The organism is Paenibacillus catalpae (genome assembly GCF_900112695.1).
GTDB lineage: Bacteria > Bacillota > Bacilli > Paenibacillales > Paenibacillaceae > Pristimantibacillus > Pristimantibacillus catalpae.
The window spans coordinates 576,716-634,386 of record NZ_FOMT01000003.1; the positions used below are offsets into that span (position 1 = coordinate 576,716).

At 50.2% G+C, this 57,671-nt stretch carries 51 protein-coding genes (2 of these 51 running past the window's edge); 50 read left to right on the top strand and 1 reads right to left on the bottom strand.

The features are described 5' to 3' along the window. The 15 genes from BM200_RS16155 to cysI form a co-directional block, all read left to right on the top strand. On the top strand, positions 1-406 hold the final stretch of the coding sequence (locus BM200_RS16155; protein ID WP_091187348.1) for an ABC transporter substrate-binding protein. Its footprint begins 1,133 nt before the window's first position; the window shows 406 of its 1,539 coding nt (coding positions 1,134-1,539); its start codon lies beyond the left edge, outside the window; it ends in the stop codon at positions 404-406. Positions 407-578: 172 nt separating this feature from the next. Next, the gene (gene uidA / locus BM200_RS16160; protein ID WP_091187350.1) at positions 579-2,378 is read left to right on the top strand and encodes a beta-glucuronidase; all 1,800 of its coding nucleotides are present in this window, start codon (positions 579-581) and stop codon (positions 2,376-2,378) included. Between the two features lie 18 nt (positions 2,379-2,396). Further along, on the top strand, positions 2,397-5,186 hold the full coding sequence (locus tag BM200_RS16165; RefSeq protein WP_091187352.1) for a family 78 glycoside hydrolase catalytic domain: 2,790 nt from the start codon (positions 2,397-2,399) through the stop codon (positions 5,184-5,186). Positions 5,187-5,412: 226 nt separating this feature from the next. Then, the gene (locus BM200_RS16170; protein WP_091187354.1) at positions 5,413-5,865 is read left to right on the top strand and encodes a MarR family winged helix-turn-helix transcriptional regulator; all 453 of its coding nucleotides are present in this window, start codon (positions 5,413-5,415) and stop codon (positions 5,863-5,865) included. 26 nt (positions 5,866-5,891) lie between these two features. Next, positions 5,892-6,407, top strand: coding sequence for a spermidine/spermine N(1)-acetyltransferase (paiA, locus tag BM200_RS16175; RefSeq protein WP_091187929.1), 516 nt, complete (start codon positions 5,892-5,894; stop codon positions 6,405-6,407). 137 nt (positions 6,408-6,544) lie between these two features. Continuing rightward, positions 6,545-7,381, top strand: a complete 837-nt coding sequence (locus tag BM200_RS16180) for a helix-turn-helix transcriptional regulator (protein WP_091187356.1) — start codon at positions 6,545-6,547, stop codon at positions 7,379-7,381. A gap of 173 nt (positions 7,382-7,554) precedes the next feature. Next, entirely contained in the window at positions 7,555-8,508 is a 954-nt protein-coding gene (locus BM200_RS16185) for a glycoside hydrolase family 43 protein (RefSeq protein ID WP_091187357.1), read from the top strand. A 198-nt stretch (positions 8,509-8,706) separates the two neighbouring features. Then, positions 8,707-10,452, top strand: coding sequence for a type 2 periplasmic-binding domain-containing protein (locus BM200_RS16190; RefSeq protein WP_091187358.1), 1,746 nt, complete (start codon positions 8,707-8,709; stop codon positions 10,450-10,452). Between the two features lie 91 nt (positions 10,453-10,543). Continuing rightward, on the top strand, positions 10,544-11,458 hold the full coding sequence (locus BM200_RS16195) for an ABC transporter permease (RefSeq protein WP_091187360.1): 915 nt from the start codon (positions 10,544-10,546) through the stop codon (positions 11,456-11,458). A 19-nt stretch (positions 11,459-11,477) separates the two neighbouring features. Further along, complete coding sequence (locus tag BM200_RS16200) at positions 11,478-12,377, top strand: carbohydrate ABC transporter permease (protein ID WP_091187361.1); 900 nt, start codon at positions 11,478-11,480, stop codon at positions 12,375-12,377. Positions 12,378-12,399: 22 nt separating this feature from the next. After that, positions 12,400-14,142, top strand: a complete 1,743-nt coding sequence (locus BM200_RS16205) for a glycoside hydrolase family 2 protein (RefSeq protein WP_175532894.1) — start codon at positions 12,400-12,402, stop codon at positions 14,140-14,142. A 280-nt stretch (positions 14,143-14,422) separates the two neighbouring features. After that, positions 14,423-16,471, top strand: a complete 2,049-nt coding sequence (locus BM200_RS16215; RefSeq protein ID WP_091187367.1) for a GxGYxYP domain-containing protein — start codon at positions 14,423-14,425, stop codon at positions 16,469-16,471. A gap of 389 nt (positions 16,472-16,860) precedes the next feature. Next, the gene (locus tag BM200_RS16220) at positions 16,861-17,850 is read left to right on the top strand and encodes a cell wall hydrolase (RefSeq protein WP_091187369.1); all 990 of its coding nucleotides are present in this window, start codon (positions 16,861-16,863) and stop codon (positions 17,848-17,850) included. A 288-nt stretch (positions 17,851-18,138) separates the two neighbouring features. Continuing rightward, positions 18,139-20,001, top strand: a complete 1,863-nt coding sequence (locus BM200_RS16225) for an assimilatory sulfite reductase (NADPH) flavoprotein subunit (protein WP_091187371.1) — start codon at positions 18,139-18,141, stop codon at positions 19,999-20,001. A 78-nt stretch (positions 20,002-20,079) separates the two neighbouring features. Beyond that, positions 20,080-21,804 (top strand): assimilatory sulfite reductase (NADPH) hemoprotein subunit, encoded by a 1,725-nt coding sequence (gene cysI, locus BM200_RS16230; RefSeq protein WP_091187372.1) that lies wholly within the window; start codon positions 20,080-20,082, stop codon positions 21,802-21,804. 46 nt (positions 21,805-21,850) lie between these two features. Here cysI and BM200_RS16235 read toward each other — a convergent pair whose 3' ends face one another. After that, positions 21,851-23,014, bottom strand: a complete 1,164-nt coding sequence (locus tag BM200_RS16235; protein ID WP_091187374.1) for an ROK family protein — start codon at positions 23,012-23,014, stop codon at positions 21,851-21,853. Between the two features lie 165 nt (positions 23,015-23,179). Here BM200_RS16235 and BM200_RS16240 point away from each other — a divergent pair, with 165 nt between their 5' ends. The 35 genes from BM200_RS16240 to BM200_RS16405 all read left to right on the top strand — a co-directional run. After that, positions 23,180-24,448, top strand: coding sequence for a nickel pincer cofactor-dependent isomerase, group 22 (locus BM200_RS16240; RefSeq protein WP_091187375.1), 1,269 nt, complete (start codon positions 23,180-23,182; stop codon positions 24,446-24,448). Positions 24,449-24,478: 30 nt separating this feature from the next. Next, on the top strand, positions 24,479-25,249 hold the full coding sequence (locus BM200_RS16245) for an SDR family oxidoreductase (protein ID WP_091187931.1): 771 nt from the start codon (positions 24,479-24,481) through the stop codon (positions 25,247-25,249). 8 nt (positions 25,250-25,257) lie between these two features. After that, a complete protein-coding gene (gene larE, locus BM200_RS16250; RefSeq protein WP_175532895.1) occupies positions 25,258-26,067 on the top strand; it encodes an ATP-dependent sacrificial sulfur transferase LarE in 810 nt (269 codons plus the stop codon). Between the two features lie 88 nt (positions 26,068-26,155). Then, a complete protein-coding gene (locus tag BM200_RS16255; protein ID WP_091187379.1) occupies positions 26,156-27,625 on the top strand; it encodes a gluconokinase in 1,470 nt (489 codons plus the stop codon). 33 nt (positions 27,626-27,658) lie between these two features. After that, positions 27,659-28,417: a nickel pincer cofactor biosynthesis protein LarB gene (gene larB, locus BM200_RS16260; RefSeq protein WP_091187381.1), complete on the top strand. Its 759-nt coding sequence runs from the start codon at positions 27,659-27,661 to the stop codon at positions 28,415-28,417. Continuing rightward, the gene (gene larC, locus BM200_RS30630; protein ID WP_091187383.1) at positions 28,414-29,328 is read left to right on the top strand and encodes a nickel pincer cofactor biosynthesis protein LarC; all 915 of its coding nucleotides are present in this window, start codon (positions 28,414-28,416) and stop codon (positions 29,326-29,328) included. The genes larB and larC overlap by 4 nt, the downstream gene beginning before the upstream one ends. Before the next feature lie 26 nt (positions 29,329-29,354). Further along, positions 29,355-29,843 carry a nickel pincer cofactor biosynthesis protein LarC2 gene (gene larC2, locus BM200_RS30635; protein WP_091187385.1) on the top strand — a complete coding sequence of 163 codons (489 nt, stop codon included), beginning with the start codon at positions 29,355-29,357 and terminating at the stop codon, positions 29,841-29,843. A gap of 13 nt (positions 29,844-29,856) precedes the next feature. Beyond that, positions 29,857-30,501, top strand: a complete 645-nt coding sequence (locus tag BM200_RS16275) for a HupE/UreJ family protein (protein ID WP_425434574.1) — start codon at positions 29,857-29,859, stop codon at positions 30,499-30,501. Positions 30,502-30,716: 215 nt separating this feature from the next. Next, entirely contained in the window at positions 30,717-31,061 is a 345-nt protein-coding gene (locus BM200_RS16280) for a hypothetical protein (RefSeq protein ID WP_091187388.1), read from the top strand. Between the two features lie 210 nt (positions 31,062-31,271). Then, positions 31,272-31,721 (top strand): hypothetical protein, encoded by a 450-nt coding sequence (locus tag BM200_RS16285; protein ID WP_091187389.1) that lies wholly within the window; start codon positions 31,272-31,274, stop codon positions 31,719-31,721. Further along, positions 31,714-31,977, top strand: coding sequence for a YqzN/YkzM domain-containing protein (locus BM200_RS16290; RefSeq protein ID WP_091187391.1), 264 nt, complete (start codon positions 31,714-31,716; stop codon positions 31,975-31,977). The genes BM200_RS16285 and BM200_RS16290 overlap by 8 nt, the downstream gene beginning before the upstream one ends. Position 31,978: 1 nt before the next feature. After that, positions 31,979-33,334: a phage tail sheath family protein gene (locus BM200_RS16295; RefSeq protein ID WP_091187392.1), complete on the top strand. Its 1,356-nt coding sequence runs from the start codon at positions 31,979-31,981 to the stop codon at positions 33,332-33,334. A gap of 3 nt (positions 33,335-33,337) precedes the next feature. Continuing rightward, positions 33,338-33,787, top strand: a complete 450-nt coding sequence (locus tag BM200_RS16300; protein ID WP_091187394.1) for a phage tail tube protein — start codon at positions 33,338-33,340, stop codon at positions 33,785-33,787. 29 nt (positions 33,788-33,816) lie between these two features. Next, a complete protein-coding gene (locus BM200_RS16305) occupies positions 33,817-34,254 on the top strand; it encodes a phage tail assembly chaperone (protein WP_091187396.1) in 438 nt (145 codons plus the stop codon). An 84-nt stretch (positions 34,255-34,338) separates the two neighbouring features. Next, positions 34,339-34,485: a hypothetical protein gene (locus tag BM200_RS30040; protein WP_175532896.1), complete on the top strand. Its 147-nt coding sequence runs from the start codon at positions 34,339-34,341 to the stop codon at positions 34,483-34,485. Then, on the top strand, positions 34,464-37,529 hold the full coding sequence (locus BM200_RS16310; RefSeq protein ID WP_091187398.1) for a phage tail protein: 3,066 nt from the start codon (positions 34,464-34,466) through the stop codon (positions 37,527-37,529). The genes BM200_RS30040 and BM200_RS16310 overlap by 22 nt, the downstream gene beginning before the upstream one ends. Next, entirely contained in the window at positions 37,519-38,169 is a 651-nt protein-coding gene (locus BM200_RS16315; RefSeq protein WP_091187400.1) for a LysM peptidoglycan-binding domain-containing protein, read from the top strand. Before BM200_RS16310 ends, BM200_RS16315 begins: the two co-directional genes overlap by 11 nt. Next, on the top strand, positions 38,166-39,128 hold the full coding sequence (locus tag BM200_RS16320) for an XkdQ/YqbQ family protein (RefSeq protein ID WP_091187402.1): 963 nt from the start codon (positions 38,166-38,168) through the stop codon (positions 39,126-39,128). Before BM200_RS16315 ends, BM200_RS16320 begins: the two co-directional genes overlap by 4 nt. A gap of 26 nt (positions 39,129-39,154) precedes the next feature. Then, entirely contained in the window at positions 39,155-39,634 is a 480-nt protein-coding gene (locus BM200_RS16325; RefSeq protein ID WP_091187403.1) for a DUF2577 family protein, read from the top strand. Between the two features lie 17 nt (positions 39,635-39,651). Beyond that, positions 39,652-40,110, top strand: coding sequence for a DUF2577 family protein (locus BM200_RS16330; RefSeq protein ID WP_139230790.1), 459 nt, complete (start codon positions 39,652-39,654; stop codon positions 40,108-40,110). Between the two features lie 25 nt (positions 40,111-40,135). Continuing rightward, positions 40,136-40,537, top strand: coding sequence for a DUF2634 domain-containing protein (locus tag BM200_RS16335; protein ID WP_091187406.1), 402 nt, complete (start codon positions 40,136-40,138; stop codon positions 40,535-40,537). Position 40,538: 1 nt separating this feature from the next. Further along, on the top strand, positions 40,539-41,549 hold the full coding sequence (locus BM200_RS16340) for a baseplate J/gp47 family protein (protein WP_091187408.1): 1,011 nt from the start codon (positions 40,539-40,541) through the stop codon (positions 41,547-41,549). Continuing rightward, positions 41,546-42,277, top strand: coding sequence for a hypothetical protein (locus tag BM200_RS16345; RefSeq protein WP_091187409.1), 732 nt, complete (start codon positions 41,546-41,548; stop codon positions 42,275-42,277). Before BM200_RS16340 ends, BM200_RS16345 begins: the two co-directional genes overlap by 4 nt. A gap of 54 nt (positions 42,278-42,331) precedes the next feature. Further along, positions 42,332-42,847 carry a hypothetical protein gene (locus BM200_RS16350; RefSeq protein ID WP_091187411.1) on the top strand — a complete coding sequence of 172 codons (516 nt, stop codon included), beginning with the start codon at positions 42,332-42,334 and terminating at the stop codon, positions 42,845-42,847. Between the two features lie 13 nt (positions 42,848-42,860). Beyond that, positions 42,861-44,921 carry a DUF4815 domain-containing protein gene (locus tag BM200_RS16355; RefSeq protein WP_091187413.1) on the top strand — a complete coding sequence of 687 codons (2,061 nt, stop codon included), beginning with the start codon at positions 42,861-42,863 and terminating at the stop codon, positions 44,919-44,921. 11 nt (positions 44,922-44,932) lie between these two features. Next, a complete protein-coding gene (locus BM200_RS16360; RefSeq protein WP_091187414.1) occupies positions 44,933-46,096 on the top strand; it encodes a hypothetical protein in 1,164 nt (387 codons plus the stop codon). Between the two features lie 19 nt (positions 46,097-46,115). Continuing rightward, positions 46,116-46,289, top strand: coding sequence for a hypothetical protein (locus BM200_RS30045; protein WP_175532897.1), 174 nt, complete (start codon positions 46,116-46,118; stop codon positions 46,287-46,289). Positions 46,290-46,292: 3 nt separating this feature from the next. Then, a complete protein-coding gene (locus tag BM200_RS16365) occupies positions 46,293-46,631 on the top strand; it encodes a hypothetical protein (protein WP_091187416.1) in 339 nt (112 codons plus the stop codon). Positions 46,632-46,635: 4 nt separating this feature from the next. Beyond that, positions 46,636-49,413: a DUF2190 family protein gene (locus tag BM200_RS16370; protein WP_139230791.1), complete on the top strand. Its 2,778-nt coding sequence runs from the start codon at positions 46,636-46,638 to the stop codon at positions 49,411-49,413. Between the two features lie 30 nt (positions 49,414-49,443). After that, positions 49,444-50,136 carry a glucosaminidase domain-containing protein gene (locus tag BM200_RS30410; RefSeq protein WP_245773049.1) on the top strand — a complete coding sequence of 231 codons (693 nt, stop codon included), beginning with the start codon at positions 49,444-49,446 and terminating at the stop codon, positions 50,134-50,136. 372 nt (positions 50,137-50,508) lie between these two features. Further along, complete coding sequence (locus tag BM200_RS16385; RefSeq protein ID WP_245773075.1) at positions 50,509-54,075, top strand: glycosyl hydrolase family 18 protein; 3,567 nt, start codon at positions 50,509-50,511, stop codon at positions 54,073-54,075. A gap of 195 nt (positions 54,076-54,270) precedes the next feature. Further along, the gene (locus BM200_RS16390) at positions 54,271-55,275 is read left to right on the top strand and encodes an ATP-binding cassette domain-containing protein (protein ID WP_091187421.1); all 1,005 of its coding nucleotides are present in this window, start codon (positions 54,271-54,273) and stop codon (positions 55,273-55,275) included. Further along, positions 55,272-56,075, top strand: coding sequence for an ABC transporter permease (locus tag BM200_RS16395; protein ID WP_091187422.1), 804 nt, complete (start codon positions 55,272-55,274; stop codon positions 56,073-56,075). The genes BM200_RS16390 and BM200_RS16395 overlap by 4 nt, the downstream gene beginning before the upstream one ends. 88 nt (positions 56,076-56,163) lie before the next feature. After that, the gene (locus tag BM200_RS16400; RefSeq protein WP_091187423.1) at positions 56,164-56,562 is read left to right on the top strand and encodes a cupin domain-containing protein; all 399 of its coding nucleotides are present in this window, start codon (positions 56,164-56,166) and stop codon (positions 56,560-56,562) included. Positions 56,563-56,782: 220 nt separating this feature from the next. Then, a protein-coding gene (locus BM200_RS16405; RefSeq protein WP_091187424.1) for an FAD-dependent oxidoreductase crosses the window boundary here: on the top strand, positions 56,783-57,671 show its 5' portion. It continues 275 nt past the right edge of the window; 889 of the gene's 1,164 nt are visible here — the first part of the coding sequence; its start codon is at positions 56,783-56,785; the stop codon falls past the right edge of the window.

Consider the following 57,671-nt stretch of genomic DNA (forward strand, 5'->3'; position numbering starts at 1 on the left):
AAAAGACTATGTGAAAGTAACCGACACCTCGATCGATTATCCGGAAGGGGTTGATTCGAAGACAGTCGGCTATAGCTTCCAAAGCTGGATGTATGCGAACCCTTCCATCGCTTATCTCATGAAATCGGACCATCAGGAAATGTGGAAATTAACGGCGGAAGCGAATCAGAACGCGATCAAATCGAAAGCGCTTGGCTTTGCCTTCAACTCGGAGCCAGTGAAGAATGAGATTACGGCTCTTAAGAATGTAACCGATCAATATGTAAAAGGTCTGGAAACGGGCACATTTGATCCGGCTGACAAGCTGCCGGAATTCAGAGCTAAACTGAAGGCAGCGGGCATCGATAAAGTCATTGCGGAAAAACAAAAGCAGCTTGATGCATGGGCAGCTGCAAACCAAAAGTAATAGTGATGAACCAGGCCTCCATTTAAGAGGCCTGGTTTTTATTTTTGCCTATTTGCCCCTAATCTGCGGAAGTCGGTAAAACGTTAGGGATAGGTCGTGAGATTGTTAGTGAGCGCTCCGTATTGTTTTTATAATCATAATAAATCATTAAGAACAAAGGAGCCTGATTATGATGTTATATCCTATCTTATCGGAAACCCGAAGCGTGATTGATCTTAGCGGAATATGGAACTTTAAATTGGACAAAGGAACCGGATTCCAGGAAGAGTGGTATAAGGAGGCTCTCTCGAATCCGATTAGGATGTCTGTACCTGGTTCTTTCAACGATGCCGGAGTTACAGGAGATATCCGCAACCATGTCGGATGGGTCTGGTATGAGAGAGATTTTACCGTACCGAATTTACTCCTCTCTCAACGAATCGTGCTGCGCTTCGGTTCTGCGACGCATAAAGCCAAGGTCTATGTGAATGGCGTTCTTGTCATAGAGCATGTAGGCGGCTTTACTCCTTTCGAGGCTGAAATCAACGAGCATTTGAGTACAGGGAATAACCGGTTGACCGTTGCCGTAAACAACATCGTGGACGAAACAACGCTGCCGATGGGAACGTACAGCGAATCGGAAGTTCCGGGAATAGGGAAAGTCGCCAAGAACAGCCCTTATTTCGACTTCTTCAATTATGCGGGTCTGCACAGGCCGGTCAAGATTTATACGACGCCTAAGTCCTATATCAAGGATGTCGTGATTGTTACGGATCTTAAGGATACGACGGGAATTGTCCGGTACGAGGCTGCGATTCAAGGGAATGCGCAGGTTAAGGCAACGATTGTTGATGAGCAGGGATCGCCGGTCGCAGCGGTTTATGGGGAGAGCGGTTCTTGCAGCATTGAGAACGTGTCTGTCTGGGAGCCTCTTGCCGCTTATCTGTACACGCTGAAGCTGGAATTGCTTCAAGACGGACAAGTAATCGACGTTTATGATCAACCGTTTGGCGTCCGGACGGTCGAAGTGAAAGACGGCAAGTTCCTCATTAATGACAAGCCTTTCTACTTTAAAGGATTCGGTAAGCACGAGGATACGCCTATTAATGGAAGAGGCCTTAATGAAGCTGCCAATGTGATGGATTTCCGGTTGATGAAGTGGATCGGAGCGAACTCCTTCCGTACGGCGCATTACCCTTATTCGGAGGAAGTGATGAGACTGGCTGACCGGGAGGGAATTGTAGTCATCGATGAAACCCCGGCGGTTGGTTTGCATCTTAATTTCAATGTGGTTGCGCATAGCAACGGAGCAAAGCGGAATACATGGGAAGTGCTGCAGACGCAAGAAGCGCATCAACAAGTAGTGCGAGAGCTCATCGCACGGGATAAAAACCATCCTAGCGTGGTGATGTGGTGTATTGCCAATGAACCGGCATCAGAAGAAGACGGTGCAGCAGAGTATTTCCAGCCGCTCGTGGAGCTCGCGAAAGCAATCGATCCGCAGAGAAGACCGGTTACAATCGTGACGCATATTGCGGCTACCCCTGACCGTGACAAAGTGGCGGAGTTGATCGATGTCATTTGCATTAACCGCTACTACGGCTGGTACGCATTACCCGGCGAATTTGAATCCGCCAAGTTGGCGCTTCGCGCTGAATTAAACGGCTGGAGCAAGCGCTGCCCAGGGAAGCCGGTTATGATGACGGAGTACGGAACAGATACGATCGCGGGACTTCATGATGTGGACCCCGTCATGTTCACGGAAGAGTATCAGGTTGAGTTTTACCGAGCGAATCATGAGGTGTTCGACGAATTTGAGCATTTTATCGGCGAGCAGGTTTGGAATTTCGCGGATTTCCAGACGAGCCAGAGCATTATCCGGGTTCAAGGGAATAAGAAAGGGATCTTCACCAGAGACCGGAAGCCAAAATATGCGGCGCATGAATTGCGCAAGAGATGGACAGCGATTCCGGACTTTCATTATAAAGGGTAGCTTGGGGAGGTAACCGACATGTTGGAAGTCGTATCGCTGCGAACGGAGTATTTGGACAATCCCTTGGGATTGGATGCGAGGAAGCCGCGTCTAGGCTGGAAGCTTAGATGTGATGGCAGGAATGTCATGCAAAGTGCCTATCACGTGCAAGCCTCTTCAGCCGAGAGCTTCAGTAACATGCTTTGGGACAGCGGAAAGGTAGAGACGAGCCAGTCGCAAGGCATCCGCTATGCCGGTCCGGAATTGAAGTCAATCCAGCGCGTTTATTGGCGGGTGAAGGTATGGAACAATCTTGGCGAAGAGTCACCGTTTAGCGAGCCGGTTTTTTTTGAAACGGGACTTCTTTATTCATCGGATTGGAAGGCAGCATGGATTGAACCGGAGAAAGAAATCGACATTCACGCTTATAAGCCGGCTCCGTATATCCGCAAGGAATTCACTGTCAAGAAAGGGCTTGTCTCGGCTAGAGCTTGCCTGACGGCGAAAGGACTGTACAGCTTTTTTATAAACGGTCACGAAGGGACGGATCATTTATTTACGCCGGGCTTCACCTCTTACTACAAACGGCACCAATATCAAGTCTATGATGTCACACATCTGCTGCGGGAAGGCGTTAATGCACTCGGCGCCATTCTTGGAGACGGCTGGTGGAGAGGAGCTACCGGCGGGGCAAGTCTAAAGAACAATTTTGGATATAAAGTAGCTTTTCTTGGGCAGATGGTGTTGGACTACGAGGATGGCAGCCGTGAGACTATCGGCAGTGATTCCTCTTTTAAAACTTCTACTGGGCCTTTGCTGAAATCAGACATGAAGGCCGGTGATCGGTTCGACGCCAGAATTTCCATTCAAGGCTGGAACCAGCCTGGTTTCGATGATTCCTCTTGGGGGAATGTTGAGGTCGCCGGAGACGGCTATGATAACCTGATTGCAACCCGCAGTGTACCGGTAAAACAAAAAGAGAAATTTGCGCCTAGCGTACTGCGGACCCCAAATGGTGAAACCGTGCTGGATTTCGGGCAGAATATCGCCGGCTGGGTTGAGATGAAGGTTCAAGGGGAAGCGGGAACGGAAGTCGTGTTAATCCATGGAGAGGCTTTGAACCGGGATGGTAACTTCACGCTTCATCATCTTGCAGAGCATGGAGAAATGGAAGATTTCCAAGAGGTTCGTTATATCCTTGCGGGTAATGGTGAAGAGCGCTATCATCCCCGGTTTTCGATCTTTGGTTTCCGATATGTCTTGGTTAAGAATTATCCGGGAGAGGTCAAACCGGAGAATTTTACGGCTGTGGCGGTTTATTCCGATTTGGAACAGACGGGTGACTTTATCTGTTCCAATCCGTTGATCAATCAACTCGTTTCCAACTCCAAGTGGAGCCAAAAGGGGAATTTCATGGAGGTTCCCACGGATTGCCCGACAAGGGAACGAGCCGCATGGGCCGGGGATGCGCAGGTGTTTAGCAGAACGGCTGCGGATTTCATGAATGTATATCCTTTCTTCGAGAAATGGATGGAAGACGTAGCGGCAGAGCAATTCCAGGACGGTTCAATCGGAAGTACGGTGCCAACTGTATTGGGACATCACAGTATGGAGGAATGGGAACGGGTATCCAAACAACATACGAATCCAATGATGGCTCTGCGCAGACCTAAGCCCGGAACTGCTGGAATGCTCGACGGCTCTTCGGGCTGGGGCGACGCGGCCGTGATCATCCCGTGGACCATATATCTCTGCTATGGGGACAAGGCCATTCTCGAGAATCAGTTCGATTCAGCGAAGGCATGGGTAGACTATATGGCCGTCTGCGCGAGAAACTCGAACGAACGGTTTATAAATACCCCGGCTTATCAGAACTATACGGATGGGGAGCTTGACGCGGACTATATTTGGGATACGAAATTCCACTGGGGAGAATGGCTGGAAGCCGACACTGAATTTAACGATTTGGCAGCGGTCATGAGCAAAACCCAAGGCTGTTATCCGGATGTTGCGACGGCTTATTACGCCTACTCCACCCGTCTATTAGCCGAAATGGCTTCGGTGCTGGAGAAGACGGAGGATGAGGCGAAATACCGCCAACTCTATGACAAAATCAAACGGGTCTATAATAAGTACTTCATTAAAGAAGATGGGAGTATTCTCGAAGACCGACAGGCGCCTAATGTCCGTACGCTCGCATTTGGTCTGGCCGAAGAAAATAAGCAGCAAGCCGTTGCCGATCGGCTTGCACAGCTGATTATTGAGCAGGACTATCATTTAAATACGGGCTTCCTGTCGACGCCATTTATTCTCCATACGCTCGCGGATAATGGGCATACCGATATTGCGTTCCGTTTGCTCGAGCAGGATACTTGTCCATCGTGGCTGTATGCCGTTAGCAAGGGAGCAACAACGATATGGGAGAGCTGGAGGGGCATGAAGCCAAACGGCGAATTATCGGGCTCCTTGAATCATTACTCTTACGGGGCTGTATGTGATTTCCTCTTTGCGTGTATTGCCGGTATTCGTCCGGTATGGGAGACGCCAGGTTACAAGCATTTCCGGCTAAAACCGCTCGTTGGAGGAACGCTGACGCACGCAAGGGCAACGTTTGAATCTCTTTACGGAACCATTCGCTCCAGCTGGGAGAAGGCAGGCGAACGAGTGACCTATCGTTTCGAGGTGCCGGTAAATACGACGGCTATGATTATGCTTCCCGGAACCCTGGATGATCGGATAAAAGTTACAGGCGAGTTCCCGGACGCTCGATATGAAGAGGGCCGTGTTGTATTTACGGCGGGGAGCGGCGACTATACTTTTACAATTTAGATGGAGTAAGCTTTCGAAGCAAGAACAACCCTATTGGCCAGACATGGCCCCTTGTACAAGTGCCCTGGCATAATAAACAAAAGCGAGTCTTGGCTGCCGCCAAGGCCTTTTCATTTTGCTATATGCTTGAATAAAATTTTTGTTAATTTTGTTGCAAATGCAACAAAATTAAATTAATATTGGTTAGTTAGGAAAGTTAGTAAAAGAAATTGACGGAGCTGAATGTATGAAGGAAATTCTGCGTGAAATTGGAATGATTGCCAGAGCGTTAGATTCTATAAGCAATATAGAATTTAAAGAATTTGACCTTACAAAAGGACAATACTTGTACCTTGTCCGTATATGCGAAAACCCGGGAATCATTCAAGAAAAGCTGGCCGAATTGATTAAGGTGGACCGTACAACCGCAGCTCGCGCTATTCAAAAGCTTGAGCTTAATGGCTTTATTGAAAAGAAAGATGATGAATGTAACAAAAAAATAAAAAAACTCTTCCCAACAGAGAAAGGGGAGGCGGTGTTTCCTTTTATTCTAAGAGAAAACGACCACTCTAACAGTGTTGCATTAGCGGGGTTTTCCGAGAGCGAAGCAGAAACCATATTTCATCTACTTCAAAGAGTAAGAAAAAACATAGAAATTGACTGGGAATTTGTTAAGAAGGGAAACAAGAGGGATTATTGATATTAGATAAGGAGCCGGATATACAAATGACTGTAACGATAAAAGAATGTACACGTGAAGACCTGCAGCTACTCCAAGAAATCAGTGTTGAAACATTCAACGATACCTTTAAAGATCAGAATTCTCCCGAGAATATGAAAGCCTATCTGGAAAGAGCCTTTAACTCTAATCAGCTGCAGAAGGAGTTATCCAATAGCTCTTCTGCATTCTATTTCATTTTTTGCAAGGAAGAAATTGCAGGATATTTAAAAGTAAATATGAACGATGCTCAATCTGAAAAGATGGGTGATGAGTCGCTCGAAATAGAGAGGATTTATATACGCAACAGCTATCAGAGAAAAGGACTTGGCAAATATCTCTTTAACAAAGCAATGGAGACAGCCATTAGACAAAACAAAAAGAAGATCTGGCTGGGCGTTTGGGAAAAGAATGAGAATGCCATTGATTTTTATAAAAAAATGGGGTTTGTTCAAACGGGAGCTCACTCGTTTTATATGGGTGATGAAGAACAAATAGACGTTATAATGACCAAAACGCCATGATACAATTACTGACCATTAGCAGTCCGGAAGTGTCTGTTCTCTCTTAACCTTTTGCTTGAGCATCTATTGGAATTATTGCTATAATTTCCTAATAGAGCTTAGTAATCGCAGCATGTAAAGGCAAAGGGGGATGGAAGATGGAGCTGTGTAATGAAAGTTTTATTGTCAGCATCGACCGTTTTAAGCCGCATACCTTTCAAGTTATTGAAGGAGATGGCATCTTTATATCGCATTCGCATGATTATGATGAGTTAACTCTTATCCTCGAAGGTGAAGGATACTATAGCTCTCCCGAACAAAATGCAAAAGTAAGTGCAGGCAATCTGATCTTAATTCCGCCCGGACTTCATCATGGCTTCGTATGTACCGTGCCTTGGAGAGGAGTATCCGTCCATTTCAAGCACGATCGGCTCCCGATTCAATGCCAATACCTGTTCCATGCCGGCTATGACCGTAACCGGATCCACATCATCCAGCTTGACGAGGAGGATACCCATTGGGCAGAAATAAGCATCAGCCAGCTGGAGAAGGAATGGAAGAAGGAGCAGGACAGCATCGATTCCCTAAATATTATGAGGATTGCTTTCGAAACGGCGGTTGTCTTATTCCAGCGGTATAAGGCTGATTGCCCCCATATGGCCGGTGGCAACGACCAGACGATTATACAGGAAGTTTTAAAGGAGATTCACGCAAGGTTCTATAGCCAGCTTACGGTGCATGAGCTCGCATCCAAGCATTATGTGTCGGAAAGTAATCTGCGCAAAAAATTTACGGAAGTGATCGGGCTGTCCCCCAAGCAATATATGATTAATCTTCGGATGGAAGAGGCCAAAAGGCTGCTGCGGCAGACCGATAAAGCGATTGAATCCATTTCCTCGGAGGTAGGGTTTACTTCATCCAGCAGGTTCTATGATTTCTTCGTCAAAGCAGTTGGCGTTACGCCGTTTGAATGGCGCAAACAACATATGAAATAACGTGTTTTTAAACCGTCTCCTGAAGGCGGTTTTTTTTCGACCGTCGAAACCGATTTGGCTATTCCTTATTTTGAGCAAAAAGTGAAGCGCTTTCGTAATTGCTCACGATGGTGAATCTCCTAGATAATAGGAAATGGAAAGAGTAATAAAGGATCTGGAAAAGGAGAGAGTAGATGGCACAAGATGATACGTTTACCAACCCTATTGTTGCAAGCGCTGCCGATCCTTGGGTGTATAAGCATACCGACGGTTATTATTACTTTATGTGTACGCGGGGGAGCCGTCTGGAACTGACCCGATCGACTAATTTAACAGGACTTGCAGAGGGACGCAAACAAACAATCTGGACACCGGAGCCGTGCGGCCCGTACAGCAGTAATTTGTGGGCACCGGAAATCCACTATTTGAACAACAAGTGGTACATTTACTACACGGCCAATGACGGAGGAGGGGATGAATCCCGCCGGATATGTGTATTGGAGAATGATCGGGCAAACCCGCTTGATGGCGAGTGGACTTGGAAGGGTGCACTGCAGACTCCTGTGCCTGGACTAGATGGAACGGTCCTGCATATGAAAGATCAGCTGTACTTCCTGTACGCCGGTTATGGTCACTACCCGGATTATGGTTCAGCGGTTTATATCATGCGGATGACAAATCCGTGGACATTAACCGGAGAACAGACCTTGCTTACGGCTCCAACCTTGGAATGGGAGAAGCAGGGCGGTATGGCGATAAATGAAGGTCCGGTTACGCTGAGGCGGAACGGAAGGGTATTTCTTATTTATTCGGCAAGCACCACCTGGTCCGAGGATTATGCACTAGGAATGCTTACGATGGATGAGGCGGCAGATCCGATGCTGGCAGAATCCTGGACGAAGACGATGGAGCCGGTGTTCCGCAAGAGCGTGGAGAACGGAGTCTATGCAACCGGGCACAACAGCTTTACCAAGTCGCCGGATGATCAGGAGGATTGGATCGTATTCCATGCCTTGCCTGCTCCTGGTGCCGATACGAAGCATCGTGCGACACGCATTCAGAAATTTGGCTGGAATCCGGATGGAACGCCTGATTTTGGTATTCCATATGGTGACACGCATGCTTTGAAGGTTCCTTCGGGCGAATAAAGAGCAGATATTTTTTTGCTAATTAATACATTTATTTTGTAACCAATTAGTTTTTTTGTGAATCAAAAGTGATTACGAACCCTGTTATTAAGGGGTTCCTTCACTTTAAGTTAGTTCTTTAGTTCTATTATTTAAAGATGAAAACGTTGACATTCCGGGGCAGCCAATCCTTTTAAAATGAAAACAGGGGGATAAAACATGGGAACGATGAAGAAACGCTTGCTTAACCTGTTACTGGTATCCGTACTAACCGGTTCTGCGCTTTCGGCCTGCAGCAACAACAATAACGATCCGAAGGAATCCGCGGATCCGGCAGCAACGACCGAAAGCTCGCAGGCACCTGCCGAGACGACAGCCTTCTCCGACATCAGCCCGACGATCCGCGGCAATAAAACTCCTACCCAAGAACAGATGGATGAAGTCAACAACACCTTAAACGATACTTACCTGGGTGATCTCTATGATGAGAAGATCCCAAGCCATTATGAAGCTTATCCCTATAAAAAGGATGTCACGCTGGATGTATGGCTGCCGGCCGACTCCAACATTCCGGAGATGAATAACCAGGTCGTCCAGAAGCAAGTAGAGAAATTAACCGGCATTAAAGTGAATTTCATTACGCCTCCGGTAGGCCAGGAAGCGGATGCTTTCACCCTGATGATGTCCTCCGGCGAGCTGCCGGACATTGTTATCGAGCCTGAACGTTATTCGGGCGGTCTGGAAGCAGGCGTCAAGGACGGAGCTTATCTGGATTTGACCGACCTGATGGAGAAGAATGCACCTAACTATTCGGAATGGCGCAACTCCGATGAGACAAGAAGGAAAACAACGGTAACCGACAGCGGCAAGCTCCTTGGCTTCTACGGCATCGCTCCCTATTCCGAATGGATGTGGTTCGGCATGCTGATCAAGAAGGAAGCATTGGAGAAGACGGGCCTCGAAGTGCCGAATACGATTGACGAATGGCATGCTTTCCTGACCAAAGCGAAGGAAGTTGGCTACAGCGAGCCGCTTAACTACGGCTCGACGTACGGCCAAATCTTTACCGGTATTATCAACGGCGCTTACGGCGTATGGGACTGGACGTTTATGGATGCGGACGGCAAAGTGCAATGGGGTCCTGCCCAGTCGAAAGCGAAGGAATACCTGGCGACCATGCAGCAATGGAATAAGGAAGGGCTGCTGAACCGCGACTGGGCAACGGCGGACTTCAACCAGCGGATGGCAAGTGCCATCTCGAATAAAACAGCGGTAATGATGGACTCTCCGGATACGATGTGGAGCTACTGGAAGCAGCAGAACAATATCGATTTCGTAGGCGCTTTGAATCCGGTTCTGAACGCTGGGGACAAAGCGGCAACAACGTACAAAAACTTCAAGAGAACGGGCAGATCGGCTGCGGTCACTACCCAGGCCGATGATGTGGAAGCGGCTATGGCTTGGCTCGATTTTGCTTACAGCAAGAAAGGCTGGGAAATACTGAACTACGGCGAATACGGCAAAGTCCATCTGGTTGACGAGACGGGCAAGCCTTACTTCCAGCCGGAAAGCTACATTTACAAAGATCCAGACGGCCAGCCGGTTGCAACAACGCTCGTGAAATACCGCATGCATTCGTGGCCGGATATCCGCGATGAGCATAACTCCAATCCGCTTATCGTGGCAGAAGGCAGCTATTCGGGCGACATCCGCAAATATTGGACGGAAAATATGGACACAAGCGTAGCCATGCCTCCGGTTACGTTCACAACGGAGGAGGCATCCCGTGAAGCCGAACTTGGCAACCAGCTGTCGACGCTGCGCGGTGAATATTTTGCCAAGATTATTTCGGGCAAGCTTCCGGTAGATGCGTACGACAAGTTCCTGAGCGAGGCGAAGAAGATGGGACTTGAAGAGTTCCTGAGCATCCATCAGGCTGCTCTTGACCGGTATAACGGTAGATAACGGCAGGTCCATACAGGAGACAAACGGGCATGGCCGCTTGCGGATTCCGCGGGCGGCTGTGCTCCTACCTGGGAAATAAGGCGGTGGATGTATGAGAACGGGTCAAATCATTAAAAAGGACTTCAGAAAAAACTGGTTTGCTTATATATTGGCGATTCCGGTTATTGCATGGTTTGCGATTTTCTGTTACGGACCGATGTGGGGATTGTTAATTGCGTTTAAGGATTTCAAGCCGCTGCTTGGTTTCGCGAACAGCGATTGGGTCGGGCTGAAGCACTTTATTGATTTCTTCGAAGGGCCCTATTTCTGGAGGGTTGTCAAAAACACGCTGCTCCTGAACGTTTGGGGCATTGCATTCGGATTTACTGCTCCGATTGTATTGGCGCTTATGCTGAATGAAATCCGTGACGGCAAGTTCAAGAAGCTGGTTCAGACGATCACGTACATGCCGCACTTTATCTCTCTGGTTGTCGTGTGCGGGATGATTCATATTTTTACGGCGGATGAAGGGGTTATTACGCAGCTGCTGCAGCTGATTACGGGTAAGGACTACACGTCGCTGCTGGGCTATTCCAATTTCTTCAGGCCGATCTATACGTTCTCCGACATTTGGCAGAGTATCGGCTGGTCCAGTATTATCTATCTCGCTGCTATGAGCTCTATTGATTCGACGCTGTACGAAGCAGCGGATATTGACGGGATCGGCAGGCTGGGGAAAATGTGGCATATTACGCTTCCGCAGATCAGCCCGGTTATCATTATTCTGTTTATTTTCGCGGTAGGCGGCATTATGGCATCCAGCTATGAGAAGATTATCCTTCTCTATAATCCTTTAACCTATGACAAGGCGGACGTCATTGCGTCCTATGTATACCGAAGAGGCTTGCGCGAGGCGAGCTTAAGCTATTCGACAGCTGTCGGTCTCATCAGCTCGCTGGTCAACTTTGCCCTTCTGTGGGCAACGAACAGGATAGCAAGCCGTAAATCCGATGTGAGCTTATGGTAGGAAAGGGGAGGCTATTGCGATGAAGTATTATTCGATAGGCAGCAGGGCATTTGATACGGTTATTTATGTGCTGCTTGCGGCTTTAACATTGTGCTGCCTTTATCCGATCGTCCATATTATATTCGCTTCCGTCAGCGATCCCGCGAGACTGGTAGCTCACAAAGGGGTTCTGCTCAAGCCGCTTGGACTTACGATGGACGGCTACAAGCTGATCTTCAAGGATAACAGTCTATTAGTCGGCTACAAGAATACCATTTTATATGTAGGACTCGGAACACTGGTGAATATGCTCATGACGATTATGGGGGCCTTTGTCTTATCGAGACGGGATATGTATTTCAAAAAATATATCATGATCATCATTACCATTACGATGTTTTTTGGCGGCGGATTAATTCCCTGGTTCTTATTAATGAAGGATATCGGCCTCTACAACAATCTGTGGGCGATGATATTGCCTACTGCTCTGAATACTTGGAATATGATCGTGCTCCGGACGGGCTTCCAGTCTATTCCGACGGAGCTGGAGGAAGCGGCCATTATTGATGGCGCAAGCCAGCTGAAGCTGCTCGTGAACGTCATTCTGCCGCTTTCCAAAGCGACTCTCGCCGTTATTTTTCTATACTATCTCGTTGGCAACTGGAACTCCTGGTTTAATGCGATGGTACTGCTCAAAGACCGTGATCAATTCCCGCTGCAGCTTCTGCTGAAGGAGATTCTAGTCGCCAATGATTCAACGGCTACCACGCAGGGCAGCGCCGGCGGCGTCATTATTGACAGTGCTTCGAGTGCAACCGCCTTCCGGGAGCTGGTGAAGTATTGCACGATCGTGTTCTCGACGCTGCCGATTCTGATGGTGTATCCGTTCCTTCAGAAATATTTTGTCAAAGGCGTCTATGTTGGTTCAATTAAAGGCTAAGTGCAAAGGAGCTTGCTAAATTATGAAACTGAATATTCCTCGTCCCGAATATCCGCGTCCTCAGTGGGTTCGGCCCGATTGGATTAACTTGAATGGGCAATGGCAGTTCGAAATTGACTATGGCAACAGCGGCAAAGAGCGCGGCTATCAGGAAGCGGGACATGCGCTGCCTGGTACGATTACGGTGCCTTTCTGCCCGGAGAGCAAGCTCTCCGGCGTAGAATACAAGGACTTTATGGCAGCGGTCTGGTACAGACGGGAAATCAGCCTGCCGGATAATTGGAAGAGCGGCCGGATTCTGCTGCACTTTGGCGCTGTTGATTATGAAGCGGAGGTGTGGGTGAACGGCACGGCGGTAGGCAAGCATCGCGGCGGTTATTCCTCCTTCAGCTTTGATATTACGTCAGCGGTTTCGCCGGGAAATAACATCATTACCGTATATGCTGCAGACGATATGCGTTCGGGAAGGCAGCCCCGCGGGAAACAAAGTGAAAGATTCTATTCGCATGGCTGCGACTATACACGTACGACGGGGATCTGGCAGACGGTATGGCTGGAGCATGTGCCGGAATCTTATTTGGCAAGCATGAAAATAGTTGCGGATCCGGATAATGCCTGCGCGCATTTGGATGTGCAGCTTGGCGGAAGCGTGGCAGAGGCGACTCTTGCTGTTGCGGCAGCGTATAATGGCGTAACCGTTGGTACGGTGAATATTGCTGTTACCGGCTTATCGGCGAAGCTTACGCTCCCGCTGTCTGAGCTTTATCTGTGGGAGCCGGGCAATCCCAAGCTGTATGATCTGGAGCTGAGTCTGATTCGGAATGGGAAGTCCGTTGATACCGTTCAGTCGTACTTTGGACTCCGCAGCGTGAAGCTTGACGGCATGGCCTTCCGGATTAACGGGAAATCCGTGTTCCAGCGTCTTGTGCTGGATCAGGGCTTTTATCCGGATGGCGTTTATACCGCTCCAAGCGACGAGGATCTTCGCAAGGATATTGAAATCTCCATGGGGCTTGGCTTTAACGGCGCAAGGCTGCATGAGAAAATGTTTGAGCCCCGTTTCCTGTACTGGGCGGATAAACTAGGCTACCTCGTATGGGGCGAGCATGCGAACTGGGGACTTGATATTACGACGCCGGAAGCGCTGGCCGGTTTTTTGCCGGAGTGGCTGGAAGGAATGGAACGGGATTTCAACCATCCCGCGCTGATCGGCTGGTGTCCGTTTAATGAGACATGGGACCGTGACGGCGCCAAGCAGAATGATGATGTGCTGCGCATTGTGTACGAAGTAACAAAACGGATGGATCCCACGCGTCCGGTCATCGATACAAGCGGCAACTTCCATGTCATAACCGACATATTTGACATTCATGACTATGACCAGAACCCGGAGAGCTTCCGTGCCCGATACGAATCGATGAAGACGGGCGGCGAGGTGCATAATACATTCCCGAACAGGCAGAGATATGAAGGCCAGCCTTATTTCATCAGCGAATACGGCGGCATTTGGTGGAATCCGGACCAGAAGGACGAGAAGTCCTGGGGTTACGGCGACAGGCCGGCTTCGGAGGAGGCGTTCCTAGCTCGTTATGCGGGCTTGACGGATACGCTGCTTGATCATCCGATGATGTTCGGATTCTGCTATACGCAGCTGTATGATGTGGAGCAGGAAGTAAATGGTCTTTATACGTATGACAGACGGGCAAAATTTGATCCGGAGCTGATTCGGCGCATTAACAGCCGCAAGGCGGCAATTGAGGATTAAACAAAAGCATAGAAATGGGCAGGAAGAGGCTTCCGGTTGACCGGAGGTCTCTTTATTTTGCTATTAATGGTGAAGCCGATCTGCTTCTAAAGACCCCGTTAGCGTTAAGAAGAACTATTTATATGGGAATTTTTGTCGAAGATATTGAAATGATATATATAATATATATAATATGTCTTGTGAGTTGGAAACAGCTACAGAGCACCGCTGGGAGGTGAGAAGTCAGCGTTTTGTTTTCGAACAAGAAGCATCACTATTTCATAATACGAGGTGTGGGACAATGATTCGAAAGTTAACGGCAATCAGTTTAGCAATTGTCAGTACGCTGTCATTCTCGGCTGGATCTTATGCACAGCCACAGCCGGCGGCACAAGGCTCCGCCATTTCATGGCCGGACAATCAACAGCTTACGACGTTCAAGCAGCCTAAACAGCTGGAGGTTGCGGACATTTATGATGCTCCGGGTGACGTAAAGCTGTTATTTGCCACTCTGGAGGGGATCGTGAACAGAAAGGAACCGCGAATCTACCTGCTGGAAAATAAAGAAGAAGGCAAATTCAAATGGCTGAATGATTTGAACGTGGATTACAAAGTGCGTGATGATTATTTCGACATTTTGAAGCAGTTCAAAAAGGAAGTTAAAGGTCTTATTATTTATGATCCTAACGTACCGGATTCCGTCAACGTGGCGACTACACTGGCCGGACTTCGTGACAGCGTGGCGGTTAGCCCCGAGCTCGCCGAAAAGCTGCAAGCAGCACCGTATAGCTTCAAGGTTATTGAGGATCTGCAAGGGAAGTTCAAAGACCGTATAGATGCTTATACCTGGCAGTATGAGAATCTGTGGAAGGAAACCACTCACCGGATGCTGGTTGGTCTGAGCCCGGAAGTATCGGCACGCCCACCGGCGAATCAGCCTGACACCTACAAGGTTGTAGCACAGGAACAGACGGAAGAGCGCGATGCGAAAAACCGCAAAGTGTATGATCTGGACCTGTCCCAATTTGTCGCGAAACCCGATGTGTACGTAAAGTTCGGTGATGCGTTCACGCAAGACGGCTGGGGTGCAGCGGTTCATGAAATTACGGTGAAGGCAGACGGAGAAACGATCGCTCATTTCTTGCCGGGCACTGCGGACGAGAAGGCGTATCTGTACGACCCGCAAGGTTCCCAAGTATCTACGGGAAGCGGCGGCCACCGTTTTGCTGATGGAGGCAACTACTTTACGTACAAGTTCACTCCGCCTGCGGATACAACAGAGCTGACGATGTCAGTCGAGATGTGGAACGAGTACAAGGTGAGCGCTACTAATGACCAGCCGTTCTCTTCCCAGACGAAGGAACCGTACGGTTACCTGCGCGATTATGCGGTAGCAAACAAAGCAATGGTCTTCTGGCTGGATTCGAATGATCCGGCAGAGAAAGAACTGTTTGAGAAAATTTTGTCCGATGTGAAGCCTGGAACGCCTTACTTGGGATGGTTCAGCAATGATTTCCAAGGTGAATTCAGCGGCGTAGAGATCGCTTCGAATCATGGGGTATACGTGCTCGCGGCTGACTGGTTCAGCAACCTGACCGTCTTCTCCGGTACAAAACCAAGCTTCTCGAAGCCGAAGGCTCCAAAGCCAGTGAAGCTGGATAATAAGATCTATGTAACATACACCTTCAGCGAAGGCGATAACCTGCAGTACAATCAGCATAGACTGCGGATCCTGTGGGATGACCCGAAACGCGGCCAGGTGCCGATCAACTGGACATCCAGCCCGCTGCTCTATGATGCAGCGCCAGTTATGCTGAACTACTTCTACGGAACGGCAACAGCGAATGATCAGATTATTGCCGGACCTTCCGGAGCAGGTTACTTCTATCCTGCTGCATGGCCGGAAAAGGCGTTCGCTGATTATCTGAAGATCTCGAAAGATTACATGAATAAATCCGGAATGAAAATTCCGTATGTGCTTAACCGCCTGAATGGTGAAAACCTGCCGCTAAGCGAAGCGAACAACGCGGCTTACCGTGACATCTATGACGTTCCGGGCCTCTTCATTGGCTGGGATAATTTCACTAAAGTAGACATTGTGGACGGTCTGCCAACTTCCAACATTCAAGGCGTGGGCAGCGCGAATGATGTGAAAAAAGCGCTTGCCGACGCAAAAGCGAAATGGGACGGCAAATCGCCGCTCTTCGTATCCCTTGGCATTCTGGCATGGGGCATGACGCCTACAGATCTGGCTAACATCACAGCCGAACTTGACCCTTCGTATCAAGTTGTCCTCGCCGATCAATTCTTCTCGCTGATCCGCGAAGCAAACGGACTGCCGAAGAAGTAATAAGGGATTTAAACGAAAGACCTCCGGATTCTCCGGAGGTCTTTCGTTATGCTTAAAGCTGCCAATAGCCGGTAACCAGACGGAAGCGAAGAAATTCTGCCGTGCAAACATGAAAACAAACAAATACGCCGTTCCGAATTTGTTTCATCCAGTGGATGAGACAGAAATCAAAACGGCGTATTTTTCACGCCCAACCTATTTATTAATCGTATAAATTAATAATAAATGAGAAACAATTCGTTCTTTTATGAGAAAAATGAAAGAATTTGTGGCTGATTTCAGCTTTTCTGTGAAAATGTTAATCCAAACTTCATATTTGCATGTGGTACAATTACCCAGAGCATGAATGGTTCAGGGCTTTATACCTACATAATCTTAAGGAGGTATATATGATCATACATAGCATGCAAAAATCTGTGAAGATCATGTCTTGTGTAATGGCTTTAGCGCTTCTCTGGCTTAGTGCTGGACCGTTGACCAGCGTTTCCGCAGCAGAAGCTGGGGCATCGGTAAGAGTGAATGGCGAGAATGCGAAGCTGGCTGATTCCATTATTACAAAGAAAGACAGAATGTATGTACCGGCGGCGCGTATTGCAAATATGCTGGGCGCGGAGTTCGGCTGGAACAAAGATAATGAAGAACTTACAATAGATACTGCCTATAATGATGAAGTCGTATTTGGTAATGGCGTACCGGTCGTTTATTTCAACGATACCCGCTACAAGATGGATGCGGCTCCATTCATGGAAGACGGAAGAATGTATGTGCCGCTCCGCCAGCTGGCTGAAGTGCTCCATGCCGATTTGACTTGGGATACCGACTCGAATATGGCGAAGCTGACTGAGGTAGAGCGTGCGGTTGTAACCGAGGAGATTGGTCTTGCCGAGATCAGCAAGGACAACGGAATCAGCACAACGGTTCTGCTCAAGCGCAACGGATTGAACAGCAAGGAACAGGTAAAGACCGGAACAAAACTGAAAGTCGTTATCCCGTCATTCCTGGATAATCCGGCTGCTTCGTTTACACAAAATGATTTAACGCTGCTCGCGAAGATTTCGCAGATTGAAGCAGGCAGAGGTTCATATGAAGGACAGCTTGCCATTGCGAATGTTATTCTGAACCGGGTGAAGGACTCGCGTTTTCCGGATTCCATTCATGATGTTATCTACTCCGGCAAGCAATTCCCGCCGGCTCATAACGGGCTGCTAGACAAGAGCAAGCCAAACGCGAGCTCGCTGCGCGCAGCCAAAGATGCCTTGAACGGGAAAAACAACGTCTATAACGCCGTTTATTTCTTTAATCCAAACGTCACTAGAGGGGCTTTCTGGAATAGCCTAGAGGTCGTAGCTTCAATTGGCGGCCACAGCTTCGCAAGATAAGTGAACATTAATTAAAAGAGATCGTTGTTCGGGAGACCGAGAACGGTCTCTTTTTGTTTTACCACATTGACACGCAAATGAATCCTGTACCCATAATTAGGCAAAGAATATAGCCATAATGGGTCATTTCGCAGCTTTATAAATAAAAGTGATTAATTCTACAGAATATCTTATAGACAATTTTCGACGAATACATTGAACCTAACGTAAGGCTGCGTTAGTATTTAAGTAGAGTAAAAACAGAGTATCGAAGTCGGATTTTATAGATTGATGTGAGGTGGATGTTGTTTGCAACTTCAAGTGACGAATAGTCCGTTTACAAGCGAGCAGGCAGAACTACTCAATAAGCTGCTCCCAACTTTATCAGGATCTCAAATGCAATGGCTGAGCGGTTATTTAGCTTTTTATGGCGCGGGCAATAACAGCGCCCTGGCGTCGGTAGCCGCGGGAGCTGCCGCTGTCGCTGAGGCACCTTTGGCACCTCTGGCAGCAGTACCTGATATCCCACAGGGTCCAAAAGAAGCAACGATTTTGTTCGGATCGCAAACCGGGAATGCGCAAAGACTGGCCGGACGTCTGGCTGAGAAGCTGAAAGGCCAAGGCTTTGAAGTAACGCTGTCGGCAATGAACCAGTACAAAACAAACAAATTAAAAGAAGTCGGGTATTTGTTTATTCTGGCAAGTACGCATGGCGAAGGTGATCCGCCGGATAACGCGTTAACCTTCTACGAATTCTTGAATGGAAAACGGGCGCCAAAGCTGGAAGGCACAAAGTTCTCCGTTCTGGCGCTTGGCGATACCTCGTATGAATTCTTCTGCAAAACAGGTGCTGATTTTGATACAAGACTCGCTGAGCTTGGTGCTGAGCGTATCGTTGATCGTGTAGACTGCGACGTTGATTTTGAAGATGCAGCATCCGGCTGGATTACTGCTGTTACTGGCGCGGTAAGCGCAACAGCTGCATCGGCAGCTCCACAAGGGGCAGCAGGCACGCAAGCTGCTGCACAGACTGGGGGAGAATCGGAGTATACGCGCGCGAATCCGTTTATGGCTGAAGTTCTGGAGAGCCTGAACCTGAACGGCAGAGGCTCGGACCGCGAAACCCGCCATCTGGAACTGTCGCTTGAAGGCTCGGGACTGACTTATGCCCCTGGCGATGCAGTTGGCGTATATGCGAAGAACGATCCTACATTAGTTGAAGAAATTATTGCACTCCAGAATTGGAACGCAGACGAGAAGGTTGTTACGGGCAAAGCAGGCGAGACCTCCTCGCTCCGTGAGGCGCTTCTCCATCATTATGAAATTACCGTATTAACGAAGCCGTTGCTGGAAAAAGCGGTTGCCTTCTCGGGCAACAGCAAGCTGGCGGAGCTCGTTAAGCCGGAAAATAAAGAAGACCTGAAGGCCTACCTGAACGGACGTGATCTGCTTGATCTGCTCCGCGATTATGCGCCATGGACGCTTGCGCCGGCTGATCTTGCAGCACTGCTCCGCAAGCTGCCGCCACGTCTCTATTCCATCGCAAGCAGCGTGAACGCTCATCCGGAGGAAGTTCATCTGACAATCCGGAAAGTGGAATACGAAGCTCATGGCCGCGACCGCAAAGGCGTATGCTCGGTATATGTGTCCGAGCGTTTGCAGCCGGGCGACAAGCTGCCGATCTTTATCCAGCAGAACCCGAACTTCAAGCCGCCGGTTAACTCTGAAACTCCGGTTATCATGGTAGGTCCCGGCACGGGTGTTGCTCCGTTCCGCGCATTCCTTGAAGAGCGCGAGGAGTCCGGTGCAGAAGGTCAAACTTGGCTGTTCTACGGCGACCGTCATTTCGTAACGGACTTCCTGTATCAAACAGACTGGCAGCGCATGCTGAAGGACGGCGTATTGTCGAAGCTGGACGTAGCGTTCTCCCGTGATTCGGATGAGAAGGTGTATGTACAGCACCGCATGCTTCAGAACGGCGAGGAACTGTACAAATGGCTGGAGAACGGCGCACACGTCTATGTGTGCGGCGACGAAAAGCATATGGCACATGACGTGCAATCCGCACTCTTGACCATTATTGGCCAATATGGCGGTAAATCTCCGGAAGAAGCGGCAGCTTACCTGTCCGCACTGCAAGACCAAGGACGTTACCAACGAGACGTATATTAAGCGTCAGATCAAAGACGCAGTGCAACAATAGATCAAGAGAGTATGAACCCATTCATATGGGCAAAGGAGCTAACAGCAATGGCAAAGAACCATAAAGTCGAGCCCATCGGCGGACCGCCGAGCGACGTGGAACATCTGAAATTGGAAAGTAACTATTTGCGCGGCTCGCTGACAGAATCGCTTTCGAACCGGATTACAGGCGGCCTCCCTGAGCTTGATAACCGTCTGCTTAAATTCCATGGCAGCTATATGCAAGACGACCGGGATTACCGGAACGAGCGTCAAAAACAGAAGCTCGAACCCTATTTCCAATTCATGCTTCGCGTTGTTACGCCTGGCGGTGTAGCAACTCCGGAACAATGGCTTGTTATGGACAGTCTGGCTGACAAGTACGGTACAGGAAGCCTGAAGCTGACGACGCGTCAAGCGTTCCAGCTGCATGGCGTATTGAAATGGAACCTGAAGAACACGATTCAAGAGATTCATCAAGCGATGCTTACAACTCTTGCGGCTTGCGGCGACGTTAGCCGTAACGTAATGTGTAATCCGAATCCGTATCAATCGGAGCTTCATAAAGAAGTATTCTACTGGTCCCAGCAGCTGACCTCTCATCTGGCGCCAAAAACGCCTGCTTATCATGAAATCTGGCTGGATGGCGAGAAAGTAGTAGACGGCGCGGAGCAAGGTGAAGTTGAACCGATTTACGGTCCGGTCTATCTGCCGCGTAAGTTCAAGATTGGTATTGCGGTACCGCCTTCGAATGACGTGGATGTCTATTCGCAGGATCTTGGCTTTATCGCTATCGTTGGAGAAGACGGCAAGCTTGCCGGCTTTAACGTCAGCGTTGGCGGCGGCATGGGAATGACTCATGGCGATACGGCAACATACCCGCAGCTTGCGAAAGTCATTGGTTTTATTACCCCTGATAAAGTGCTTGATTTGGCAGAGAAGGTTGTAACGATTCAACGTGACTACGGCAACCGTTCTGTACGTAAATATGCCCGGTTCAAATATACGATCGACCGTCACGGCCTTCCTTGGTTCATCGATGAGCTTCAAGACCGCTTGGGCTGGGAGCTTTCGCCTGCCCGTGAATTCCATTTCGAGCACACGGGCGACCGTTATGGCTGGATTAAAGGCACAGACGGCAAATGGAATCTGAACTTGTACGTTCAAGCCGGCCGTGTAGTAGATACAGAGGGCAACAAGCTGAGAACCGCGCTTCGTGAGATCGCGAAGATCCATACGGGTGATTTCCGCCTGACGGCTAACCAGAACCTGGTTATTGCGAATGTAACGCCGCAGAAGAAAACGAAGATCGTTGCATTGCTGAAGGAATACGGCATTGCGGAAGGCACGCAATATTCAGCACTCCGCCGCAGCGCATTGTCTTGCGTGGCCCTTCCGACTTGCGGCCTGGCAATGGCAGAAGCAGAACGTTATTTGCCGTCGCTGATTGACAGATTGGAGCCTGTTCTTGCTGAAGCCGGTCTCCAGGACAAAGAAATCAATATCCGCATGACGGGCTGCCCGAACGGCTGCGCTCGTCCGGCACTTGGCGAAATTTCGTTCATCGGCAAATCGCCAGGCAAGTACAACATGTACATGGGCGCGGGCTTCTCCGGCGACCGCCTGAGCAAGATGTACAAAGAGAACATCGGCGAAGACGAAATTATGGATACTCTTACACCGATCCTTCACCGTTATGCAGCAGAACGCAACCAAGGCGAGCACTTTGGCGACTTTGTTATCCGTGCGGGATACGTAAAGGCTGTAACTGACGGAACGAACTTCCACGAATAAATAACAAAAGCGGCACAGAGTTTCAGCTCTGTGCCGCTTTTTTGCATTAACCCTTATAGGGCAAGTTTAATACGGGGACCTGCAGGAAGTTCTGAATAGCGATAGCGCATGCGCCTAGCGAACAAGATTTTTTCCCGATGGTGGAGAGTTTGATTTCACGGTAATGGCTCACTCTGGAGTTCAAATTCGACTCGATGGCACGGAGGGAGTCCGGATAAATCCGCAGCAATTCACTGTCTAGTACCACGACCTCAGGGTTATAAATATTGATGATGTTATTTAATCCGATGGAGAGATAATACATGAACTGCTCCATGACGGACGTTACTTCCGGATCCTTATCCTTGATCCAGCGTTCGATTTGCTCGTAAGTGATCTCCGCTTCCGGCTTGTTGGCACGCAGGATTTGGAATACGCTCGTCTCGGAAGCATATTTCTCCCAGCAGCCTTTATTGCCGCAATTGCAAGGTTGGCCGCCCGGAACAACAATCATATGGCCGATCTCCCCGGCGAAACCATCCTGTCCCCGGAAGAAGGAGTGATTGATCATCATCCCCATCCCTATTCCGGAGTACAATGTCACGCTTAGCAGATCATCTGTCTCATGATGGAAAAAAACACGCTCTGCGAAAGCGCTGAGATTAGCGTTATTCTCGAGCTTTACTTCCAGGCCAAGCGCTTTCTCCAGATCGTTCTTAAGCGGCACATCATGCCAGTCAAAGGACGGGATGTAGTGAATCACTTCATCCGTTGATACAAGACCGTGGATGGCAATCACAATGCCGATAATACCGTATCGGCTTGCTGCAAACCCCTCCTGGTAGTGTTTGATTTGTGCGATCAGCAGGGAAAGAATATCCGGATAGGAAGTGGCCTGCAGCTTCATCGTCTCAGACTGGACGAGTGATCCTTGAAGATTCGAAATGGCAAAGGAAATCTGATCAAACTCCAGATCGATGCCTATCGCATAACCCGCCTCCGCATTGACCGATAACATAATCGGCTTGCGTCCTACCAGATTATATTCGATTTCTTTCTCTACCACTAATTCCTCGTCGAGCAGATCGGCTACTTGACCGGACACCGTCGCCCGGGTGAGGGCAGTTGCTTTGGACACATCGGCTCTGGACAGCATGCCTTCCTTCAGAATCTCTTTCAGAATCAGAGAACGATTCATTTTCTTTATATAAGAAGCATCGCCGGTAATCATTTGTGTTTCCTCCTAAAAAGAATTGTCACATGATTTTTGTGACAATTCTTGCATCGTAAGCATTAACCTAATTGACAATGAAGATGGTGCTTGTTACATTTATAATACAATTAATTCGTTTAATAAACAAACAAATTATTAGAGCGGTAAGGAGCGATGAGCAAGATGGGAATTTTGCAGGATTTGGTGAAGGATATTCCGATTCCACGCATGGCCAAGGTGAAGGTGAATTTCGATGATACGAAGATTGATGACATCGGAAGCGAGCTGCTGCCCAAGCTTCAGCGGGAAGAAATCTTAAGCCGCGTCAAACCGGGCATGGAGGTTGCCATCGCCGTAGGAAGCCGGGGGCTTGACCGTCTTGTGGAAATAACGGCGGTAACGGTACAGTTCCTGAAGAATGCCGGAGCGAAGCCGTTTATTGTGCCAAGCATGGGAAGCCATGGCGGTGCGACTGCAGAAGGGCAGCGCGAGGTATTGGCGCATCTTGGCGTAACGGAGGAAACCGTGAAATGCGAGATTCGCTCCTCGATGGAAGTTGTACAGCTCGGAGAGCTTCCGAATGGCCTGCCTGTGTACATCGATAAATTCGCCGCTGCTGCAGACGGCATTGTGGTCATTAACCGGGTTAAGCCGCATACGGCGTTTAGAGGCAATGTGGAAAGCGGTATCATGAAGATGATCAGCATTGGCCTTGGCAAGCAAAGGGGGGCGGAAGCCTGCCATCAGCTTGGCTTTAAGTATATGGCGGAGAACGTTCCGGCTATGGCGAAGCTCATTATGGAGCAGAAGCCGGTATTGTTTGGCGTGGCCTCGATCGAGAACGCTTTTGACAAAGTAAGATTCATCGAGACTCTCACTCCGGATGAAATTGTGGAACGGGAGCCGCAATTCCTTGCTCAGGCGAAGGAGCTGCTGCCTAAGTTGTTCTTCGATCAACTGGATGTTCTGATTATCGATCAGATTGGCAAGAACATCAGCGGCGACGGAATGGATCCAAATATTACGGGCCGTTATCCTACTCCTTATGCCCATGGCGGACCGGATGTGAACAAGATGGCCGTCCTCGACTTGACGCATCAGACGGAAGGTAACGCAAACGGCGTGGGAACGGCAGATTTTACAACGCAGCGTCTGGTAGACAAGATGGATTTGGAGAAAACGTATGCGAATGGCCTCACTTCAACAGTAGTGGCGCCAACGAAGATTGCGACAACGTTGCCGAATGACCGTGAAACGATTCAGGCTTCGATCAAGACGTGCAATATCTTGCATTTTGAACAGGTGAAGATGGTTAGGATCAAGAACACGCTGGAGATTGGCGAGATCGAAGTGTCGGAAGCGCTTCTCGAATACGTAAAGCATCATCCGCGGATGGAAGTTGTGAAAGACTTGTATGAGCTTGAGTTTGATCGAAACGGGAACTTGTTCTAGATCAGAGAAGATGGGGAGAGATTTGAAATGATGACGAACTTATTTGATTTGACGGGGAAAACAGCAGTCGTTATCGGCGGCAACAGCGTGCTTGGTTCTTCAATGGCTGCTGGTCTTGCTGCACATGGTGCGCATGTTGCCATTGTTGGACGCAATCTGGACAAAACCCAGGCGGTTGTGGACTCCATTATCAGCGAAGGCGGAAGCGCGAAAGCATTCCAGGCGGATGTCGTTTCGAAGGAGTCCTTGCTGCAGGTACAAGTGGAGATTGAGGCGTGGAGAGGCGGATGTGATATTTTGCTAAACGCGCCAGGCAAGAACAGTGCTACCCCATTCTTCGAGCTGGAGATGGAAGAGTGGGATGACATTATGGAGGTCAATCTGAAAGGGATTGTGCTCACCTGCCAAATCTTCGCGAAACGGATGATTGAACAGCAGCGGACGGGCAGCATCATTAACATCTCTTCCGTATCTTCTACGACACCTTTGTCCAGAGTGTTTACTTATTCCGTGTCCAAGGCAGGACTTAACAGCGTAACGCAGTTCCTGGCCCGTGAATTTGCCGAGCAAGGGATTCGGGTTAATGCCATCATTCCAGGGTTCTTCCCTGCTGAGCAGAATCGTAAAATATTAAGCGAGGAACGCGTCGCTTCCATCATGAAACATACGCCAATGAACCGGTTCGGAACACCGGAAGAGCTGCAGGGCGCAGCAGTATGGCTGGCTTCCGAGAAGGCATCGGGCTTCGTAACGGGAACATTGATCCGTGTGGACGGCGGCTTTGGCAGCATGACGATCTAGAAAGGGGAATGGACGTGCCGACTGATAAGTATGTGGCCCTGCAGGAGATTCTCCGCGAGATGGGATCGGTTGTTGTTGCCTTTTCCGGAGGGGTGGACAGTACCTTTCTGTTGAAAGCAGCAGTAGAAACACTTGGAGCCGGGAATGTACTGGCCGTTACAGCCGATTCAGAGACATACCCGACCAGCGAGCTGGAAGAAGCGAAGCAGTTAGCAAGGCTGATCGGCGTGCAGCATGAAGTGATCTCGACTTCGGAGCTGGCCATTCCGGGTTATGCGGAGAACAATAAGAACCGTTGTTATTTTTGCAAAAGCAGCTTGTTTGATCATCTGGTCCCGCTGCTGGAAGAGCGTTCTTTCGCCAATCTCGTATACGGGGTAATTGCTGATGATAAGAATGAACACCGTCCCGGCATGCAGGCGGCCAAGGAAAGAGGCGTGAGAGGCCCTCTGCTGGAGGCGGATTTATATAAACAAGAGATTAGAGATTTGTCGAATGCTTTTGGCTTGCCGACGTGGGATAAACCGTCGTTTGCCTGCCTGTCCTCCCGGATCGCCTATGGTGAACGGATTACGAATGAGAAGCTGCTGAAGGTGGAGCGTGCAGAGGCTTACTTGAAATCGCTGAATATTCGCCAGGTTCGCGTGCGTACCCATGACGAGATTGCTAGAATAGAGGTAGAACCTGGCGATATGCCGCTTGTTCTTACCCATCACGGGGCTATTGTCGAGCAGCTTCAAGCCTTTGGTTACAAGTATGTAACCCTTGATCTGCTGGGATACCGGAGCGGCAGCATGAATCGATCGCTAAATTTATAACTTTGGCCAAATTTAAGTTAGTATGGGTTGCAGCTCCTCTTAAGGACGGCGCAGCCGTTTACGCTTGGGGAAAAGGAAGGTTTATCGAATGTCAAAATACGTAATCGGGCTTGATCTGGGCACCACCAGCGCCAAAGCCTGTGTCTTTAACCGGGTTGGCCATCTCGTTGCGGAAGCGGAGGGGCTTGTTCTGTCCGACTATCCGCAGGTAGGCTGGGTACAGCAGGATGCTGCAGCTATTGAGCGTTCGGCAGTTCTAGCCGTGAAGCATGCGGTGCTGAAGGCAGGCATAGCCAAGGATGAGCTGTCAGCAATCGGCTTCTCCGCGGCCATGCATTCTCTTGTACCGGTGAGCGGGGAGGGCTTGCCCTTGTCTCCTGCGTTTATCTGGTCGGATGGAAGAGGGACTGATCAGGTTGACCGTTTGACGGAAGAGGAGCGCCAAAGATTCTATTCGAAAACAGGTACGCCTATTCATCCGATGGCACCATTCATGAAGCTGCTGTGGATGAAGGAAACCGGCTTCGAGCCGTACCATGCGGCCGCTTATTTCATGTCGATTAAGGAATATTTGATCTATTGCTGGTTCGGAAAAAGGGTCATAGATTACTCGATGGCTTCCGCTACCGGTTTGTTTAATCCGTCCACTCTGGCATGGGATGAGGAAATTTTGGAGCTGGCAGGCATTCAGGCTGCTCAGTTATCCGAAATTGTAGCTCCTGTGACGTTATTGGGAATGATTAAAGAAGAGATTGCAGATGAGATGGGCATTGCCTCTACGGTGCCTGCAGCCATTGGTGCTGCCGACGGCCAGCTGTCCAATCTGGGGATTGGCGCGCTGCTGCCGGGAGAGGTTGCCGTATCGGTGGGGACAAGCGGAGCGATCCGGCAGGTAACGAATGAGGCGAAGGTCAGCAGCCGAGGCGAAACGTTCTGTTATTCTTTTACCGAGGATTCCTATATTATTGGCGGTCCAACGAACAACGGGGGCATCGCGCTCCAATGGCTGAAACAGCTGCTGAACGATCAAGGCAGCTATGAGAGCTTCCTTGCGGAAGCGGGGCAGTCTGCGCCGGGAGCCGAGGGTCTGCTGTTCCTCCCGTACATTAACGGGGAGCGGGCACCGCTGTGGAATCAACGGGCAAGAGGTAATTTCTACGGAATGACCGTTGCGCATACGAAAGCGCATTACGTGCGTGCTGTGCTTGAAGGTATTACTTTTAATTTGTATCAGATTGGACGGGCTCTTGAGCAGCTTGCCGGTCCTTCCCGAAAAATATATGTCAACGGCGGCTTAGCGCGATCGCCAATCTGGCTTCAGATGATGGCAGATATTTTTGATGCGGAAATTTACGTGTCCGAGAATCATCACAGCGCAGCCTGGGGAGCCGCCTGGCTTGGGCTTGTTGCTATCGGGGAAGAGAAGGATCTGGCTTCTATCAAGCACAATATCCCGATGGGGGAAGCGGTGCTTCCTAATCGTGAGAACAGCCAGGTTTATAAAGCCGTTTATGATCGGTACGAGAAATTGGCAGCCGTTATTACAGCATTGTTTTAAAAGAGCAGATGATGGGGCTTAAGAGGTGAATAGATGCTTGAAGATGTGCTGAGACAGGTGCAGGACGGCAGGCTTAGTGTAGAGGATGCGGCTAAACAGCTGGCGACGTTCGAGAATCTCGGTTTTGCGAAGGTGGATCATCACCGGAAGAAACGCCAAGGGTTCCCGGAAATTGTATATGGCGAGGGCAAATCGGCAGACCAGATTATCGGGATTGCGAAAGCTTTGCAGGCGCAGAACCATGAGGTGCTCATTACCCGGATATCGCAGGAGAAGGCTGAGCAGCTTCAGAACGTATGCCCGGATTACAGGTATGATCCTGTAGCCAGACTGCTGTTCTGGAAGCATGCTGACCATAGGGAGAGCAGGCTTAAAGGATATATTGCCGTTGTGGCAGCGGGTACATCGGATCTGGCTGTTGCGGAAGAAGCAGCCGTAACGGCCGAAGTGCTTGGAAGCCATGTGCGCCGTTTCTACGATGTTGGCGTGGCGGGCATTCACCGTCTGCTGCATCATGCGGAAGAAATTCAGCAGGCGGCCGTTTCGGTTGTTGTGGCCGGGATGGAAGGCGCGCTGCCCAGCGTGGTAGGCGGGCTTGTCGCCCATCCGGTTATTGCGGTACCGACCAGTGTGGGCTACGGAGCCAGCTTTAACGGATTGTCGGCACTCCTTACCATGCTGAATTCATGCGCTTCCGGCATCAGCGTAGTCAACATAGATAACGGATTTGGCGGCGGCTATAACGCTGCCCTTATCCATCAGCTTATAAATAAAGGAGCCGCTGAATCATGAAAACCTTATATATTGACTGCTTCTCCGGCATTAGCGGAGACATGTTTATAGGCGCACTACTTGATGCAGGCGGTGACGCCGTTCAATTGCAGGAAGAACTGAAGAAGCTCCGGATCGGCGACGAGTATGAGCTGACCTGGAAGCATGTGATGAAGAACGGCATCAAAGCGCTCAAGTTTGATGTCGAGCTGAAGCATGAGGGGCATGGGCATAGCCATGCGCATGATCACGGGCACAGTCATGAACACGATCATGGGCACAGCCACGAGCACAATCATGGGCACAGCCACGAGCACAATCATGGGCACAGCCATGCGCATGCTCATGGTCACAGTCATGATCATGATCACGACCACACGCATGATCACGGTCATAGCCATAGCCACGATCACGGCCACCATGATCATCGCGCATACAAGGACATCGTCCAGCTTATCGAGAAGTCTGCTTTGTCTGACGCAGTCAAGCAAACAGCGCTTCAGATATTCAAGAAAATCGGAGAAGCGGAAGGAAAGATTCACGGCCTGCCGCTGGAACGGGTTCATTTTCACGAGGTAGGAGCCGTTGATTCGATCGTTGATATCGTTGGCGCTGCCATTCTGCTTCATCAGCTGAAGATCACAACGGTGAGATGCGCTCCCGTACCGGTTGGAGTCGGCAAAATCCGCATTGACCATGGCATTTATCCGGTTCCTGCGCCGGCAACTCTCGAAATGCTGAAAGGCATCCCTCTTGAGCAGTCGACAATCAGAGCGGAGCTGACTACGCCTACCGGAGCTGCGCTTGCTGCTGTCCTTGCAGAGAGCTTTGGACCAATGCCTTCCTTCAAGGTTGAGGTCATTGGTTATGGCGCAGGAACAAAAACGTTCCCCGAGCATCCTAATGTTTTGCGCGTCGTGATTGGCGAATAGCTTCTTTAGAATAGGAGTCAGGCGGAATGGAAAATCAGCCGGCATATGAGCATGAAGACAACGGAATGATCAAGATGGAAGTAAACCTGGATGATATTCCGGGCGAGTGGCTTGGCTACGTGATGGACTTGCTGTTTGAGGAAGGCGCTAACGATGTTTTTTATACCCCAATTTATATGAAGAAAAACAGACCGGGAACGATGCTCCAGCTGTTATGCGCTCAGGATAAAGCGGAGGCTATGAAGGACATCTTGTTCCGGGAGACTACGACGCTTGGCATCCGGTATTATCCGCTAACGGTACATCGGCTGGAGCGGGTGTTTGAGACGGTCATGACCGAGTGGGGCTCCGTCACCGTGAAAAAAGGCATCTACCGGGGAGAAGTCGTACAATGGGCGCCGGAATATGAGGATTGCAAACGAATTGCGAATTCTCTTGGCATTCCTCTTAAACAAGTTTATGATAGAGTTCGATTGGAACAAAATGGTTATAGAGAGATGGACAACAACATATAGGAGGCTAATGGGGATGGGGAGTTTAATAACGGTGCTGCTTCTTGGCCTGGTACTCGGAATCAAGCATTCGATTGAACCCGACCATATTATTGCCGTCTCAACGATGGTGAGCAACCAGAAAAAGCTGTGGCGTTCGACGCTGACGGGTATTTTCTGGGGGATTGGCCATACCAGCACTTTGTTTATTGTTGGTATGGTGCTCGTGCTGTTAAAGGGAGAGCTGCCTGAAGTATGGGCGATGTCTCTTGAATTTCTGGTAGGCATCATGTTGGTATATCTCGGTTACAAAAATTTTGTATCGGTTAAAACCGCTTACCAGCATTCGCATCAACACGAGAGAGCCTCCCTCGTAAAAGTGACGGTCATCGGATTTATACACGGTCTCGCCGGAAGTGCCGCGATGGTTCTTCTGACCTTGTCTACCGTTGAATCGGTATGGGAATGTGCGTTATACATTCTGGTGTTTGGTATAGGCACGATTACAGGCATGCTGATCTTTACAACAATATTAGGTATTCCTTTTGTATACAGCAAGTCGAACATAAGATGGAACCGCGGATTAATGAAAGCCGCCGGTACAGTGAGCTTTTTATTTGGCATTTATTATATGTACAACCTTGGGGTAACAGAGGGACTATTTGAGTTATGGGTGAAATAACGGCCTATAAAACGGACGGGAAGAGATCGTGGTAAGCCACGGTGTTTTCCCGTTTTTTTTGCGTTGCAATTAACGACAAACAGCACTCTTATATAGTCCAAAGGAACTGTTCACAAAACAGGAAATTTTGGTAAAATAGGTATTACCTTTAAATGGATGGTGATGATCAGATAGGTAAGCCAGATTATCTTGATACCAGTGGAGGAATGTAAAGCATGCTGCTTGAGGCCCATGTTGAGGTTAAAGATGGCGATCGCCATAGAGTGAAGCAGCTGCTGAAAGCATACCCGTCAATGAAAGCGGTAGTCGATATTTCCGTGTGGGATCATAGGGTTGACCAGAATGCAGAATATGCCGGAAAATGCAAAGCGATCGAACGGGCGCTGGAGGCGCTGCCTTATGAGGGGAAGGAAATTTTGACCCGGTGTTTTTTTGAGCAGAAAAAAGATAAATACATATATGAGTTTGTACTGAAGATACCAAAGAGCACTTATGATGTCTATAAATCAAGAGCGATACATACGATGTCCTCCATATTAAAAGCAGCCAATTTGATTTAGTTGACGATAAGAGAGCAAAAGCTTCCTACCGGGAGGCTTTTTTTTATTGGCTTTTTTAGCTGATACAACGCTAGTACTAACGCTGGATAAACAAAACTTAGGCATTCCTTGGGCAAATCTGATGCGCAACTGGTACAAGCGATGTACCGAAAATAAACCCTGCTCAGCTTACACTGATACAGATTACCTTCAAGAAGGGGCTGATCGATTTTGTTTGCTGATATGCATTCGATTGCGTCCTTTTGCGGGAAGCTTGTGAGCGCTGAATTGTACATCGGCGATGTTCCCGAGGAGAAGACAATCCCGGCGTTGGCTTTTCCGCCTCCCCGGATTGCAGACAGCCCGGGCAACCTGGCATCGTTCCGCAAGACGTACACGCTGGTCATCAAGGTGTTCGAAGGCAGCGACAGCAAAGCCTTCACCGCTGCGGAGAGCATTGCGGATGCAATCCGGTATCCCCGTTACCGGATTCCTTGCCTGACGGAGGACGGAACGGCAACGGGCGAGTTCATTCGGATCGACAAGCTGGACCTTCAGATGGGCGGCAGCGGTGAAGCTCATTTAACGCTGGAGTGGACGAGACAGATTGGCTTTGATAGGGAGACCTACGAGAAAGTGAATACCTTAACGGTTATGGAAAGGGTGAAAAGCGATGCCTAGACCAAGGAAAAGCGAGGTTCAGCCGCCACCGGCAATAGTGCCCGCAGAAGCGCTCGAAAGCGCACCGGCTGCAGCCGGACTGGAAACGGTAGAGACAAGATATTCGGCAGAAAGCCTGCGCCGTAACGCACGGCAGCTGTTCCAGGTTAATCCTGAAGTTGTAGATGGCGCTTTATATGGAACGAGCGGTCGGGAGCTTACCATTGCCGAAGCGCAGTCATTAATCAAGGCCTATATGCAAAGGGAGGTTCGTTAAGATGGCGGGAGGAACATGGATTCAAGGCGTGGAGAAGGTAAGACCCGGTCTGTATATGAATTTTAAGATTGCAGCGCTTGAGCGGATCAAATCCGGCGAGCGGGGAACGGTCACGATCCCGCTTGAACTAAGCTGGGGGCAGCCGCGTACGTTCCTGAAGATTGAGACGGACGGCGATGTACTTGATCTGCTTGGTTACGACATCAACGATCCGAAGGTAGTCAAAATACGTGAAGCCAAGAAGCGGGCAAAGACCTTGCTGGTTTACCGGCTGAATGAAGGGGAACGCGCGAAAGCAACATTTGGCACAGATGCTAACGTAACAACGGCAACGGCTGTACATACAGGTATCCGGGGCAATGATATTACGATTTCCTCAGAGGATGATCCATCCGGCGCCGCCAAAAAGCTGGTCAAGACGCTCGTAAGCGGCCGCGTTGTTGATCAGCAGCTTGTCAGCACCGCAGCCGAGCTGAAGGCAAATGCATGGGTAACCTTTTCCGGCACGGCTGGCGTCGACAAGACGGCAGGCGCTCCGCTGACAGGAGGAACAGACGGAACGGTGAAAGGCGAGGATCATACAGCGTATCTGGAAGCAACGGAGACTCAGCATTTTGACGTTATCGCTTATCCATTTTCCGATCCCGGTCTGAAAATTTCGTTTATCTCGTTTATCAAACGGATGCGCGAGGAAGAAGGCAAGAAGATTCAAGGCGTTATCGCATCGCCGGTGAATAACGGGGCATTTACGAACATTTCCGACTATGAAGGCATTGTCAGTGTCGGCAACGGGGTTGTGCTGCTGGACGGTACAACGCTTAGCGCGCTTGATGCTGTTGCTTGGGTAGCCGGAGCAACCGCTGGCGCTTCTATCATTCAGTCCAATACATACAGCGCTTATGAAGGAGCTGTTGACGCCAATCCGCGTCTGAAGAACAGCCAAGTCATCGAGGCGCTCAAAAAGGGCCAGTTCGTCTTTGTTCATGACGGCGTGAAGGTGAAAGTCGAGCAGGATATTAATTCCCTGGTTTCCTATTCGCAAACGCGGAACGGCCGCTTTTCCAAAAACCGCGTAGTCCGCGTCCTGGACGCGATCGCAAATGATTTTGCAAGTGTGGCGAACGACAGCTATATCGGCAAAATCGATAATAACGGGGATGGACATGCGCTTCTGAAGGCTGCTGCCAATCAGTATTTACGCGACCTCCAAGACGCCGGCGCGATCCAGAACGTTGATTTTATTAAAGACTTCGAGATTGATACGGTTCGCTCGGTAGGCGACGAAGTGTATGTCAATCTGGGCATTCAGCCGGTTGATAGCATGGAGAAATTTTTCTTTACGGTGGAGGTGCGATAAGCGATGGCAAAATTCCGTGCGGATAATACGATCAACGGCCGGGAAGCAAGACTGTTCATTGACAGTGAGGAAATCGGCTACGCCAAGTCGTTTGAGGCGACGATCGAGAAGAACAAGGTGGACGTGGCGGTTCTTGGCAACCGCTGGCTTGGCAAGAAGACGACCTCCTTAAGCGGAACGGGTACGCTGACCCTTTATAAAGTAACGACAAAGTTTTCGAAAATGCTGCTGGAATACGCAACAACGGGCAAGGATGTGTACTTCACGCTGCAAGGCGTGCTTGATGATCCGGGTGCCGGGCGCGGTACGGAGCGTATTACGCTGCTCAATTGCAATATTGATTCGGTGAAAATCGGCCAGTTCAACGTTGAAGCCGAGGTGTTGGAGGAAGAAATTCCGTTCACCTTTGAAGGGGCCGAAATACCGGAAGCGCTCAAGGACGGCTTTGAATAATCATTTCTAACTTGGAAGGGGAATGGACCATGACAACAGCAACGAAATCAATGAACGTGTTCATGAAGGGCAAAGCCAAGCAGGCGGTAATCGAGGAGATTATCGTATCGAGGCGTTATGAGGATGAAGAAGGCAATCCCATTCCTTTCCGCTTGAAGGCCGTAGATACAAAGCGCATTGAAGACTTGCAGGATGAGTGCACGGTACCGCAATTCAAGAAAGGCAAGAAAGTTGGCGAGGAAGTGGACTGGAAACGTTTCGCCTGCCGCCTGGCAGTAGAAACGACCGTTTATCCTGACTTCCGCGATCAGGAGCTGCTTAACAGCTATGGCCTCGTTGACCCTTGTGATCTGGTGAAGGAGATCTTGAATGTTGGCGGCGAATATGCCGAGCTTATTCAAGCGGTTCAGCGTGTCAACGGCTTTGATACAGACTTCGAAGAGCTGGTGGATGACGCAAAAAACTAATCCGCAGTGGTGATTATCATGCGCTGATTTCTCACCGGGTGTGGCAGAAGCATCATATTGCCCCCCAGGAGTTATGGCAGATGGATGATTACCACCGGGCGTTTATTTACGCTTCTGAATTCATTGAGATGGATGCGGAGCGTAAAGCTGCGCGTGCGCAAGGCCGAAGCGGAGCATAGCGCACTCACAGGGGAAGGAGGCGGTTATGAATGGCCGCCGCAGCCGCAATAACGAGCGCAGGAATTAAACTGGCTGTCAAAAAAGGCGCTAAGAAAAAGGGTGCCTCCGTTTTTCTTAACAGCTATAAATCTTTTAAGAAACAAGGCCTCGGGAAGCAGGCGATGGAGTCTATTTTTGGCAAGAAAACAGCTAAAGCGCCAGCCCAAGCCGCTGAAGAGAAGAAGCCAACGCTGGCCGATCATCTGAAAAGCATGCAAGAGGTATTTGGTGGCGTAGGTGAAAAGCTGAAAAGCTTTGGCACCTCCACTGTCGTGGCAGCAGCAGATCTCGAATCCGATAAAATCGGATTCGACTTTCTGGTCAGCAAGCTGAAGCCGCCCGGTGGCAAAGGCGGGAAAGGCAAGGGACCCGCAAGCGCGGCTGCTCTAGAGAAGTCCTTTGCCGATTACTGGACCGCACTTCGGGACAATGCTCAGACGACGGCATTCTCGGCAGATGATGTGCTTAAAGGCGGCATGCAGGCCATCAAGCTAACCAAAGGCGATACGGGCAAGGCGATGCAGCTTGTCAAGCTGGCGGAGGATATGGCTGGTTTTAACCCGGGCAAATCGGTCGCCGAAGCCATGGAAGCGATTGAAGCGGCAAACGGCAAAGATTACAAGAAGCTGGAGGAGTTCGGCTTTGAATTCAAGAAGGGCAGCTGGAACAAGTTCCTCTCCGATGCGGGCAAATGGTTCGATGGCGGCTCCAAAAAGCTGAATCAATCTGCAAACGGGATGTGGGAGATTGTCACCGAGGGACTCAAGGGTTCGCTGCAAAATGCGGGTGTCGCCGCACTGGATCAGGTGAAGCCGATTATGCAGCGGCTTGTGACCTGGCTGACGAACGGCGGCTTTAAGAAGCTGGAGAACCTTGCGGCGAAGACCGTTGATGTGCTGGTGAAGAGCTTCCTGTGGCTGGCCGATGTGCTGGGGCCGGTATTTGGCTGGCTGGAGAAGGCACTTGATTGGATAAGCGCCAACTTCGAGACATTAAGGCCAATTCTGAATGGACTTGTCGCAGCCTTTGCCGCTTTCACCGTTATCTCTACCGTTGCCTCTATCATCTCCGGAATTGGTGTCTTTATCGGCCTCTTATCCAATCCAATCTTCTGGATCGTTGCAGCTATCGGTCTGCTCACGGCAGCCTGGACCGGTAACTGGGGCGGCATACAAGACAAGACCAAGGCTGCTATTGCCTGGATTGTGTCGGCCTATAGCGGCTTCGTTAAATCGATCAAACAGTTTGTAGAGGATACAAAGCAGCTGTTCGCCGACCTTGGCGCCTGGATAAATCAACTTTGGCAAGACGCGGTATCCGGTGTAGAGCAGTTTGTGAGTCAGCTTGTAACAGGCACCATTACCCGCTGGAACCAGCTGGTCAATACCGTTACGCAGCTCGGCCAGCAGCTGAAGGCTTGGCTGTCCCAGACCTGGAGCAACATTGTAAAGGTAACGGATCAACTGTTAACGCAAGCCTGGCAGGCGGTTAGTTCGGCCTTTCAAGCCGTATGGACAACGGTCTCGGGTATTATGATGCGAATCTATCAATTCCATGCGCTCATTTGGAATGGAATGGGCAAGATCATCTCTGGAGCGGGATCGTTCATAATCGGTACGGTCCGTTCAGCCTTTAGGGCAGTGAGCGGGATCATTACAGCCGCTTTTGACACCATCGTTGGCATCGGTCAGGCAGCGATGGAGATGCTCCGCGGCATATTTGTTGGTGTCTGGCAAGGCGCGGCAGGTGATCATCTTGGGGCTGTTCAGACCATCCGCAACGCGGTCATGGGAGCAATCGGCAAGGTTGGAGGCTTGCTTACCGGCTTTGCCTCGAAGTCTATCGGTCATGCCAAATCCTTCGTGAGCGGATATGCATCCGGTCTTGGTCAGCTGTATCAGACCGTTCAGGATGCTGTAATGCCGGTATGGCAGGTCATCACCCAAACTTGGGACGATATCTCCCGCTTTGTTGTTGAGACGGCCAAGGCCATATGGTCAGGTCTCCAAGCGGTTGGAAACGCAATATCTACCTTTGCCCGAAAGGCTATTGATACGGCCATCGATGCCATCCAGAGCGGCTTCGGGCGCGCGAGGAGTTTTATTGGAACTTTCCGGCAATGGCTCGACGCCACCATTGATGGAATCATACAGTCGACTATTGAATCGTTTCATTCCTTCACCGAGTTTATGGAGTCAATCGGTCCGGCAATGAAGGAATTCCTTGATCGGGCATTCGATACCTTTGCAAACAAGGCGGTTGAGACCTTCTTCAACGTATTAAAAACGATTGATTCCACTATGCAGGAGCTATGGACGATTATTACGGGCACGTTGTCTAAGATTCGGGAGTTTTTCAGCAATGTCTTGGATACAGTCACAAATTCGGTCATGAATGCTTTTAGAACGATGTACAACTGGGCAGCAAATACGCTGAATGCCTTATGGGGAGTTATTTCTCCGGTGCTGTCCGGGATCGGGGAGTTCACCTTTCTGATGTGGGGGATTATCATTGGAGCTTTTGCCTGGGGAGTCCGAATCGTCTATGACCTGATGACCGGCTTTGCGCAGCAGGCGATGTCCTTTGGTACGCAATTTATGGAAAGTCTCATTCAAGGGATTCAGTCCATGTACGGAACGCTCTTCCAGACGGTGCAGCAAATATGGGATTCGATCAAATCAATCTTCGGCAGCGCGGCGGCAACGGTCAATATGTCGGTCACGCCAATTAACGGCAGCCACCGGAACGGCTTGAACCGGGTGCCGTTCAACGGTTATATCGCCCAGCTTCACCAAGGGGAAATGGTATTGACGTCGGAGCAGGCGGGTCAGTACCGCAGCGGTCAGCTGTCGGCCGAGCAGCAAAGCTCGATGCTGCAGCCGTACAGTCCGCCTGGCGCAGGCTCCGTCAATAATTCCAAGTCGGTGGAAATCGCGAATTTGGTTGGCGAAATCCATGTGCATGACGAGGCGGATGAGAATCGGTTTATCGAGAAGCTGAAGCGGATGCTGGAAGAGGATCTGTTAACGGAAGGAGAAGGCGTGTATGCCGGTTGAGTTCTGGTTCACCTATAACAACGGAGCGGAATCGCTCTGGCTGCCTGTCAATCCTTCCGAGCTCAAGGTGACCGCCGGCTCAGCGAATGAGACCGTAACCGTCCAGAAACTTGGGCAGGTGACGGTCATTCAGGATCCAGTGCTGAAGACGTACGAATTCTCTTCCCATTTTCCCCAGCATTACGGCCCGTATTGTGCCTATAAGGATATTCCCCCGCCGAAGAAGGGAATTGACCAGCTTGAATCATGGAAGTTCAGCGGCTTTCCGGTCCAGTTCGTTATTATCAATCCCGAAGGGCAGAAGCTGACGGTGGCGGTGACGATTGAGTCGCTGTCTTACCGGGAGATTGCGGGAGATATCGGCAGCATCTATTATGATCTGTCCCTTCGGGAGTTCAAGTATACGAAGCCGCGTACGATCGAGACCAAAGAAGAAAACGGGCAGAAGGTCGCGGAGATCAGCAGCAAGGGCCAGCGTCCGAATCAGACCGTTAAGCCCAAATCCTATACGGTCAAAAAAGGCGATACGTTATGGGCCATAGACCGGATGGTTGGCGTGCCATACGAGAATATCGCTGCGGCCAACGGCATTAAACCGCCTTACACGATCTATCCAAACCAAGTACTGGTGATTCCATGATTCGGGTGATGCTTGTCGATAACGGAACAACAACAGACGTCACCTCTCTTGTACAAAGCGCGGAATGGTCCGGCAGCTCGCAAAAGGCCGTTCGGAAGCTGACGGTCAGCCTGCTTCACGCCAAGGAAGGCGAAGCCAGCCTTGCGATGGTCGCCAACGGAACCGGCATTATGCTGCATGACGGCGAAGAGGAGCTCTTCCGCGGGATTGTATTTAACGCGGAATACAAGCCCGGCAAGCTGAGTCTTACCGCTTATGACCAGCTGATCTATCTGACGAACAACAAGGATTCTTACGTGTTCAAGAGCATGAAAGCCTCCGCCATCATAAGCAAGCTGTGCACCGACTTCTCCATTCCCGCCGGGACGATCGAAGATACGGGGCATGTCATCTCTTATCTGGTATGCGATGAAGAGACCTTGTTCGATATGGTGAAGAAGGCGCTGGCGATTACCTACCGGCAGAAAGGCATCCGTTACTCGCTTTATACCAAGGACGGGAAGGTGCAGCTTGTACCTTATAAGAAAAACAGCCGGAACTGGGTCATTGAGACAGGTATTAATCTCATCGATTACTCGTATGGGGAGTCAATTGAAGAGACGGTTACGAAGATCAAGCTGCAGGGCGGGGAAGAGAAGCAGACGATTATCGCTACGGCCGAGAACAAGTCGCTGCAGAAGCAATTTGGCGTCTTGCAGCATTATGAGAAGGTGAAGGAGAAGCAGAACCGGGCTCAGCTTCAGGAAGCGGCGGATCTCTTGCTCGCGGAGAAGGGGAAGGTCAAGAAGTCCCTTAAGCTGGATGAGGTTATTGGCATATCCGAAGTGATTTCCGGGACGGCGATTGTGGTCAAAGTACCGGAGCTTGGCATCGAGCAGACCTATGCGGTTGAGGAAGACAATCATCAGTTTAACGGGCGGTATCACAAGATGTCACTGACTTTAACCGAGATGACCTGAAACGGCATAGAAAGCAGGTGAAGCGCTTGTCGCTGGGAGAGCTGATTAAACAGCACAGCATGAAGAGCGCCCGGTCGCTGAAGATGCTCGAGCTGATGGAAGCGGAGGTCACGAAGGATCCGCCCGAGCTGGAGATCAAGCTGAAGGGCAGCGATAGGCTGATTATTCCGAAAGAGCTGATTGTGGTAGCCGAGCATCTGTGCGAGGTGAAGCAGAAGGTTAATCTGAATGCGGGCAGCAAGACGGAGATTGGCAAGCAGTCCTTTGACATGACAATTACCCAGATGCCTCATCCGCTGCCGCCGCCGAATAATACCCCGCATGATCATCCTTCCAAGCTTGAGGTCGCGTTGGCGGATAGGAGCTTTGATATGCAGGAAGGCGAGGTTCACTACATCAATGACGACAAGAAGGATGATCTGCTGAAGAAAGGCGATAAGGTGATGGTGATGACCTTTGAAGGCGGGCAGAAGTTTTTCATCATCGACCGGATTGTCCAATATTAACGAAGGCAGGTGTACCCGTGTCGCTAGGGGACTTGATCAAGCAGCATAGCGTCAAAAGCATTCAGGCCATGAAGCTGCCGGAGCTGATGGAAGCGGAGGTCGTCTCGGATCCGCCCGATCTGAAGATTAAGCTGAAGGGCAGCGATAAGCTGATCATTCCGAAGGAGCTGATCGTTGTTGCCGAGAAGCTGTGCCGGGTGAAGCGAAAAGTAAACCTGAAGAGCAGCGGAAAGACAACAATCGGAGCTCAGACCTTCAGCGGCAATACGGACCCGTCGCAAGCCATCCCGCACACCCATCCTTATTCCGTAGAGGTTAGTCTCAAGGACAAAGACTTCAGCCTGAAGGAAGGCGAAATCCATTACATTAATGACGACAAGAAGGACGATCTGCTTAAAAAAGGCGATAAGGTGATGGTCATTACGTTCGAAGGCGGACAAAAATTTTTTATTTTCGACCGCATCGTGACCTACTAGTCCCTTACAGGAAGGCGGAGAGCATATGGGGCTTACCCCCGATATCGGATTTCCGGATATCATCGTGAAGAAAAAGCCGGTCTTGCGCACCTACAGTCTTGATCTCGAGACAGGCGAAATCGGCAGACAAATCGATGGTCTGGATGCCATCAAGCAGTTTATACATAAAGCGATTCAAACAATCCGCTTCGCTTATCCCATATACTCGCACGATTATGGCTGCGAAGTGCAGCTGATGCTGGGCAAAGCCTATACCCAAGGCTTTATCCAGGTCGAGATGATTCGGATGATTACGGAAGCTCTCATCTACGATGAAAGAATTACCCGTGTCTATGATTTCGAGATCTTGTGGGAGAACGACGAAGTGAAGGCAGCCTTTAAGGTTGATTCTACGCAAGGCATGATCCGGTACGAAGGAGTGTTGTAGCTTGGACGGTACAAATACGCTTAGCTTTGAGTCGAAGCTGCAGCAGCTGCTGGACCGCGTCGACAACGGGCTGGACAAAAGCGAAGGCTCTATCATTTACGATGCGCTTGCACCAATTGCGATGCAGCTTTGGATTGAGGAGAGCAAGTTCCGCAGCATTCTGGAGCAGGCCTTTGCCGTCACCGCCGAAGGCAAATTCCTGGATCTTATCGCCAAGGATTACGGTCTTGACCGGACGCCAGCGGCAGCTGCATGGGTCGAGCTGACATTTACCGGTATTGTGAATGCCGTTATTCCGGAAGGGACAACGGTAGGCATCGAGAATTCGGATATTTCCTTTGCGACGACCGCGGAGGCTGTCATCGAAAGCCAGGGCTCCGCAAAGGTGACGGCCCGATGCAAGCAGCCCGGCGTAATTGGCAATGTCAATGCGGATACGATCCGTCTCTTGTTTGATCCGGTGAAGGACATTTGGACGGTTAACAATATAAACCCTGCTGTCGGCGGCTTGAATCAGGAGCCGGATGAATCGCTGCGGGGCCGTATTTTGTATCAGAAAAGAAATCCCGAGCATGGCGGGACCGAGTCGGATTACAAGCGCTGGGCATTGTCCGTTACCGGTGTTACCTACGCCGAAGCCATTAACTGCAGCCGCGGACTTGGTACCGTTGATGTGGTCGTCGGGGCGGATGGTGAATTGGAGCATGTATGTCTCGAGGTGCAGAAGCTGATTGAGCTGAAGAAGCCGCTTGGCGTTGATGTCATCGTGAAGCCGGTCATTCCGGAGCCGATGACCATTAAGGTGAAGGTGATCGGGCTTAATGAGGCAGCCGCAAAAAATGCGGTACATGCGTATTTGCGCAAGGTGGATATTGGCGGAACGATCTACCTGTCCAAGATTGTAGCGGCTTTAATTACAGCCGGTGCAACGGATGCTTCGATCATAGAGCCGCGGGAAAATCTCGAGCTGCCAATTGACCGGAGCCTTCAGGCGGAGGTGATTATTCTGTGACCTCGCCGCTTATTCAATATTTGCCTGACTATTATCACGAGAGCAGGCAGATGAATGCCATTATGGATGCAGCGGCGCCGGATATTCCTGATGTGGAAGGGCGACTGTTGCATTCGCTGTTTTTATCCGAATCGCCGGAAGAATGGCTGTATTTGTGGAAGCAGGAGCTGCAGGAGGAAGACCGCGGGGCGCTGCTTGCCAAGCTGCGTTCTTCCGGTACTTTAAACAGGGAGACGATTAATGCGCTTGGCTTGTCCGCTCTTGAGACATTCCGGTTAAGCCCGGATGACGGCTATACCTTATCCGGCGATGATGCGATGTTCCCGGACGGCGAGTTTTTTGGCCCGTTAATAACAGCCATCTACGTGAACCCGGAGCAGGTCGAGGTTGTTCGAAAGCTCATTCAGATCAGCGGCTTTGCGGGCTTCAACTATTGGCTGGCGGTCACGATGAAGCAGTACGTGAAGCTGGATACTCCAAAGACCGGTACATTGCGCAGCCTATATCCGGGGCCGGACCGGGAAACGAAGCTGAGTTATGAAGAGGTCAGCGGTTATAAGGTGAGTACTGGTATTGCAGCATCCCTGTACCTCGGCATCAGCAAAGCCGATGCACAGCGTGGTGCCTGGTGGTCGCCGGGAGTGTTCTTCACTGATCAGCTGTACTTTACAGAGAAGGAGCTGCGCATTCAGCAGTCCGCTGTAACCATTGTTCCAGCAAAATCTTAGGAGATGCTTACAAAGTAAGAATTATCGCACGGAAGCGTTTAGGAGGAGTCATACATGGGAGTGAGTTATACGGCTTCGGTTGCCGGGATGCGGGCGTTTCAGGCGCTTCATCTCGTTCGTACCGACAATATTTGGATCGGAATCGGCAAGCAGGAGCCATGGAATGAATCCGACAATGTGCCCGAGGTATCCGGCTCTTCACAGCTTAGCGAGCCGATCGGCTACAAGAAGGCCGAGAAGGTCCGTTTCGTCATACCCGATCCGGAGGGAGATATCGTCCAGTTCGAGCAGCGGTGGACGATCATTAGCGAAGAAGAGGCGATGCAGAGCCTTGTCCGCTGGGTCTATGTAGCTGCCTGGATAACAGGAACCGAACTGCCGGCTGTCAGTTACCGTCAGAGCGCTATTGTAACGGATCTTGTCCTGGCAGAAGCTACGCTGCCCGGAAAGCTTGCCGTTACCGCAGAGGAAGTAAGCAGCCACGGTTATGCGCTGGTCGTCAATAACCGTTCGCCGATTCATCGGACGGAAGACCAGCGGGAGTTTCTTGAATTTATTGTGGAATTCTAGGAGGAGCGCATAAATGAGTGTATACAATCGTTTCGCCCCGGACAAACGCTGGGTTGCTCTGCAGGCGCAAAGCGGCAGGCGGCTGCAATCGGCGGAATTAAACGAGATTCAGTCGCTCTCCCTTCACCGGGATAAGCGGATGGGCGACGTGATTTTTGGCTCAGGCCATATTATTGAAGGCGGACAGATCTATGTCCAGGATGACAAGAAGAAGGTCATTATTTTTCCGGCAACTGTCTATTTCGACGGTGTTATCCATGATATCGGCGAGAAGAGAATTCCGATTGCAGGCATTGGCGAAGAGATTATCGGCCTTAAGATCACGTATTCTACGGTCACCTATGAAATGCAAAAAGAGCTGCTTGATCCGGCAGTAGGGTACGCAAATTTTGGCTCGCCGGGTATGGACCGGCTGGTTGTAACTCCGGAATGGGTGCTGAATGACGCGGCCTCTATCCCGATGTACCGGCTGTCCGACGGGGAAGTGGTTACCGCCAAGGTTCCGCCGGAGCTCGAAGGCTTCACGCCAGTCCTCGCGAGAAGAACCTATGATACAAGCGGCAGCTTCCTGGTCTCGGGCATGGACGGTTTTATTGAACCGGCGGAAGGCGATTATGTGACGCTAGTTATAGAAGCCGGCAAAGCTTACGTGCTGGGCTACGAGATTAATAGACTGGTTCCGACCCGGATCAAGCTGAAGAAGTCGCAGGATTCACGCAGGGTATCGGATGAAGTGAAAACCTTCGTAGCCGGCACGACCCATTATTCGCTGAACAGCAAGCCGGTGAAGGCGATTCAGGAGATTACCGCAAGGGTGAAGCTCCCGGATATTAGCATGACAAGAGGCGGCTCTACTGCGCAGGATGCACTGCCCGCGGATGCTGTTGTTGATATTGTGAGCATCGTGCAAGGGGCGAAAACCTATGTAAAGGGCAAGGATTATCAGCTCACGGAGAACAGCGTGGACTGGTCGATTGGTACAGCCCGGCCGAGCATCGGCGAGACGTACAAAGTGACTTTCGAATATATGAAGCAGATGGTGCAGGGCACGGATTACAAGCTGGAAGAAGGGAAAAGCGAGGTTACCTGGCTTGGCGGCGACCTGCCGGTTGCCGGCTCCATCTTCAACGTTACATACGATTATTATTTATCCCGCAAAGATGTATTTTATCTGACTGCTGACGGGCAGATTCAGATTGTGACCGGCCAATCGGACGTTCATCCGCCTTCGCCTCCGGTACCGCCGGATGTTCTGGAGCTTGGCGAGCTGCAATATCCGCCCGCAAGCTCAGACGTTCTTGTTGTCAACAACAAGCCGAAGCGGCTGACGATGCTGGAGCTTCGCTCCCTGCTTGACCGGCTGGAGCGGGCGGAGTATAACCAGGCGATGCTGGAGCTGGACCGGACGGCCCAGATCTCCGATCCGGCCACATTCAAGAAGGGCTTTTTCACCGATAACTTCACGAACTTTGAGCGTGCCGATCTGGAGAGAGGCTTCGACGCCATGATAGATCCTGCTAATCAGACGCTGCAGCTTCCGGTGAATCAGCTGTTCGTGCAGATGGAAGTTGAAAGCCTGGATTCGGTGAAGCAGCATGAACGTCTCCTGACCCTTGATTATACGGAGCAGCTTATTATTGACCAGAGCTATGGGACCGAGGCTCTTAATGTCAATCCGTATCAGGTATTCGGCTCCCAGGCGACGATCCGGCTGACTCCTTCCCAGGATTCCTGGGTGGAAACTTCCTATGTCTATCAGACGGTATGGGGCTGGTGGGATGCGTGGTGGACCGGGAACCGGTCGGAGACCCGCGTCATTCTGGACGAGAACATTCCGTTCATCCGCCAGCGGATTGTCACCGTATACGGGGAAGGCTTCGAGCCAAACAGCAGCAACCTGCAGGCAACCTTCGACGGCGTGGAAGTATCCCTTGTTCCGGCTAACGGTTATGAAGCGGGGACCAAGCCGGGCACAATGAAGGCCAATGGCGCAGGCAAATTTATCGCTACCTTTGCCATTCCGCCTAATATCCGGACAGGTACGAGGGAAGTACGTATTTTTAACTACGTTTAGGAGGGGTAGAATTGGTCCAGATTCAGAATGAATCAAGAACATCTTATGTCGGTGTCGGCCGGAAGCAGATTATCGAGCAGACCTTCTGGCAGGTGCCGTGGTGGAATCAGATTGATCCGCTTGCCCAAACCTTTCTGCTGCCGGAGGAACGTTTCGTTACAAGTATAGAGCTGTTCTTCGAGACAAGGGATATGGATTCATCGGGAGGAAGCACCTATCATGCCAAGCCTGTTACCGTTCAGCTTCGTAATGTGGTAAACGGCTATCCGGGCACGACCGTGCTTGCCTCTAAAGTGCTTGAAGCAAGCTCGGTAAAGGTGTCGCTGAAGGGGGATGTGCCTACCAAGTTTGTATTTGGCGATCCGGTGCTACTTCAGCCGAATGTGGAGTATGCGGTTGTTGTATTAACTGGCTCCAGCCAATACCGGGTTTTTGTAGCGAGGATGAGCGGCAAGGATCTTGTCAGCGGCAATATCGTCTCCCGCCAGCCTTATACGGTTGGACTTCTATTCTCCAGCTCTAACGCTACAGCCTGGACCCCTCACCAGGACATGGATCTGAAGTTCCGGCTGTATGCGGCGGAGTTCAAGAGGCCGGCCGGGAAAATAAACTTCGGAGCTTTGCCGCTGCCGATTGCCGTATCCCAGCTGCTGCTCTCGACAAGCCAGGTAGTTCCGCAGGGCAGCAATTTGCAGTGGCAATGGTCGCCAAACGGCACGAGCTGGTATGCATTGAATGATGCAGGCGCAACCGCGCTTGGGACAATGACCGAGGATGTTTATGTCCGCGCTCTCCTGACAGGCAATGCCAAGAGCTCACCGGTTATCCAGACCAGTGCGATTGGTGCCGGTGCCTTGTCCTATAAGGCAAACGGAACGTATGTCAGCAAAGAATGGTTCACGAACGAGAATTTTACGAAGATTACCGTTTACGTCGATTTCCATACTCCGTCAGGCACTACGCAAAGCGTGGAGTACAGTATTGACGGGGGGAACGCCTGGGTAGCTTTCCCGACAGGCAGAGTGAGCCAGCAGCTTGGCGTTTATACGCAGTTCAAATATGAAGCAACGGTTGCTGCCTCGCAGAAAGTAAGGATCCGGATTAAACAGTCAAATTCGGTAAACAGCCAGGCGGAGACGCCGCGGGCGAAGCGGCTGATGGTAACGTTATCCTAAGAGGAGCGGGGGAGTGACGATGAGCAAGACGAACCGTATTAATTTGGATCCGGCTGCCCCGGACAGCTTGTATGCCGGCGCGCAGAAGGTGAATCAGGCACTGGATGAAACGGATGAGAAGCTCGAGCAGCTTAAGAAGGAAATGAACGTGAAGATCAGCAACGCGTTATGTCTGCAGTGGATGGGGGGATAGAAAATGGCTTATGAAGTCTATTCCGCAGTAGACCTGTATGCGGGACAGCCGGGGATGACACTGACGGATCTTGTGACGCTGCAGCAGAAGACGATCCTGAAAAGCATTGTTATACATAACACGACCAATATGGGAGCCAAGCTGAAGCTGTACATTATCCGTCCGGGCAAAACAGCCAGTGCGGAAACACAGCGGATAGGCACCAGCATCAGCGGTGAGGATACGGTGAAATTCTCTTTCGAAACGGTATTGCCGAAAGGGACAAAAATAGCCGCTTCTCAAGCAGTTGCCGGCGCTTTGTCGCTTGATATATCCGGAGTTGAGGTGATCCCGGGTGTATAGCTCCTTGAAAGGTCTTATGAGCGGCGGCGGCGGTACGGCTTCCATTCGGCGCGCATTCCCGGTTGCGCCGGGGGAGTCGATTGAGAAAGGCGACGTCGTTACCATTTTTAATAACGAGCTTTACCGGAATGCCGAGCTGCCTGTCGATGCATTGCCCCGGTTCAGTCCGGATGTTCTCTATCTGAACAGCGAGGAGTACAGCATGGTTCTCCATCCGATTGGCGGGAGCAGTTATCTGTATATCGGTACAACGCAAAAGCTTATATCCGTTTACCGGGTAGAGGCAGAAGAAGGCGGACTAATTGTATCCGCAGTAAAGATACTGCCGATCTATGGGATAGAAGGCATAAATCAGCTCCAATTCAAGCCGATCTCGGAAGAAATCGGCGTCCTTTGTTATTTGGAACACAATACCTCGTTATGGACGATGCAGACGATCAGGTGGAACGATAGTGGCCTGCAGCTTGGCGAGCCGTTCAGGACAGAGCTGTATTCAAGCTCAATGACCGCGATTGAGAGTTTGAGCGATAACAAGTTCCTCCTGGTATGGCATTGCACGAAAGCAGCGCCTTGGAGGTTAAAGGCATCTGTATGTAACATCGGCCAGAACGATCTCATCACCTTTGAAGGGGATGCCACCGAGATAGATTCCGCAGCAAACCTGACTTCGGAATTTGCCTTCAGCAAGCTTTCGGCAGGCATGTTCGCAACCAGCTATTGGGTAAAAGATTCGGAGACGAAGGGCACTCTTGTAACGAGAATGATGAATTGGAACGGCGAGATGCTTGCACTTGGCGAGAAGTCCGTCATCAGTACGGCAGGAAGCTGGCAAGCGGAGCTTAAGCATTGGGTGCTTTCTCCGGTCCATTTCATTTTGAGCATCAAGCTTGATACAACGTTGACCTTCCATCCCATCACCTTACGAGAGGCGGCGAATATTCCGGTTAACGGAGGGCCATCAACCGGCAATGTGACGGACTCCTTCTACGATGCGGTGAGAATATCGGATAACCGCTTCGTGACGGCTGTCTGCTATAAGGAATCCGGGGCACTGGTCCTGAATCTCTTTGATACCAAAGACGGGAACATCAAGCAGATTACAGGCAAAGCCGTCCTGACCTCGGTCAAAGGTATGTACAGCAATAAACTGACGCTGACTGCTGTCGGTCAGTCCTTGTTTGTGCTTACTTTTAACCATGAGCCTGAGCGGGATTATGCCTATACCCAGGCTTTAATGTTCAAGATGGCGCCTGACCAGAATATAATCGACGATCTCAACTGGAAAGAGCAGCTGATTAATATATGGGACAGAGGTGCCAATGCTTACAACTTCATCTATTGTCCTTATGCGGCAAGCGGGTTTATTGCCGCAGGCCAAGGCAGGTTGAAGCTGTTCCGCTGCGGGTGGTCTCCGGTCCGATTTATTAGCTCCGGCATCGGCGAATTTCATTCGGCAACCGGCGATCATAACTTAGTCAGCAGAAGCACGGCGTCTATAGTCTTGTCTAACGGCTATGTGGTTATCGCTTATCGGGAGCGGGATACGTGGCATGGCAAGCTGTCTGTTCTCCAGCCGGTTGAAGGCGGTTATATGCCGATACAATCCCATACGTTCTCTTACAGCCATGTCGATAATCTGTCCATCGTAGAGCTGGCAACCGGCGTGATAGCTCTTCAATATAAACAGCGCATTACGCCTTCCTATGATTCCAAGCAGTTGAACAGAGGGAGTTCGTACGAAGAGTTGAAACTATTAACGGGCAGTATTACAAGTACAGGACTCAGCGGAAAAACAACAACCGGCTTTAATGTGTCAGAGATGTATATCACCAGTCAATTTTTAAAGCTTGAAAACGGTTATTTGCTTCATGTTGGAGTAACTCCGAATTTCTCCGTTACAGCAAGAGTAATCCGCTTCCTGATTAGTGATGCCAGCGTGACTTTTACGCCTCTCGATCAGGTCGAGTACCTGGATTATCAAAGAATGAAGGCTACAGCCGCTTTGATTGGTCCAAATCAGGCCGCAATTCACACCGATTCCAATATGATTGTTGTAGAGGTAAGCGATAACGGCTTATTATGCAAGCTGGCAGATAAGTATTTCGAGCTAAATGACCGTACAACAAGAGGAATCATCGCCGATGGCAGAGGCGGGTTTATCCAGGTGACGACTCATAACACAAATGGGGAATTACTGGAGCTTACGCCATACCGTTTCGCTAACAATAAGCTGTTCCAGTATGCGGAGACAAGATCGGTAAATCGGAAAACTTCAGGCGTAAATATCGAAGTTGGTGCTGACGGCAAAGCCGCGGTATTCTATCAGGCCAGATGGGAGAACGGAAGGGGACCAACGCTTGCCGATCCGCATCAAACGATGTTTCTTGGTTTGCTCGATATGAACACGGGTTCAAATCCGGAAGACCGGCATTACCCGTTCCCATGCTCGGAAGGCACGCTGCCTGTATTTCTTCCGCTTGGCAGGCAGCAGTATTTCTGCATAGGCGCGGATCCGGATGGCAACCAGATCTATATGACCGCGTATAGTGACGGAGAACGTCTGTCCTATGGTAAGCCTTATTTGACACCGCTTGGGGTAGCCGTATCGGATGGCGCTGCTGGACAACATGTGGAAGTTGCTATTCGGGGAATTGTGGAGATTGCTTCCACGCTGCGGGCAGGCGCTTCTTATTACAATGGGCAGGACGGCAGCTTGTCTGACTATCCGACGGGAAGCAAAGTCGGAGTTGCCATCACGGAAAATGAACTCTTGATCGAATAATCGTAACAATCGGAAGGAGGTGCCTTGCATATGACGCAACAACTGAATAAACAGGCGTTTTTCGAATTTCTGTCGGCAACCGTCGTGAAGGTGTGGAAGGAAGGCTCGCCGCTGCTGCCAAGCGTAAGACTAGCGCAGAATTGGCTGGAGACCGGCGGGCGAATTCATGAATGGAATAATCTTGGCGGTTATAAGGTCGGCAGCGGAATACCTAATGCTTATTGGAAAGGCCGCACCGTCTGTACGTCCACTTGGGAGGTGTATGACGGGAAAAGGGTCACACAGAAGGCCGATTGGCGGGTTTATGATTCCGTCTATGATTTCTATAAAGACCAGGATCTGCTCTTTGCCAAGAGCCGATACGACCGCGTCCGGGCGGCGAAAACGCCGGAAGAGCAGACGGCAGCTCTGTATGCCTGCGGTTACGCTACCGATCCTGATTATGCCGCCAAGCTGTTGTCCATTATCAAGTCTAATAACTTGAGAGCTTTTGATTTCCAATTAGAAATCCAATCCGATACTCGGTCCGATAATAAATCAGAGGAAGTGGAAGAGGATATGGAATCCATTACGGTCTATGTCAACGGCAAAAAAATCGATGATGGCTTATATGATGATTCCAAAGGCATCACTTACGTTCCGGTTCGTACCTTGGCCGAAGCGCTTGGGGCGAAGGTGCAATGGAACGGGCAAGAGAAGCGGGTTGACCTTACGAAGAAATAGAAAGGATCTGCAATCGAAGAAGACGTTATCTCTCCAATGGCGGGAGGAACGTCTTCTTTTTTATATCATCATATATTCCCCCTCCTCTAAACCTTATAACGTTATAATATCCCCTCATAATGGAAATTTCCACCTTAGCAAATCCCCGTTCCTGTTCCATGATAGATTTACTAGAAATTAATAACTTTAATGACACTAACTAACATGGGGTGGTGAATGGGAAGATTGCTGACGCAATGGAGCGAATGATCTGCAGCGGAGTTTAGCAGCGAGCCGACTACAAATCCAGATTCTAATCCAAATCCAATAGAGGTGAAATCATTGCATTTATCCATGATGAGAAGATCTTTTTGGAATCTCCCCTTGTTATTAGTGATTTCGATACTGACCGGTATACTGGCGTTTGCCCCAAATGCTCATGCGGAGGAAGGGGCTGATGTTCCTGTGAAGACAGGGCCATCTAATCTGCGCGTTGCCAAAGATGATAATGGAGCGGATATCATTACGCATAACTCGGTTAAGATCGCATGGGATCTGCTCGGAGATGAAACCAATAACAATGATATCGATGTCTGGAATGCCGATACCCATGCGTGGATGACCTGGGGAGACCGGAGTAAACAGGAAATCGGCGGGTTAACGCCGGAAACGACTTACCGTGTATACATTACATGGTTCGCCGATCGGCCGTCGCTCGAATACAAGAGTAATGTCATCGAGTTTACGACAGCCCCGGATACAAGCGAATATCCGGAGCCGCCTCTTGCTCCGCCGGGACATCTGCATGCAACAGCGGTTACAGACTCGAGCATTACGCTGAAGTGGACCGGCAGTCCTGGAGCTAACGGCTATGATTTATATGTGAACGGCGGCTGGAAGCAGGGAGTGTGGGATGGATCAAATACGGTCACGTATACGCTTCCTGATGGCGGCAATACAGCCGGAACCGCGTATCAGTTCGAGGTTGGAGCCCAGAACCTGCCGAAGGTATCGGCAAACAGCAATGCCGTAAGCATTAGATGGGGCGAGCTTGCAGCTCCGAGCGGTCTGCAGGCGGTAACCGCAACAAGATCAACGGCATCACTCGGATGGGCGGAGACAGCGGGAGCCACGGGCTACGATATCTATGCGAACGGACAGCTTCTTGGCGTAAGCGACGATAACCGGTATGTGGCTTCCGGACTTCAAGAGGGAGTGAGCTACAGCTTTAAGGTTGTGGCGAAAAATACGCTTTGGCGTTCGCCGGAAAGCGGGGAGCTGACCGTAGTTCCCGGAGCTGATTATAATATCGTCTCGTATTATACGCTTTGGTCTCCGAGCAGCACAGGACGTAACTTCCACCCGTCAGATGTAGAAGTCTCTCAGATTACCCATGTGAATCTAGCCTTTGCCGATCTGTGCTGGAGAGGGTTTGGGTCGGGTGCTGCCGCCTGCCAGAACGCTTCGGTCCCAACGCAGACGGATTACGTCTTTGATAGAGAAATCATTGTTGGTGATCCTTCGTCGGATCTGGCGCTGTTCGAAGAATGGGCGGCGATCCGCGATGCGAATCCTCATCTGAAGCTGCTAATCTCGGTTGGCGGCTGGTCCTGGTCCAATAACTTCTCGAATATGGCAAGCACGGAAGAGACTCGGCGCGCCTTTGCCAATTCCGTCGTTAAATTTCTCCGGACTTACAAGCTGGACGGCGTAGATATCGACTGGGAGTATCCGGTGGAGGGCGGCGAGAATGATAATTCGCGAAGCCCGCTGGATAAGGAGAACTTCGGCCTGATGGCACAAGCTGTTCGGGAAGCACTGGATGCTGCCGGCTCGGAAGACGGCAAATATTATTTGCAGACGATTGCTTCGGGTCAAGGAGATAACTTTGTTGCTAATTCGGATTTGGGCCGGTCATCGGACTATCTGGATTTTATCAACATGATGACGTACGACTACAGCGGCAGCTGGGATACACTGGCGCATCATAACTCCCCGCTTTATTATGACAAGAATCATCCGAAGGATTACGCCAAACGGAACAACGTGCTTGGCGGTGTAATGGGCCATCTGAATGGCGGCGTGCCTAATTATAAAGTGAATATAGGCATTCCTTTCTATGGCAAAGGCTGGAACGGCTGCGAAGCGGGCGGCCAATATGCGGCCTGTACGGGTGCAGCACCGTTTGGCACATGGGAGAATGGTATTTTCGATTATACCGATATTGAAGAACATTACTTGAATCATGAAGGCTACGAGCATGCCTGGAATAATGAGGCCAAAGTCTCTTATCTGTACAATGCAGACAACGGCGTGTTCCTAACTTATAATGATGAATCTTCGATGATGTATATCGCGTCGCTTGCGAAGTCGCTCGATTTGTCCGGCGTGATGAGCTGGGATATTAGCGGTGACCGCAACCGGATACTTACAACGCGGCTGGCGAAGGATCTTCCTGTAACAGGTGTTCCCGATGCGGATGCCCTGTCTGCGCCAACCGGACTGGAGACCGTATCCATCAGCAGCCGCAGCCTGAAGGTGAAATGGAATGCCGCTGCAGAAGCGACTGCCTATGAGGTCTATGTAGATAAAGGATTAACGGGCACAACTGCAGGAACAGACTTTAATCTTACCGACCTCACACCGGATACGAATTATGCGATTGAGGTGCTGGCGATCAAGAAAGAAGGTGAAGCTCTTGTGAATGTATCGGCCTTCAGTAAGCCGCTCGCAACGAGAACCGCCCAGCTGTTGAATGCACCGTCTGAGCCTGCCGGTCAAGAGGGATTGGATACGCAAGTGACAAAAGAAGGCGAGAAGCTGCTTGTCAGCCTTCCAATGGATGCGGCACTGAAAGAAATTACTTCCTCTGTTTCATCCGAGTTCCCGATTATCGTTAAAGGGGAAGGCAAGCAGATCGAGTTGACGGTGGCAAAAGAAATAACGGCTGCAATAGCTGGCAAAGACAAGAAGTCGGTCATCATCGTACGCTGGCAGGGTTCGGCGTTCACCATTCCGGCAGCAGCCTTGCCAGCAGGGAGAGATATCCGTATCTCTATCGGAGCTCTGGCGTCTGGAGTGACCGAAACATGGGCGAAGCTGCTGCAGCAAGGCAGCATTACGCCTGTCGCAGCTCCGCTGGCGTTCATAATCGAAGGGAAGCAGGCTGACGGTACATTCGATGAGATCACGGACTTTGGAGCTTCTCTCCTCACCCATACTTTTATTGTGAAAGGCTCCGATTTCAACAAAGCTCAAACAGCCGGGGTTGTTTATCTGCCGGAAACAGATGAGCTCAGGCCGGTTCCCATTCTGTTCACGGACAATGCCGATGGTTCTGTAACCATTGATCTGAAGCGAAATGGCAACAGCATTTACGGTCTGGTAAAGACAAATGTTTCCTTCACTGATACGCTGGCTGCATGGGCGCAGCAGGATGTATGGCAGGCAGCCGCAAAACTTCTTGTAAAAGCGGAATCGGGCGGCGAATTTGGCGGAGCACGAGAGCTGAACCGTGCAGAAGTGACTTCGCTGATCGTCAGAGCACTTGGCATTCTGCCTGATTATACTGCTGCGGGAACAGCATTTAAGGATGTATCTGCAGACTCTGCTCACGCTGCCGATGTTGCTGCGGCGAAGGCAGCAGGTCTGGTCAACGGCAAAGGGAATGGTCTCTTTGATCCAACAGCGTCCATTACCCGCGAGGAAACGGCAGTAATTGTGGCGAAGGCACTTGCGTACGCGGGGGTTGCCGCACAAGCTGATTCCAATACTTTGAACCGTTTCACAGACCGTACCAAAGTGTCCGGCTACGCGGCATCCTCTGTTGCGCTACTTGTTGAACGTGGAATTATGAACGGTGTGTCTGCAAGCCGTCTTGCTCCGCAAGCCCCCGTCACGAAAGAGCAGGCGACAGTGCTTGTCATGAAGGCACTCCGTTCCGCCGGACTGTCTAACTAATGGATGAACCGCCCGAGTGATCGGGCGGTTTTTGTGTTTTCATGCTGCGGACTTTACGGCAATACATCTGCAGACTGATTTAGCGGTAAACTATTTAGCTTAAGATTAGAACATCAATTTTCATATGCGTTTAAATTCAGTTTAAAAATGTACGTTAGGATCATGACATCAACAATTCTTGGGAGGAAACGGGAAATGGAATATAGACCGAACAATGGCGATTGGGCTGTTGAAGCGAATGGACTCGTCAAATTATTTGGCGATAACCGTGCGGTAGACGGTGTGGATATGAATGTGAAGGCAGGCTCGATCTACGGCGTGCTTGGTCCAAACGGGGCAGGTAAAACAACAACAATCCGCATGCTGGCAACGCTCCTTCGGCCGGATGCAGGCTCAGCCCGGATCTTTGGACATGATGTGGTGAAGGAATCGCAAATTGTCCGCCAGTTAATTGGCGTCACAGGGCAATATGCCTCGGTAGATGAATCGCTCAGCGCAACGGAGAACTTAATCATTTTCTCCAGGCTGCTTGGACTTGGACGTGCGGAATCGAAGAAGAAAGCGGCAGATCTGCTTGAGGAATTCGGACTCACTGAAGCGGCGAAGCGTCCGCTCAAAAACTTCTCAGGCGGTATGAGACGACGTCTGGATCTGGCAGCAAGCCTTATTGCGCAGCCTCCGCTTATTTTCCTCGATGAGCCTACAACAGGACTTGATCCTCGTACTCGCTCGCAAATGTGGGATACGATTCGCCGTTTGGTCAATACAGGTTCAACGGTTTTGCTGACCACCCAATATCTCGAAGAAGCCGATCAACTGGCCGACCGGATTGCCGTTATTGACCGCGGCAAAGTTGTGGCTGAAGGTACCGGTGATGAATTGAAACAATCGGTAGGGACATCGTCCCTGCATCTTAGAGTGGAGAATCAATCCGATATCGAGATTGCCCGGCAAACCGTGGAGCAGGTGCTGAAGGTTCCATCCACGTTGTCGAGCGAAGCAGCGAAGATTACTGCGCCGATGGCAAATGCGGATTTGATTACCGACCTTTTGATTGCCCTTCGCGAGAAAGGAATTACATTGTCCGAGGTCAGCGTGCAGAAGCCAACTCTCGACGAGGTGTTCCTGACGATTACGGGACATGGCGTTGAAGAGGATAAAACAAAAGATCCAAATAGAGCGGAGGCCGTAACGGTATGAGCACTTCAGTAAAAACAAGCCATCTAAAAAACCATACAAGCTTTATTCAATCCGTAAAGAATTCGCTAACGATGGCATATCGGGGCATACTCAAAATTAGGCGTACACCGGAGCAGCTATTTGATGTTACGCTGCAGCCGATTATTTTCACCTTGATGTTTACTTATATTTTTGGCGGAGCGATTTCCGGCGATGTACAAAGCTATTTGCCGGTTATTATTCCAGGCATTCTTGTCCAGACGGTAATCTCAACTTCCATCGTAACGGGAGTCCAGCTAAGGGAAGATATGGATAAAGGCGTATTCGACCGCTTCAAATCTCTTCCCATTGCGCGTATCGCCCCGCTTGCAGGAGCTTTATTGGCTGACACGATTCGGTATACGATTGCAACCGTACTCACGTTCGCTATGGGCTACATCATGGGCTACCGTCCTGACGGCGGCTTTGAAAATGTTCTTTTGTCCGCGCTGCTCGTTATCTTCGTATCTTGGTCGGTGAGCTGGATCTTTGCTTTCTTTGGTGTCATTGCACGCACGGCTTCCAGCGTACAAGGCATCTCTATGCTTGTATTATTCCCGTTAACCTTCCTGTCCAATGCATTTGTTCCGGTGGACACCATGCCGAAATGGCTGCAATGGTTCGTAAATATTAACCCGGTTACCCATGTCGTGTCTGCTGTCCGTGAATTAACGAATTCAGGTACAGCCGGCTGGGATCTCGGTATCTCTCTGATTGGTGCCGTTGCCATTGTTGCAGTCTTCGCTCCAATCACCGTTCGCGCTTATATGCGCCGGACATAAATAGTTTAAGAGGCGGTTTAGGACGAGAAGATTCAAGTCCTGAACCGCCTTTCCGTAAGCTCGATATTTAAGAAAGCAGGTATGAACAATGGCAAACGAACATTTGAGCAACAGCACAATCTTTCCTTTGGGACGAAAGGTTGATCCGAACTATTTTATCGGGGATGCGTACCTTCAGATGATCTTTACCGATCCAACGCCTCTCAACGCGCCGATCGGAAATGTAACCTTTGCTCCAGGCGCTCGCAATAACTGGCATTCCCATCAAGTTGGACAAGTATTGTTAGTGACTGGCGGTGAGGGCTGGTATCAGGAAGAAGGGAAACCGGCTCAACTGCTCAAAACGGGGGACGTCGTGAATATTCTCCCCAATGTGAAGCATTGGCATGGGGCAACGAAAGAAAGCTGGTTTGTCCATTTAGCCATTACACCGGGGCAAACGAATTGGCTGGAGCCCGTTGAAGATGAGTGGTATGAAAAGTTATAAATAACCGCCTCGGCTGATTGTCTAAACCAAACGGCGTGTCAAATGGGTTATCCATTTGTATGAAGTGCGAACGGGAGCATTCAGACCGTATGACAAGCACCCGGCCGAAATTCCGAAGACCGGATTCTAATTGGCCCTGCGGTTTACATTCCGTTTAACTAGCAGCGTTACTATAGCTGTGTAAGGAACAAACAAACCTACATGGATATAGGAGCTGGTCATGATGACAACAAATCAAACCAATAAACAAATCGCTATTATCGGTGGTGGCCCGGGCGGGCTTACGCTGGCTCTGATTTTGCAGAAGCATGGGATTTCAGCAACGGTATATGAACGTGAAGCACAGAATATCAACGCCCAGCGCGGAGGATCGCTCGATATTCATGAGGATTCCGGCCAGATGGCATTGAAGGAAGCCGGATTGCTTGAACCGTTCGAGGCGATTGCGCGTTACGAGGGTGAAGATTTCCGTCTGTTTGATAAAACCGGCAACGTCTATATGGACGAAAGAGCAGAGGATGGGGAAAAAGGCGGGCGTCCGGAGATTGACCGTGGAACGTTATGCGATCTGCTGCTGAATGCTTTACAGCCCGGTACAATCCGCTATGGTTATAAGCTGGCAGAGGCAATAGCGCTGGAAGATGGTCAGCATGAGCTTCATTTCGACAACGGCGTGAAGGAGATGGTTGATCTTGTAATTGGCGCTGATGGCGCCTTCTCCAAGCTTCGGCCGCTGCTGACGGATGCGAAGGCTATTTATTCGGGCTTATCAATGGTGGAACTGCACATGGATACGAAGGAACATCCGGATCAGGCTGCTTTTAATGCGAGAGGCAAAGTATTTGCGCTGGATGAGCACAAAGGTATACTTGCGCAATTAAACGGGGACGGTATGATAAAAGTTTATCTAACCTTCACGGCCGAACAAGATTGGCTTGATACGTGCGGCATAACGTTTGATCAGCCGAAGGAAGCGAAAAAGCAGCTGCTGGAGTATTTCGGCGACTGGGCGGCGCCGCTTCGGAACTATATCCTAAGGTCGAATGATATCGTTCTGCCAAGACGGATCTATATGCTGCCCGTTGGGCTGAAGTGGGAGCATAAGCCGG

What these genes read in the sequence shown, in the direction of transcription:
- BM200_RS16215 (WP_091187367.1), top strand. Translation starts at nt 14,423, where the DNA reads ATGATTCGAAAGTTAACGGCAATCAGTTTAGCAATTGTCAGTACGCTG.
- BM200_RS16400 (WP_091187423.1), top strand. Translation starts at nt 56,164, where the DNA reads ATGGCAAACGAACATTTGAGCAACAGCACAATCTTTCCTTTGGGACGA.
- BM200_RS16185 (WP_091187357.1), top strand. Translation starts at nt 7,555, where the DNA reads ATGGCACAAGATGATACGTTTACCAACCCTATTGTTGCAAGCGCTGCC.
- larB (WP_091187381.1), top strand. Translation starts at nt 27,659, where the DNA reads ATGCTTGAAGATGTGCTGAGACAGGTGCAGGACGGCAGGCTTAGTGTA.
- cysI (WP_091187372.1), top strand. Translation starts at nt 20,080, where the DNA reads ATGGCAAAGAACCATAAAGTCGAGCCCATCGGCGGACCGCCGAGCGAC.
- BM200_RS16355 (WP_091187413.1), top strand. Translation starts at nt 42,861, where the DNA reads ATGAGTGTATACAATCGTTTCGCCCCGGACAAACGCTGGGTTGCTCTG.
- BM200_RS16290 (WP_091187391.1), top strand. Translation starts at nt 31,714, where the DNA reads ATGCCTAGACCAAGGAAAAGCGAGGTTCAGCCGCCACCGGCAATAGTG.
- BM200_RS16195 (WP_091187360.1), top strand. Translation starts at nt 10,544, where the DNA reads ATGAGAACGGGTCAAATCATTAAAAAGGACTTCAGAAAAAACTGGTTT.
- BM200_RS16190 (WP_091187358.1), top strand. Translation starts at nt 8,707, where the DNA reads ATGGGAACGATGAAGAAACGCTTGCTTAACCTGTTACTGGTATCCGTA.
- BM200_RS30045 (WP_175532897.1), top strand. Translation starts at nt 46,116, where the DNA reads ATGAGCAAGACGAACCGTATTAATTTGGATCCGGCTGCCCCGGACAGC.
- BM200_RS16365 (WP_091187416.1), top strand. Translation starts at nt 46,293, where the DNA reads ATGGCTTATGAAGTCTATTCCGCAGTAGACCTGTATGCGGGACAGCCG.
- BM200_RS16255 (WP_091187379.1), top strand. Translation starts at nt 26,156, where the DNA reads ATGTCAAAATACGTAATCGGGCTTGATCTGGGCACCACCAGCGCCAAA.
- larE (WP_175532895.1), top strand. Translation starts at nt 25,258, where the DNA reads ATGGACGTGCCGACTGATAAGTATGTGGCCCTGCAGGAGATTCTCCGC.
- BM200_RS16235 (WP_091187374.1), bottom strand. Translation starts at nt 23,014, where the DNA reads ATGATTACCGGCGATGCTTCTTATATAAAGAAAATGAATCGTTCTCTG.
- BM200_RS16300 (WP_091187394.1), top strand. Translation starts at nt 33,338, where the DNA reads ATGGCAAAATTCCGTGCGGATAATACGATCAACGGCCGGGAAGCAAGA.
- BM200_RS16275 (WP_425434574.1), top strand. Translation starts at nt 29,857, where the DNA reads ATGGGGAGTTTAATAACGGTGCTGCTTCTTGGCCTGGTACTCGGAATC.
- BM200_RS16315 (WP_091187400.1), top strand. Translation starts at nt 37,519, where the DNA reads ATGCCGGTTGAGTTCTGGTTCACCTATAACAACGGAGCGGAATCGCTC.
- BM200_RS16350 (WP_091187411.1), top strand. Translation starts at nt 42,332, where the DNA reads ATGGGAGTGAGTTATACGGCTTCGGTTGCCGGGATGCGGGCGTTTCAG.
- larC (WP_091187383.1), top strand. Translation starts at nt 28,414, where the DNA reads ATGAAAACCTTATATATTGACTGCTTCTCCGGCATTAGCGGAGACATG.
- BM200_RS16205 (WP_175532894.1), top strand. Translation starts at nt 12,400, where the DNA reads ATGAAACTGAATATTCCTCGTCCCGAATATCCGCGTCCTCAGTGGGTT.
- BM200_RS16240 (WP_091187375.1), top strand. Translation starts at nt 23,180, where the DNA reads ATGGGAATTTTGCAGGATTTGGTGAAGGATATTCCGATTCCACGCATG.
- BM200_RS16310 (WP_091187398.1), top strand. Translation starts at nt 34,464, where the DNA reads ATGGCCGCCGCAGCCGCAATAACGAGCGCAGGAATTAAACTGGCTGTC.
- uidA (WP_091187350.1), top strand. Translation starts at nt 579, where the DNA reads ATGTTATATCCTATCTTATCGGAAACCCGAAGCGTGATTGATCTTAGC.
- BM200_RS16165 (WP_091187352.1), top strand. Translation starts at nt 2,397, where the DNA reads ATGTTGGAAGTCGTATCGCTGCGAACGGAGTATTTGGACAATCCCTTG.
- BM200_RS16295 (WP_091187392.1), top strand. Translation starts at nt 31,979, where the DNA reads ATGGCGGGAGGAACATGGATTCAAGGCGTGGAGAAGGTAAGACCCGGT.
- BM200_RS16305 (WP_091187396.1), top strand. Translation starts at nt 33,817, where the DNA reads ATGACAACAGCAACGAAATCAATGAACGTGTTCATGAAGGGCAAAGCC.
- BM200_RS16245 (WP_091187931.1), top strand. Translation starts at nt 24,479, where the DNA reads ATGACGAACTTATTTGATTTGACGGGGAAAACAGCAGTCGTTATCGGC.
- BM200_RS16390 (WP_091187421.1), top strand. Translation starts at nt 54,271, where the DNA reads ATGGAATATAGACCGAACAATGGCGATTGGGCTGTTGAAGCGAATGGA.
- paiA (WP_091187929.1), top strand. Translation starts at nt 5,892, where the DNA reads ATGACTGTAACGATAAAAGAATGTACACGTGAAGACCTGCAGCTACTC.
- BM200_RS30040 (WP_175532896.1), top strand. Translation starts at nt 34,339, where the DNA reads ATGATTACCACCGGGCGTTTATTTACGCTTCTGAATTCATTGAGATGG.
- BM200_RS16170 (WP_091187354.1), top strand. Translation starts at nt 5,413, where the DNA reads ATGAAGGAAATTCTGCGTGAAATTGGAATGATTGCCAGAGCGTTAGAT.
- BM200_RS16180 (WP_091187356.1), top strand. Translation starts at nt 6,545, where the DNA reads ATGGAGCTGTGTAATGAAAGTTTTATTGTCAGCATCGACCGTTTTAAG.
- BM200_RS30410 (WP_245773049.1), top strand. Translation starts at nt 49,444, where the DNA reads ATGACGCAACAACTGAATAAACAGGCGTTTTTCGAATTTCTGTCGGCA.
- BM200_RS16395 (WP_091187422.1), top strand. Translation starts at nt 55,272, where the DNA reads ATGAGCACTTCAGTAAAAACAAGCCATCTAAAAAACCATACAAGCTTT.
- BM200_RS16335 (WP_091187406.1), top strand. Translation starts at nt 40,136, where the DNA reads ATGGGGCTTACCCCCGATATCGGATTTCCGGATATCATCGTGAAGAAA.
- BM200_RS16200 (WP_091187361.1), top strand. Translation starts at nt 11,478, where the DNA reads ATGAAGTATTATTCGATAGGCAGCAGGGCATTTGATACGGTTATTTAT.
- BM200_RS16280 (WP_091187388.1), top strand. Translation starts at nt 30,717, where the DNA reads ATGCTGCTTGAGGCCCATGTTGAGGTTAAAGATGGCGATCGCCATAGA.
- BM200_RS16320 (WP_091187402.1), top strand. Translation starts at nt 38,166, where the DNA reads ATGATTCGGGTGATGCTTGTCGATAACGGAACAACAACAGACGTCACC.
- larC2 (WP_091187385.1), top strand. Translation starts at nt 29,355, where the DNA reads ATGGAAAATCAGCCGGCATATGAGCATGAAGACAACGGAATGATCAAG.
- BM200_RS16220 (WP_091187369.1), top strand. Translation starts at nt 16,861, where the DNA reads ATGATCATACATAGCATGCAAAAATCTGTGAAGATCATGTCTTGTGTA.